Annotated in this window: 53 protein-coding genes and 1 tRNA gene (2 of these 54 running past the window's edge); 28 read left to right on the top strand and 26 right to left on the bottom strand. The window is 63.7% G+C overall.

The genetic code is table 11. The features are described 5' to 3' along the window. On the bottom strand, positions 1–308 hold the 5' end (the start) of the coding sequence (locus tag FJ543_RS21070) for a helix-turn-helix domain-containing protein (protein WP_140614694.1). The gene continues 565 nt to the left of window position 1, outside the view; only the first 308 of its 873 coding nucleotides appear in the window; its start codon is at positions 306–308; the stop codon falls past the left edge of the window. A 104-nt stretch (positions 309–412) separates the two neighbouring features. Between FJ543_RS21070 and FJ543_RS21065 the strand changes: the two genes are divergently transcribed. From FJ543_RS21065 to FJ543_RS21045, 5 genes are all read left to right on the top strand, one after another. Next, positions 413–1,684, top strand: a complete 1,272-nt coding sequence (locus tag FJ543_RS21065; protein ID WP_140715881.1) for an ABC transporter substrate-binding protein — start codon at positions 413–415, stop codon at positions 1,682–1,684. 94 nt (positions 1,685–1,778) lie between these two features. After that, complete coding sequence (locus FJ543_RS21060) at positions 1,779–2,639, top strand: sugar ABC transporter permease (RefSeq protein ID WP_015316252.1); 861 nt, start codon at positions 1,779–1,781, stop codon at positions 2,637–2,639. Continuing rightward, on the top strand, positions 2,636–3,472 hold the full coding sequence (locus FJ543_RS21055; protein WP_140660715.1) for a carbohydrate ABC transporter permease: 837 nt from the start codon (positions 2,636–2,638) through the stop codon (positions 3,470–3,472). Before FJ543_RS21060 ends, FJ543_RS21055 begins: the two co-directional genes overlap by 4 nt. Positions 3,473–3,480: 8 nt before the next feature. After that, the gene (ugpC, locus tag FJ543_RS21050) at positions 3,481–4,560 is read left to right on the top strand and encodes a sn-glycerol-3-phosphate ABC transporter ATP-binding protein UgpC (RefSeq protein WP_140876803.1); all 1,080 of its coding nucleotides are present in this window, start codon (positions 3,481–3,483) and stop codon (positions 4,558–4,560) included. Between the two features lie 36 nt (positions 4,561–4,596). Further along, the gene (locus FJ543_RS21045; protein WP_015316255.1) at positions 4,597–6,624 is read left to right on the top strand and encodes an aldo/keto reductase; all 2,028 of its coding nucleotides are present in this window, start codon (positions 4,597–4,599) and stop codon (positions 6,622–6,624) included. Positions 6,625–6,641: 17 nt separating this feature from the next. Here the strand turns inward: FJ543_RS21045 and FJ543_RS21040 are convergent, their stop codons facing one another. Beyond that, complete coding sequence (locus FJ543_RS21040) at positions 6,642–7,517, bottom strand: AraC family transcriptional regulator (protein WP_140614689.1); 876 nt, start codon at positions 7,515–7,517, stop codon at positions 6,642–6,644. Positions 7,518–7,764: 247 nt separating this feature from the next. Here FJ543_RS21040 and FJ543_RS21035 point away from each other — a divergent pair, with 247 nt between their 5' ends. The 6 genes from FJ543_RS21035 (at position 7,765) to FJ543_RS21010 (ending at position 16,756) form a co-directional block, all read left to right on the top strand. After that, positions 7,765–9,231, top strand: coding sequence for an alpha-glucosidase/alpha-galactosidase (locus FJ543_RS21035; protein WP_140715870.1), 1,467 nt, complete (start codon positions 7,765–7,767; stop codon positions 9,229–9,231). Positions 9,232–9,334: 103 nt separating this feature from the next. Beyond that, complete coding sequence (locus FJ543_RS21030) at positions 9,335–11,410, top strand: ABC transporter substrate-binding protein (protein ID WP_140876801.1); 2,076 nt, start codon at positions 9,335–9,337, stop codon at positions 11,408–11,410. 133 nt (positions 11,411–11,543) lie between these two features. After that, the gene (locus FJ543_RS21025; RefSeq protein WP_140876799.1) at positions 11,544–12,551 is read left to right on the top strand and encodes an ABC transporter permease; all 1,008 of its coding nucleotides are present in this window, start codon (positions 11,544–11,546) and stop codon (positions 12,549–12,551) included. Beyond that, positions 12,552–13,688 carry an ABC transporter permease gene (locus tag FJ543_RS21020; RefSeq protein ID WP_015316260.1) on the top strand — a complete coding sequence of 379 codons (1,137 nt, stop codon included), beginning with the start codon at positions 12,552–12,554 and terminating at the stop codon, positions 13,686–13,688. Positions 13,689–13,698: 10 nt separating this feature from the next. Then, positions 13,699–15,366 (top strand): ABC transporter ATP-binding protein, encoded by a 1,668-nt coding sequence (locus tag FJ543_RS21015; RefSeq protein WP_140876797.1) that lies wholly within the window; start codon positions 13,699–13,701, stop codon positions 15,364–15,366. 19 nt (positions 15,367–15,385) lie between these two features. Further along, a complete protein-coding gene (locus FJ543_RS21010) occupies positions 15,386–16,756 on the top strand; it encodes an alpha-glucosidase/alpha-galactosidase (protein WP_140614685.1) in 1,371 nt (456 codons plus the stop codon). Positions 16,757–16,767: 11 nt separating this feature from the next. Here FJ543_RS21010 and yacG read toward each other — a convergent pair whose 3' ends face one another. The 9 genes from yacG to FJ543_RS20965 form a co-directional block, all read right to left on the bottom strand. Then, positions 16,768–16,965 (bottom strand): DNA gyrase inhibitor YacG, encoded by a 198-nt coding sequence (gene yacG, locus FJ543_RS21005; RefSeq protein ID WP_023772777.1) that lies wholly within the window; start codon positions 16,963–16,965, stop codon positions 16,768–16,770. Then, positions 16,962–17,588 (bottom strand): Maf-like protein, encoded by a 627-nt coding sequence (locus FJ543_RS21000; RefSeq protein ID WP_015316264.1) that lies wholly within the window; start codon positions 17,586–17,588, stop codon positions 16,962–16,964. Before FJ543_RS21000 ends, yacG begins: the two co-directional genes overlap by 4 nt. A gap of 24 nt (positions 17,589–17,612) precedes the next feature. Then, complete coding sequence (gene infA / locus FJ543_RS20995) at positions 17,613–17,831, bottom strand: translation initiation factor IF-1 (RefSeq protein ID WP_006329283.1); 219 nt, start codon at positions 17,829–17,831, stop codon at positions 17,613–17,615. A gap of 87 nt (positions 17,832–17,918) precedes the next feature. Beyond that, complete coding sequence (locus FJ543_RS20990; protein WP_083882981.1) at positions 17,919–18,380, bottom strand: low molecular weight phosphatase family protein; 462 nt, start codon at positions 18,378–18,380, stop codon at positions 17,919–17,921. Continuing rightward, positions 18,368–18,853, bottom strand: a complete 486-nt coding sequence (locus FJ543_RS20985) for a UPF0262 family protein (protein WP_015316266.1) — start codon at positions 18,851–18,853, stop codon at positions 18,368–18,370. The genes FJ543_RS20990 and FJ543_RS20985 overlap by 13 nt, the downstream gene beginning before the upstream one ends. 6 nt (positions 18,854–18,859) lie before the next feature. Beyond that, positions 18,860–20,152: a histidinol dehydrogenase gene (gene hisD, locus FJ543_RS20980; protein WP_140876795.1), complete on the bottom strand. Its 1,293-nt coding sequence runs from the start codon at positions 20,150–20,152 to the stop codon at positions 18,860–18,862. 7 nt (positions 20,153–20,159) lie between these two features. After that, complete coding sequence (locus FJ543_RS20975) at positions 20,160–20,594, bottom strand: DUF2948 family protein (RefSeq protein ID WP_015316268.1); 435 nt, start codon at positions 20,592–20,594, stop codon at positions 20,160–20,162. A 168-nt stretch (positions 20,595–20,762) separates the two neighbouring features. After that, positions 20,763–22,055, bottom strand: a complete 1,293-nt coding sequence (murA, locus tag FJ543_RS20970) for a UDP-N-acetylglucosamine 1-carboxyvinyltransferase (RefSeq protein ID WP_140876793.1) — start codon at positions 22,053–22,055, stop codon at positions 20,763–20,765. 130 nt (positions 22,056–22,185) lie between these two features. Next, positions 22,186–22,362 carry a hypothetical protein gene (locus FJ543_RS20965; protein WP_015316270.1) on the bottom strand — a complete coding sequence of 59 codons (177 nt, stop codon included), beginning with the start codon at positions 22,360–22,362 and terminating at the stop codon, positions 22,186–22,188. A gap of 160 nt (positions 22,363–22,522) precedes the next feature. Here FJ543_RS20965 and FJ543_RS20960 point away from each other — a divergent pair. The 5 genes from FJ543_RS20960 to FJ543_RS20940 all read left to right on the top strand — a co-directional run bounded on the left by FJ543_RS20960 (position 22,523) and on the right by FJ543_RS20940 (position 27,348). Next, positions 22,523–22,597: transfer RNA gene (locus FJ543_RS20960), tRNA-Thr, on the top strand. Positions 22,598–22,704: 107 nt separating this feature from the next. After that, positions 22,705–23,106: a serine acetyltransferase gene (locus FJ543_RS20955; RefSeq protein WP_140876792.1), complete on the top strand. Its 402-nt coding sequence runs from the start codon at positions 22,705–22,707 to the stop codon at positions 23,104–23,106. A 216-nt stretch (positions 23,107–23,322) separates the two neighbouring features. Further along, complete coding sequence (locus tag FJ543_RS20950; RefSeq protein WP_140876790.1) at positions 23,323–24,990, top strand: DUF882 domain-containing protein; 1,668 nt, start codon at positions 23,323–23,325, stop codon at positions 24,988–24,990. Positions 24,991–25,084: 94 nt separating this feature from the next. Continuing rightward, entirely contained in the window at positions 25,085–25,990 is a 906-nt protein-coding gene (locus FJ543_RS20945) for a MurR/RpiR family transcriptional regulator (RefSeq protein WP_140876788.1), read from the top strand. Positions 25,991–26,031: 41 nt separating this feature from the next. Further along, positions 26,032–27,348, top strand: coding sequence for an ArgE/DapE family deacylase (locus FJ543_RS20940; RefSeq protein WP_140876786.1), 1,317 nt, complete (start codon positions 26,032–26,034; stop codon positions 27,346–27,348). Between the two features lie 20 nt (positions 27,349–27,368). Here the strand turns inward: FJ543_RS20940 and FJ543_RS20935 are convergent, their stop codons facing one another. Genes FJ543_RS20935 through FJ543_RS20915 form a run of 5 tightly spaced genes read right to left on the bottom strand, consistent with a single transcriptional unit; the run spans position 27,369 to position 31,993 of the window. Beyond that, positions 27,369–28,403 carry a branched-chain amino acid ABC transporter permease gene (locus FJ543_RS20935; RefSeq protein WP_140876784.1) on the bottom strand — a complete coding sequence of 345 codons (1,035 nt, stop codon included), beginning with the start codon at positions 28,401–28,403 and terminating at the stop codon, positions 27,369–27,371. Continuing rightward, complete coding sequence (locus tag FJ543_RS20930) at positions 28,400–29,275, bottom strand: branched-chain amino acid ABC transporter permease (RefSeq protein WP_140876782.1); 876 nt, start codon at positions 29,273–29,275, stop codon at positions 28,400–28,402. Before FJ543_RS20930 ends, FJ543_RS20935 begins: the two co-directional genes overlap by 4 nt. A gap of 9 nt (positions 29,276–29,284) precedes the next feature. After that, positions 29,285–29,998 (bottom strand): ABC transporter ATP-binding protein, encoded by a 714-nt coding sequence (locus tag FJ543_RS20925; protein ID WP_140876780.1) that lies wholly within the window; start codon positions 29,996–29,998, stop codon positions 29,285–29,287. Next, complete coding sequence (locus tag FJ543_RS20920; RefSeq protein WP_140614675.1) at positions 29,995–30,735, bottom strand: ATP-binding cassette domain-containing protein; 741 nt, start codon at positions 30,733–30,735, stop codon at positions 29,995–29,997. Before FJ543_RS20920 ends, FJ543_RS20925 begins: the two co-directional genes overlap by 4 nt. A gap of 4 nt (positions 30,736–30,739) precedes the next feature. Then, positions 30,740–31,993, bottom strand: a complete 1,254-nt coding sequence (locus FJ543_RS20915) for an ABC transporter substrate-binding protein (RefSeq protein ID WP_015316278.1) — start codon at positions 31,991–31,993, stop codon at positions 30,740–30,742. Positions 31,994–32,183: 190 nt separating this feature from the next. Here FJ543_RS20915 and FJ543_RS20910 point away from each other — a divergent pair, with 190 nt between their 5' ends. Together FJ543_RS20910 and FJ543_RS20905 are read left to right on the top strand one after the other, a co-directional pair. Next, positions 32,184–33,002 carry an alpha/beta hydrolase gene (locus FJ543_RS20910; protein WP_041163341.1) on the top strand — a complete coding sequence of 273 codons (819 nt, stop codon included), beginning with the start codon at positions 32,184–32,186 and terminating at the stop codon, positions 33,000–33,002. 172 nt (positions 33,003–33,174) lie between these two features. Next, entirely contained in the window at positions 33,175–34,569 is a 1,395-nt protein-coding gene (locus tag FJ543_RS20905; protein WP_140876778.1) for a multicopper oxidase family protein, read from the top strand. 33 nt (positions 34,570–34,602) lie between these two features. On the opposite strand, the gene FJ543_RS20900 is transcribed toward FJ543_RS20905, so the two are convergent. The 3 genes from FJ543_RS20900 to FJ543_RS20890 all read right to left on the bottom strand — a co-directional run bounded on the left by FJ543_RS20900 (position 34,603) and on the right by FJ543_RS20890 (position 36,849). After that, a complete protein-coding gene (locus tag FJ543_RS20900; RefSeq protein WP_015316281.1) occupies positions 34,603–34,890 on the bottom strand; it encodes a PTS sugar transporter subunit IIB in 288 nt (95 codons plus the stop codon). A 16-nt stretch (positions 34,891–34,906) separates the two neighbouring features. Next, the gene (locus FJ543_RS20895; RefSeq protein WP_140725834.1) at positions 34,907–35,371 is read right to left on the bottom strand and encodes a PTS sugar transporter subunit IIA; all 465 of its coding nucleotides are present in this window, start codon (positions 35,369–35,371) and stop codon (positions 34,907–34,909) included. Positions 35,372–35,442: 71 nt separating this feature from the next. Further along, positions 35,443–36,849, bottom strand: coding sequence for a PTS transporter subunit IIC (locus FJ543_RS20890; RefSeq protein WP_140876776.1), 1,407 nt, complete (start codon positions 36,847–36,849; stop codon positions 35,443–35,445). Between the two features lie 338 nt (positions 36,850–37,187). On the opposite strand from FJ543_RS20890, the gene FJ543_RS20885 reads away from it, so the two are divergent. The 3 genes from FJ543_RS20885 to FJ543_RS20875 are packed head-to-tail and all read left to right on the top strand — an operon-like array spanning position 37,188 to position 39,202. Continuing rightward, a complete protein-coding gene (locus FJ543_RS20885; protein ID WP_015316284.1) occupies positions 37,188–38,522 on the top strand; it encodes an NAD(P)H-dependent oxidoreductase in 1,335 nt (444 codons plus the stop codon). Between the two features lie 45 nt (positions 38,523–38,567). After that, positions 38,568–38,810, top strand: a complete 243-nt coding sequence (locus tag FJ543_RS20880) for a type II toxin-antitoxin system VapB family antitoxin (RefSeq protein ID WP_015316285.1) — start codon at positions 38,568–38,570, stop codon at positions 38,808–38,810. Beyond that, positions 38,810–39,202 carry a type II toxin-antitoxin system VapC family toxin gene (locus FJ543_RS20875; RefSeq protein WP_140660779.1) on the top strand — a complete coding sequence of 131 codons (393 nt, stop codon included), beginning with the start codon at positions 38,810–38,812 and terminating at the stop codon, positions 39,200–39,202. The genes FJ543_RS20880 and FJ543_RS20875 overlap by 1 nt, the downstream gene beginning before the upstream one ends. A 10-nt stretch (positions 39,203–39,212) precedes the next feature. Here the strand turns inward: FJ543_RS20875 and proC are convergent, their stop codons facing one another. From proC to FJ543_RS20860, 3 genes are read right to left on the bottom strand one after another with little or no spacing between them, the layout of a single operon-like run. Beyond that, a complete protein-coding gene (proC, locus tag FJ543_RS20870) occupies positions 39,213–40,028 on the bottom strand; it encodes a pyrroline-5-carboxylate reductase (RefSeq protein ID WP_140876774.1) in 816 nt (271 codons plus the stop codon). A gap of 60 nt (positions 40,029–40,088) precedes the next feature. Further along, positions 40,089–41,417: an O-antigen ligase gene (locus FJ543_RS20865; RefSeq protein WP_140876772.1), complete on the bottom strand. Its 1,329-nt coding sequence runs from the start codon at positions 41,415–41,417 to the stop codon at positions 40,089–40,091. Continuing rightward, positions 41,386–42,384 carry a glycosyltransferase gene (locus tag FJ543_RS20860; protein ID WP_140660782.1) on the bottom strand — a complete coding sequence of 333 codons (999 nt, stop codon included), beginning with the start codon at positions 42,382–42,384 and terminating at the stop codon, positions 41,386–41,388. Before FJ543_RS20860 ends, FJ543_RS20865 begins: the two co-directional genes overlap by 32 nt. 171 nt (positions 42,385–42,555) lie before the next feature. On the opposite strand from FJ543_RS20860, the gene FJ543_RS20855 reads away from it, so the two are divergent. From FJ543_RS20855 to FJ543_RS20845, 3 genes are read left to right on the top strand one after another with little or no spacing between them, the layout of a single operon-like run. Then, entirely contained in the window at positions 42,556–43,728 is a 1,173-nt protein-coding gene (locus FJ543_RS20855; protein WP_140660783.1) for a glycosyltransferase family 4 protein, read from the top strand. Beyond that, positions 43,725–44,531 (top strand): WecB/TagA/CpsF family glycosyltransferase, encoded by an 807-nt coding sequence (locus FJ543_RS20850; RefSeq protein WP_015316291.1) that lies wholly within the window; start codon positions 43,725–43,727, stop codon positions 44,529–44,531. The genes FJ543_RS20855 and FJ543_RS20850 overlap by 4 nt, the downstream gene beginning before the upstream one ends. Then, complete coding sequence (locus tag FJ543_RS20845; RefSeq protein ID WP_140876770.1) at positions 44,528–45,454, top strand: DUF6492 family protein; 927 nt, start codon at positions 44,528–44,530, stop codon at positions 45,452–45,454. The genes FJ543_RS20850 and FJ543_RS20845 overlap by 4 nt, the downstream gene beginning before the upstream one ends. Before the next feature lie 6 nt (positions 45,455–45,460). Here the strand turns inward: FJ543_RS20845 and FJ543_RS20840 are convergent, their stop codons facing one another. Then, complete coding sequence (locus FJ543_RS20840; RefSeq protein WP_140876768.1) at positions 45,461–46,756, bottom strand: lipopolysaccharide biosynthesis protein; 1,296 nt, start codon at positions 46,754–46,756, stop codon at positions 45,461–45,463. 199 nt (positions 46,757–46,955) lie between these two features. Between FJ543_RS20840 and FJ543_RS20835 the strand changes: the two genes are divergently transcribed. From FJ543_RS20835 to FJ543_RS20820, 4 genes are all read left to right on the top strand, one after another. Further along, positions 46,956–49,547, top strand: coding sequence for a GumC family protein (locus FJ543_RS20835; RefSeq protein ID WP_140876766.1), 2,592 nt, complete (start codon positions 46,956–46,958; stop codon positions 49,545–49,547). A gap of 179 nt (positions 49,548–49,726) precedes the next feature. Then, entirely contained in the window at positions 49,727–50,626 is a 900-nt protein-coding gene (gene folD, locus FJ543_RS20830) for a bifunctional methylenetetrahydrofolate dehydrogenase/methenyltetrahydrofolate cyclohydrolase FolD (protein WP_140876764.1), read from the top strand. Between the two features lie 28 nt (positions 50,627–50,654). Then, positions 50,655–51,653: a GlxA family transcriptional regulator gene (locus tag FJ543_RS20825; RefSeq protein WP_032922464.1), complete on the top strand. Its 999-nt coding sequence runs from the start codon at positions 50,655–50,657 to the stop codon at positions 51,651–51,653. Positions 51,654–51,766: 113 nt separating this feature from the next. Continuing rightward, entirely contained in the window at positions 51,767–53,425 is a 1,659-nt protein-coding gene (locus FJ543_RS20820) for a VWA domain-containing protein (protein WP_140876762.1), read from the top strand. Between the two features lie 67 nt (positions 53,426–53,492). Here FJ543_RS20820 and edd read toward each other — a convergent pair whose 3' ends face one another. The 3 genes from edd to zwf all read right to left on the bottom strand — a co-directional run. Further along, positions 53,493–55,316, bottom strand: coding sequence for a phosphogluconate dehydratase (edd, locus tag FJ543_RS20815; protein ID WP_140614661.1), 1,824 nt, complete (start codon positions 55,314–55,316; stop codon positions 53,493–53,495). 73 nt (positions 55,317–55,389) lie between these two features. Then, entirely contained in the window at positions 55,390–56,106 is a 717-nt protein-coding gene (pgl, locus tag FJ543_RS20810) for a 6-phosphogluconolactonase (protein WP_140614660.1), read from the bottom strand. Then, positions 56,088–57,123, bottom strand: the 3' portion of a protein-coding gene (gene zwf / locus FJ543_RS20805) for a glucose-6-phosphate dehydrogenase (protein WP_015316300.1). 437 nt of this gene lie beyond the right edge of the window; 1,036 of the gene's 1,473 nt are visible here — the last part of the coding sequence; its start codon lies off the right edge, out of view; the stop codon is at positions 56,088–56,090. The genes pgl and zwf overlap by 19 nt, the downstream gene beginning before the upstream one ends.

Below are 57,123 nucleotides of genomic sequence, written 5' to 3'. Positions count from 1 at the left end.
GCCGGCAGGTGCAGCCGGAAGAAATGCACCAGCGGCAGGTGCGCGCCGGCATAGACGGCGTCGTCGCTCAAATCGTCCATCTGGTGCGGCAGGCCGCCCCAGAACAGGCACATCTCGCCGGCCGAGAGCGAGATTTCGTGCTCGTTCATGCGGTAGTGGACGGAGCCGCGGACGATGAAATTCACCTCGACCTGGGCATGCCAATGCGGCTTCAGCATCACCAGCGGATTGGTGTGGAACATCTGCAACAGCAGAGGCAGGCCTTCCACACTGCTGGCACCAGGCTGGTAAAACGGCCGTTCGGGCATCTTACTTTCCGCCAATTTTGTATTCCCTTTGTCCGGGACAGGCCTTTGCCGGTGCCTAGTCTAGCCAGGCTCGCAGAGAGAGCAAATGAAATGGGAGGATTTCAATGCGCATCACACTGTCCTGCGCCGCGCTAGCGCTTGCCTTGGGCTCAGCCCCGGCCTTCGCGCAATCCGGCGAAATCACCATCTGGAGCTGGAACATCGCCGCCTCGTCGCTGAAGGCAACGGTTGCCGGTTTCAACAAGGTCCATCCCGACATCAAGGTCACGGTCCAGGATCTCGGCAACCAGCCGACCTATGACAAGTCGATCGCCGGATGCGCGGCCGGCGGCGTCGGCCTGCCAGATATCGTGACCATCGAGAACGGCGAGGCCGAGAATTACTGGAGCCAGTTCCCCGACTGTTTCGTCGACCTGCACACGTTGGGCTACACGGCGGAAGACCAGAAGAAATTCCCCGATTTCAAGCGTACCGAACTCGAAGTCGGCGACAAGGCCTATGCCATGCCGTGGGATTCCGGCCCGGTCGCCGCCTTCTATCGCCGCGACTTCTATGAAAAGGCCGGCGTCGATCCGGCATCGATCAAGACCTGGGACGATTTCATCGCCGCCGGCAAGAAAATCCAGGCCGCCAATCCAGGGGTCTCGATGACCAATGCCGATTTCAACGGTGACAGTGAATTCTTCCGCATGATCTCCAACGAACAGGGCTGTGCCTATTTCGCCGAGGACGGCCAGTCGATCACCGTCAACCAGCCCAAATGCGTCGACGCCATGACCAAGGTCAAGGAGATGAAGGACGCGGGCATCGTCTCGTCGGCCGACTGGGGCACCAAGATCACCAACAACACCGCCGGAACCGTCGCCACCCAGGTCTATGGCGGCTGGTACGAAGGCACCATCCGCACCGAATCGGCCGGCGAAAACGGCAAGTGGGGCGTCTACCTGATGCCGAGCCTGACCGCGGACGGGCCGCACGCCGCCAATCTCGGCGGTTCGTCGCTCGCCATCACCTCGGCGTCGAAGAACAAGGAAGCGGCCTACGAGTATTTGAAATACACGCTCGGCACCAATGAAGGCCAGATCACCATGCTGAAGGAGTTCGGCCTCGTCCCATCACTGGTCTCGGCCCTGAACGACCCTTACGTCAACCAGGGCCAGCCCTACTGGGGCGGCCAAGCGGTGTGGAAGGATATTCTGGGCACCTTGCCCAAGGTCGTTCCGAGCCGCGGCACGCAGTTCCAGAGCGATGCCGAGATCATCGTGCGCGCCGTGCAGACCAAATACCTCGCCGGCGGATATCCCGACGCCAAGGCGGCACTCGACGATGCCGCCAGCCAGATCGCCTCGGCGACTGGGCTGCCTGTCAAGTCCTGAACTCCCAGGACGGGGTCCGGGACGGCAGCTATGTCGTCCTGGACCCGCCGCTTGCACGCTTGCTTTCAACACCAGGGATGAAGGAGGACAAAAGATGCGCGCCCGCAATGCCACGGCCTATCGCTTCCTTACGCCCTATCTCCTGATCTTCGCCATCTTCTGGGTGTGGCCGATCATCTCCTCGTTCCTGATCTCGTTCCAGGCGACGCGCACCGTGCCGTGGCGCTTCGCGCCCGGTTTCAACTGGGGCCGGCTGGTCGGCGACCCCGCCTTCTTCAACGCGCTGAAGAACACGCTGCTCATCCTCGTCATCCAGGTTCCGGTGATGATCGCGCTGGCCATGGTGATGGCGGTGCTTCTGAATTCGCCGCTGCTCAAGGCGCGCGGCCTCTACCGCTTCGCCTTCTTCGCCCCGGTGGTGGTCGGCGAGGTCGCTTATTCGGCGGTGTTCCGGCTGATGTTCAGCCTCGATTTCGGGATCGTCAACAAGCTGCTGAACAGCATCGGCCTGCCCAAGGTCGACTGGTTTTCCAATGTCACGCCGGCCATGGCGCTGATCATGATCGCGGTCACCTGGCGCTGGGCCGGCTACAACGCCATCATCCTGCTGGCCGGCATGCAGTCCATTCCCGAGGATGTCTACGAGGCAGCGACGCTCGACCGGGTAAGCAAGCTCAAGCAATTCTTCTACATCACCCTGCCGCTGTTGAAGCCGGTCATCGTCTTCTGCGCCGTGCTGTCGATCATCGGCACCATGCAATTGTTCACCGAGCCGTTCCTGATCACCGAGCGTGGCGGGCCGGGCGGCGGCACCGAGACGCTCGGTCTGCTGCTTTACCGCCAGGGCTTCCGCTCGCTCAATTTCGGCTATGCCTCTGCCGTCGCCTACACCATGGCCGGGCTGGCGATCGCCATCACGCTGGTGCAGCTATGGCTGACGAGGGAACCGAAATGAGTTCGCTCTCGTCGGCAAGACTGAAACGAAGCATCGCACTGCACCTGTTCCTGACGCCGCTGGCGCTGATCTGGTTGTTTCCGCTGTGGATGATGGTGGTGTTCTCGACCATGCCCGACAATGGCATATTCAGCCCGGGCATCGAACTGTTGCCGCGCGGCAATTTCATCGACAATTTCAACAATTTGCAGCGCGACACAGACTTCGTCGGCGCCATCGTCATCTCCGTTTGCGTGGCGGTGACCTACACCGTCTTGTCGGTGCTGTTGACCTCGATGGCCGGCTGGGCGCTGGCCCGCTACCAGTTCTTCGGCAAAAGCGTGGTCGTGGCCATCATCCTGGGCACCATCACGCTGCCCTATGCGGTGGTGCTGATCCCGCAATTCATCATGGTGGCGCGCGACTTCAAGCTTGCCAACACCTGGGTGGCGCTGATCGTGCCGCCGCTGTTCAATTCGCTGGGCGTGCTGTTCATGCGCCAGAGTTTTTCGATGATGCCGGACGATCTGTTCGATGCGGCCCGCGTCGAGGGCGTCAAGGAGTGGCGGATCTTCGTCTTCATCGCCTTGCCGCTGGCGCGGCCGATGCTGGCGGCGCTCTGCATCATCCTGTTCCTCGCCTCCTGGAATAATTATCTGTGGCCACTTCTGATCAACAGCCAGCCGGGTTCGATGACAGCACCCGTGGCGCTTGGCACGCTGATCGGCCTGACCAAAGTGTCGTGGGGCGGCATCATGGCGGGCGCGGTCATGCTGACCGTGCCGATGCTCATCGTCTTCGTGCTCCTGCAGCGTCATTTCATCGCCGGCATCGCCGCCGGCGCGGTCAAGTAAGGGGCAGAATGGCAACCGTCACGCTCACCAATGTCACCAAGCGCTTCGGCGCGTTCGAAGTCGTCCACGGTGCCAACATCGACATCGCCGATGGCGAGTTCGTCGTCTTCGTCGGCCCGTCGGGCTGCGGCAAGTCAACGCTGCTCAGGATGATCGCCGGGCTGGAGGACATCAGCGGCGGCGAGATCGCCATCGGCGGCAAGGTGGTCAACGATGTCGAGCCCGCCGACCGCGGCATCGCCATGGTGTTCCAGTCCTACGCGCTCTATCCGCATATGAGCGTCGAGCAGAATCTCTCCTTCGGGCTGCGCATGACCGGCAACCCCAAGGCCGACACCGAGCGGCGGGTGAAGCGCGCGGCCGAGATCCTGCGCATCAGCGAATTGATGGACCGCCGTCCGAAGAAACTTTCCGGTGGCCAGCGCCAGCGTGTCGCCATCGGCCGCGCCATCGTGCGCGAGCCGCAAGTGTTCCTGTTTGACGAGCCGCTCTCCAATCTCGATGCCGAACTGCGTGTCCAAATGCGGGTCGAGATCTCAAGGCTGCACAAGGAACTCGGCGCCACCATGGTCTATGTCACCCACGACCAGACCGAGGCGATGACGCTGGCCGACCGGATCGTCGTGCTGCGCGCCGGCCATATCGAGCAGATCGGCAGGCCGCTGGAGCTCTATGACAATCCCGACAATATGTTCGTGGCCGGCTTTGTCGGTTCGCCGAAGATGAATTTCATCAAGGCCCATATTGTCGGGCGTGATGAAAAAGGGGTCGTGGTCGAGCTGGCCGGCGAGGAGAAGACCCGCATCACGCAACCGTTGAAATGCGCAGGGCCCGAACTGGGTAGCAAAGTCATCGTCGGCGTGCGGCCGGAACATTTTGGCAGCGCCGGTGAAGGAGACGCCGACCTGACCGCCGCCATCGACGTGGTCGAGCATTTGGGCGGCACGAGCTTCCTCTATGCCCGAACGGCCCATGGCGAGGATGTGGTGATCCAGCGCGACGCGGCAAAGATTCCCGACACCTCGGAGGTCACCGTTTCCATCCGCAAATCCTACCTGTTCGACGAAAAGGGGCTGCGGCTGCGCTGACCGGCCGCCCCTTTCCAAGCCCGCAAGGAGAATGACATGACTGCATCAACGCCCATTCGCTGGGGGATTCTTGGGCCGGGCGGCATTGCCAAGGCCTTTGCCGGCGGCGTCGCCGGTTCGCGCACCGGGAAACTGGTCGCCATCGGCGCGCGTAACCCCGGCAAGCCGGGTCTGGCCGAGAGCTTTCCCGGCGCCCGCATCCTCGACGGTTATGACGCTCTTCTCGCCGATCCGGAAATCGACGCGATCTATATCGCGGTGCCGCATCCCGGCCACGCGCAATGGGCGATCCGGGCGGCGGAAGCCGGAAAACATGTGCTTTGCGAAAAGCCGCTCGGGCTGACCGCCTTCGAGGCCGACGCCATTATGCATGCGGCGCGCAAGGCCGGCACCTTTCTCGGCGAAGCCTTCATGTACCGGCTGCATCCGCAGACGCAGCAACTGGTGGGCCTGGTCAAGTCCGGCGTCATCGGCGAGATCAGGATGATCAAGTCGAGCTTCGGCTTCGCCATGCCTGATTTCATGCCGGAGCACCGGCTCTACGCCAACGACCTCGCCGGCGGCGGCATCCTCGACGTCGGCGGCTATCCCGTGTCGATGGTGCGCCTCATTGCCGGCGCTGCCGCGGGAGAGCCATTCGCCGAACCCGACAAGGTGGTGGGCGCCGCCCACCTTGGCCAGTCCGGCGTCGACGAATGGGCCTCCGCTGTCCTGCATTTCCCCGGTGGCATCGTCGCCGAGGTTTCCTGCAGTATCTCGCTGAACCAGGACAACGTGCTGCGCATCTTCGGCACCAAGGGCCGCATCGAGGTGCCGGACTTCTGGTTCGCCGGCGGCGACCGCGATGTCGGCCTCGGCCGGATCGACGTGATCGGCGCCGACGGCGCGCAAGAGACTATCAGCGTCAACGAGAAGCGCCATGTCTATTCCTTCGAGGTCGATGCCGCCGGCGAGGCGATCCGCGCCGGGCGACAGGAATTCGCCTGGCCGGGGATGGGCTGGGCCGACAGCCTCGGCACCTTGCGCGTGCTAGACAGATGGCGCGCGGCGGTGGGGCTGGAGTACGAGATCGAGAAGGCCTCGCTGCGCACCAACACCATCTCCGGCCGACCTCTGCGGCCCGGCGGCACCGCGATAGGCAAGCGCACCATTCCGGGCCTGCCGAAACCGACCTCCGTGGTGGCGCTCGGCTTCGAGGATTTCCGCACCTTCTCCTCCGGGTCGATCCTGCTCGATGCCTTTTTCGAGGCTGGCGGCAATCTGTTCGACACCGGCTACGTCTATGGCGGCGGCTACACCGAGACGCTGCTCGGCCAATGGCTGAGAAACCGTGGCGTGCGCGAGCAGTCGGTGATCATCGCCAAGGGCGCGCACTCGCCGCTCTGCTATCCCGACGTGATCGCAAAGCAGCTTGCCCAGTCGCTCGACCGCCTGCAGACCGACCATGTCGACATCTATTTCATGCATCGCGACAATCCGGACGTGCCGGTCGGCGAGTTCGTCGACGCCATGGACGCGGAGGTCAAGGCCGGGCGTATTCGCGGTCCCTTCGGCGGCTCCAACTGGACGATGCAGCGCATGGACGAGGCCATTGCCTATGCCGAGCGCACTGGCAAGCAGAAGCCCGGCGCGCTCTCCAACAATTTTTCGCTGGCCGAAATGCTGGAGCCGATCTGGGCCGGCTGCATCACCTCCTCCACCGACGACTGGAAAGCCTGGCTGACATCCAGGCAGATGCCGAATTTCGCCTGGTCGAGCCAGGGACGCGGCTTCTTCACCGACCGCGCCGGGCGCGACAGGCTGGACAGCGAGGAACTGGTGCGGGTCTGGTACTCCGAGCGCAATTTCGGCCGCCGCGACCGGGCGATCGAACTCGCCGCCAGGCTGCGCAAGAGCCCGATCCATATTGCGCTGGCCTATGTCCTCAACCAGCCTTTCCCATCGGTCCCGTTGATCGGGCCGCGCACGCTGGGCGAACTGGACGACAGCCTGCGGGCGCTGGACATCGCGCTTTCGCCAGCCGAACTCGAGTGGCTGGACGGCGGCAGCCTGCACGCGGCCTGATTAGGTCTCAAGCGGCGTCAGGTCTCGTCGTCCGACACCTTGGCGCCGCGCCTGGCCGGCGTTCGCAAGCTGGCATACATGCCGGTGGTGCGGAACTGGCTGGGCGTCGTGCCGTAGAGGCGGCGAAAGACCTTCGAAAAATAATTCGCATCCTCGAACCCGCACAGGATGGCCACTTCCTTCACCGGCAGGAAATCGGCCTTGGTCAGCAATTTCGCCGCCCGCTGCAGCCGCTGCTGCAGCACGAACTCGGCGGGCGGCAGGCCTTCGCTCTCGGCGAAGCAGCGTGAGAAATGAGCCCGGCTCAGTCCGCTGATCTGGACAAGGTCCGCCACCGGCAGGGCTTTGTCGAGATTGGCGTTGATATGATCGATGACCGGCTGCATGGCACTCTGTTTTTCGGCAAAGGCGTGCGAGCCGAACACATCGTCGTAGAGCGCCATCGCCGCCTCGTAGGCGATCGCCGAAGCAGCGCCTGGAGAAGCGGCCCCTTTGATAAGACGCAGACTGCAATCGGCAAGATGATCGATCGTCGCCGGCTGCAGCCGAAAGACCGGTCCCGACACGTCGAGGATCGACTTGTGGACGCGCAACGCCTCCTCGCCGTTCATCGAGATCCAGAAATATTCCCAGCGCTCGCCCCTGGCCAGCCAGTAGCGGTGGTTGTGCGGCACCAGCACCAGCAGCGTGTCGTTCGTCTGCAGGCGGTAATCGCGGTTTTCGTAGCGCAACCGGCCGGTACCGCCGATCGTATGCTGCAGGACGGTGAACGGTGTCTGACCGCGCTTTCGCCCGTCCCAGTCATAGGTCACGTCCTCGCGCACCTCATAGCCCGTGCTCGTCGGCATGGCATGCAGGCGCTGGCGGCCGCGCGGCAGCGAGACGGTCCGCATTGACTCTCCGTTAGCGATTAAATCCCGCAGCACAAAATTACCCCTGAAAGCATAATCCTTCTCTGGCCGCGCCCGCGAATAAGCGCATAATCGCGCCTCGAAGAACGCGAATAGCCTGCGAACGAGGAGCGGGCGGGAGGAGAGAAAGCCGGATTCAGGCTTGAATGGCATGCGCCCAAAGGCGTGTGGCCATCTTTCTTCCCTTGCTGCTCCTTGCCTAGCATTCGATTGGACCGAGGTGAAGGTGATGAGTTTCAAAATCGCTATTATCGGCGCCGGCAGCGTCGGTTTCACCAAGAAGCTGTTCACCGACATATTGTGCGTGCCGGAATTCAAGGACATCGAATTCGCGCTGACCGACGTCAGCGAGCACAATCTCGCGATGATCAAGGCGATCCTCGACAGGATCGTCGAGGCGAACAATCTGCCAACGAGGGTGACCGCGACGACCGACCGCCGCAAGGCGCTCGAGGGCGCGCGCTACATCATAAGCTGCGTGCGGGTCGGCGGCCTCGAAGCCTATGCCGATGATATCCGCATTCCCTTGAGATACGGCATCGACCAATGCGTCGGCGACACGATCTGCGCCGGCGGTATTCTCTACGGTCAGCGCAACATTCCGGTGATCCTGGATTTCTGCAAGGACATCCGCGAAGTCGCCGATACCAACGCCAAATTCCTCAACTATGCCAACCCGATGGCGATGAACACCTGGGCGGCGATCGAATACGGCAAGGTCGACACGGTCGGTCTCTGCCATGGCGTCCAGCACGGAGCCGAACAGATCGCCGAGGTGCTGGGCGCGAAATCGCCGCGGGAACTCGACTATGTCTGTTCCGGCATCAACCACCAGACCTGGTTCATCGATTTGCGGCTGAACGGCCGCAAGATCGACAGGGATGAGCTAATTGCCGCCTTCGAGGCACATCCGGTCTATTCCCAGCAGGAAAAGCTGCGCATCGATGTGCTGAAGCGCTTCGGCGTCTATTCGACCGAAAGCAACGGCCATCTCTCCGAATATCTGCCTTGGTACCGCAAGCGCCCCGACGAGATCACGCGCTGGATCGACATGTCCGACTGGATCCATGGCGAGACCGGCGGCTACCTCCGCTATTCCACGGAAACCCGCAACTGGTTCGAGACCGAATATCCGCAATTCCTCGAAGCGGCGTCGAAACCGATCGACGCGTCAAGGCGCTCGAACGAGCATGCGAGCCACATATTGGAGGCGCTGGAAACCAACCGCGTCTATCGTGGCCACTTCAACGTCAGGAATGACGGCGTCATCACCAATCTGCCACGGGACGCCATCATCGAGTCACCCGGTTTCGTCGATCGTTTCGGCATCAACATGGCCGCCGGCATCACGTTGCCGGAAGCCTGTGCCGCTACTTGCATGGCCTCGATCAACGTCCAGCGCATGTCGGTCCACGCGGCCATATCTGGCGACATCGATCTTCTGAAGCTTGCCGTGCTGCATGATCCGCTGGTCGGCGCGGTGTCGACGCCGGAGGAGGTCTGGCAGATGGTCGACGAAATGGTCGTCGCCCAGGCGCAATGGCTGCCGCAATATGCCCATGCGGTTCCGGCAGCCAAGGAGAGGCTGTCGAAATCCACGGTCAAGACGCGGGAATGGGCCGGTGCCGCGCGGCGAAGCGTGCGCTCGATCGAGGAACTGCGCGCCGAAAAGGCCGCGCTGAAACAGGCCGTCTGAGAACCGGGCGCGGCGGCGGATCCACGGGAGGCGGATCCACCGCAGCCTGCCGTCCAGGCCAAATACGAGCAGCAGCAAACGTCTGAATACGAGGGAGGAGACAATGAGGAACCTACGCAGCATTGGCATTGCCGCCGGACTGGCGCTGAGCGTCTCCGTTCCGGCGCTCAACGCTTTCGCTTCCGAGCCGACAATCCCACCGGTTCCGGCGACGTTTCCGGCCGAGGGCAAGATCAAGTACGTGCCGCGCGACTCCATCCTGGAGTTCAAGGCGCTGCCCGACTATCACGAGCCCGATTGGGTCACGGAAAAATACGTCAAGGCCGGCAAGCTGCCGCCGGTGAAAGATCGGCTGCCGAAAGAGCCGCTTGTCTTCAAGACCGCCAACATGCCGGACGGCGTCTACGGCGATACGATGCGCCATGTCATCGGCGGAAGGCCCGAAGGCTGGAACTACGGCGCCGGCCAGACCCAAGGGTGGGGCGGCATCGACATCGGCCTTTCCGAGTGCCTGACGCGCACCGCGCCGCTGTTTCAGGTCGAGGCGAAGGACACCGAGCCGCTGCCCAATCTCGCCAAAAGCTGGGATTGGTCAGCCGATGGCCACAAGCTGACCATGCATCTCGTCGAAGGCGCCAAATGGTCGGACGGCGTGCCATTCAACGCCGACGACGTCATGTTCTACTGGGACGACGAGGTCATGGATCCCAACGTCTCGCCGCTCAATGGCGCCACCCAGGAAACCTTCGGCGTCGGCACGACGCTGAAGAAGATCGACGACTACACCGTCGAGTGGAGCTTCAAGGACGCCTTCCCGAAACAGCACCTCTACGCAATGGCCTATGGCACCTTCTGCCCCGGTCCCGCGCATATCTTGAAGCCGCAGCACCCGAAATATTCGAAGAACACCTACGACCAGTTCAAGAACGCCTTCCCGCCGGAATATATGAACATGCCTGTCATGGGCGCCTGGGTGCCGGTCGACTATCGGGCCGACGACATCATCGTCATGCGCCGCAATCCCTACTATTGGAAGGTGGACGAGAAGGGCAACCAGCTGCCCTATCTCAACGAGCTGCATTACAAACTGTCGACCTGGGCCGACCGCGACGTTCAGGCGGTCGCCGGCGCCGGCGACTTCTCCAACCTCGAGCAGCCGGAAAACTTCGTCGCCTCGCTGAAGCGCGCGGCGGAGGCGAACGCGCCGGCGCGCCTTGCCTTCGGCCCGCGGCTGATCGGCTACAATCTGCGCCTGAACTTCTCCGCCAATGGCTGGGGCAACCCGGACGAGCGCGGCCAGGCGATCCGCGAACTGAACCGCAACGAGGATTTCCGCAAGGCCGTCACCATGGCGCTTGATCGCAAGGCGCTGGGCGATTCCCTCGTCAAGGGGCCGTTCACCGCCATCTATCCAGGCGGCCTTTCCTCGGGCACCAGCTTTTATGACCGCAAGTCCACCGTCTACTATCCTTTCGACCTCGAGGGCGCCAAGGCCGAACTCGCCAAGGCCGGTCTGAAGGACACAGACGGCGACGGCATCGTCAACTTTCCGGCCGGTACCGCCGGCGGCAAGAACGTCGAAATCGTGATGCTGGTCAACAACGACTACACGACCGACAAGAGCCTCGCCGAAGGCGTGGTCGCGCAGATGGAGAAGCTTGGCCTCCGGATCGTGCTCAACGGGCTTAACGGCACCCAGCGCGATGCCACGCAATATTCAGGCCGCTTCGACTGGCTGATCCGGCGCAATGAGCAGGAGCTGACCTCCGTGGTGCAGAACACCGTGCAACTCGCTCCGGTCGGCCCCAAGACCAGCTGGGATCACCGCGCGCCGGAAAGCGGCGAGGTCGACCTGATGCCTTTCGAGAAGGACCTCGTCGACATCGTCAACAAGTTCGTCTCGTCGGCGGATAACAACCAGCGCGCCAGTCTGATGCGGGACTTCCAGAAAGTCTCGACCGAGCACGTCTACAATGTCGGCCTGACGGAATATCCCGGCGCCTTGATCGTCAACAAGCGCTTCTCCAACATCCCGCAGGGCACGCCGATCTTCATGTTTAACTGGGCGGAGGATTCGATCATCCGCGAACGGGTCTTCGTCGCGGCCGACAAACAGGCGAAATACGAATTGTTCCCCGAAGAGCTTCCCGGCAAGCCTGGAGACAAGGGCCCGATGTAAGTTTAAGGGCCGATGCAAGTTTACCCTCCCTGACTGAGAGACACCCGGCCGCGTCGATGGCGCGGCCGGGACAAACCAACCCTCCGAACGCCCCTCCAGGGAGCGTCCGGCGAGATGAGGAAGCGGACCGTCCATGCTGCGATTCCTGCTCACGCGCATAGCGTCGGCAATCCCGGTTCTCGCTATTTTGAGCCTCGTCACCTTTGCCATAATCCAGGCGCCGCCTGGCGATTATGCCGATTACATCCGCTCGCAGCTGATCAACCAGGGCGGAGCCTCCTTCGCGGAGGCCGACGCGCAGGCCCAGGCCTACCGCGTCGAACACGGCCTCGATAAGCCGCTGCCCGTCCAGTATCTCAACTGGATCGGCGGCATCGTCACCCGCGGCGATTTCGGCTACAGCCTCTATTACAACAAGCCGGTGGCCGAGGTTGTCGGCGAGCGCCTACCGCGCACGCTGCTGCTCGCGCTGGTCTGCCATCTGCTCGCCTCGGTGCTCGGCATCACTTTCGGCATATGGGCCGCGACCCGGCAATACACCTGGATCGATTCCACGCTGTCGGCCATCGCCTTTCTCGGCATGACGGTGCCGCGCTTCCTGATGGCGCTGATCATCGTCTATCTCCTGGTCTTCCAGTTCAACGTGTCGGAGATCGGCTCATTCTTCTCGCCGCAATATGGCGGCGCGCCATGGTCGTGGGCCAAATTCGTCGACCTGGTCAAGCATGTCTGGCCGGTGGTGGCGATCGCCACCTTCGGCGGCCTCGCCTACAATATGCGCGTCATGCGCGGCAATCTGCTCGACACGCTCAACGCGCAATATGTCGAGACAGCCAAGGCCAAGGGCCTGACGGGCAGCGCCGTCGTCATGCGCCACGCCGTGCCCAATGCCTTGCATCCGCTCGTCATGTACCAGGGCGTGGTGCTGCCATACATGCTGACGGGCGAGATCGAGACGGCGATCATCTTCGCGCTGCCGACCGTCGGCCCGGCGATCGTCGGTTCGATGGCGGTCGGCGACGTCTATGTCACAGCCACCTTCATGATGGTGCTGTCGGCGACGCTGATCGTCGGCAACATCATCGCCGACATGCTGCTCGTCCTGCTCGATCCGCGCGTGCGCCAGTTCGGGGAGGGCTAGATGCTGGCGCGAGAGCCTTCACCACCGCCACTGCCGGCCGAGCGAGCCACAGTAGCGCCCGCACGCGGCAATGAGAGCTACATGGCGCTTGTCTGGCGCCGGCTGAAGCGCTCCTGGACCGGGATGGCTGGGCTTTGGCTGGTCGTGCTGCTGCTGGTGATGGCCGTGTTCGCCGAATTCCTGGCCCCGATGGATCCGAAGGCGACCGATGTCGGCTTCGCCCCGCCGCAGCTGCCGTCCTTCCACGACAAGGATGGTAATTTCGTCGCGCGGCCTAGGGTCTATGCGCTGGCCGATTCGGCCGATCTCGATCCGGTCACCTTCCAGCCCATCGTCGGCCCCGACTACGACCACCCGAGGCTGCTTGGCTTCTTCGTCGAGGGCGCGCCCTACAAGCTCTTCGGGCTGATCCCGGCGAACCGGCACTTGTTCGCCTCGACGGACGGCCAGCCGGTGCATTTCCTCGGCACCGACAAATTCGGCCGGGACGTGCTGTCGCGCGCCATCCATGGTTCGCGCGTCTCGCTGATGATCGCGCTGACGGTGGTCTTCATCATCACGGTCATCGGTACCACTGTCGGCATGGTGTCGGGCTATTTCGGCGGCCGGTTCGACGTCTGGATGCAGCGCTTCGTCGAACTGGTGCTCGCCTTCCCACAACTGCCGCTCTATCTGGCGCTGACGACGCTGATCCCTGTCACCGCGCCGACCAATGTGTTCCTCGGCTTTGTCATCATCGTCATGTCGGCGTTGGGCTGGGCGCAGATGTCGCGCGAGGTGCGCGGCAAGACACTGGCGCTGGCGCGCATCGAATATGTGCGCGCCGCCATGGCGGTCGGCTCCACCGACCGGCGCATCATCCTGCAGCACATCTTCCCCAATGTGATGAGCCACGTGATCGTCGCCGTGACGCTGGCCATCCCGACGGTTGTGCTGCTCGAATCCTTCCTCGGTTTCCTCGGTTTTGCCGTCAAGCCGCCCCTGATCTCCTGGGGGCTGATGCTTCAGGACACCGCGACCTATTCCGTCATCGGTACCTATCCCTGGATCCTGTCGCCGGTCGGTTTCGTGCTGGTCACCGTCTTCGCCTTCAACGCGCTCGGCGACGGCCTGCGCGATGCCGTCGATCCGTATTGAGGGGACAGGAATGACCGTCGTACTCGCCGAGCCCTTCGCACCAGCCTTTCGCCTCGATCATGATGGGCGCCAGGGAGAGCCCGTCATCGACGCCCGCAACATCGAGGTCGCCTTCAAGGTCGAGCACGGTACCGTCGAGGCGGTCAAGGACATCTCGTTCCAGCTCTATCGCGGCGAGACGATCGCGATCGTCGGCGAATCCGGTTCCGGCAAGTCGGTGACGGCGCGCACCGTCATGGGCCTGCTGTCGCGCCGCGCAACGGTGTCACCGAAATCGAGCATCTGTTATGACGGACAGGACATTCTGAAATTTCCCGAGAGCGCCCGGCGCAAGCTGCGCGGCAACCGCATCTCGATGATCTTCCAGGAGCCGATGAGCTCGCTCAACCCGATTTACACAGTCGGCAGCCAGATCGTCGAAGCAATCCGGGTGCATCGCAAGGTGAGCCGCAAGCAAGCCTGGGCGCGGGCGCTGGAACTGCTGCGGCATGTGCAGATTCCCGAGCCCGAGGCGCGGCTCAAGCAATATCCGCACCAGCTCTCGGGTGGGCAACGGCAGCGCGTGATGATCGCCATGGCGCTCGCCAACGATCCCGACGTGCTGATCGCCGATGAGCCGACGACCGCGCTCGACGTCACGGTGCAGGCGCAGATCCTCAACCTGATCCGCAATCTGCAGAAAGAGCTGCGGATGGCGGTGATCCTGATCACCCACGACCTCACCGTGGTGCGCAAGTTTTCCGACTACGTCTATGTGATGCAGCATGGCGAAATGTGCGAGCACAACGTCACTGAACGCTTGTTCGCCGATCCGCGGCATCCCTACACCAGGCGATTGCTTGCTTCCGAACCAAGAGGACGGCCGCAACCGTTGCCCGCGGGCTCTGGCACCATCCTCGAAGCGAATGGCGTGCGCGTCTGCTTCATGCTGCGCCACGGCACGTTCTTGAAGCCGGACTGGCGTGAACTGGTCGCGGTCGACGACCTCGACCTCAAGCTTTGCCGCCATGAGACGCTTGGGCTGGTCGGCGAATCCGGCTCCGGCAAGACCACGTTCGGCCAGGCGCTGCTCCGGCTGACCGAAGCGAAACGCGGTGAGATCCGCTTCGATGGCCAGCCGATCCATGGCCTGTCGCGAACGCAGATGCGGCCGCTGCGGTCGCGCATGCAGATCGTCTTCCAGGACCCGTTCTCCTCGCTTAACCCACGCATGACGATCGGCCAGATCATCGAGGAAGGGCTGGTCGTCAACGGCATCGGCGCAACGCGCCGCGAGCGGGTCGAACGGGTGCGCGAGGCGTTGGTCAGCGCGGGCATGCCGGGCGATATCCTGTCGCGGTTTCCGCATGAATTTTCCGGCGGCCAGCGGCAGCGCATCGCCATCGCCCGGGCCATCGCGCTCGAACCCGAATTCATCCTGCTCGACGAGCCGACGTCGGCGCTGGATCTCTCCGTCCAGGCGCAGATCATCGACCTGCTGCGCAAGCTGCAGGACGAGCGCGGCCTGAGCTATCTCTTCATCTCGCACGACCTCAAGGTGGTGCGCGCGCTGTGCCACCGCGTCATCGTCATGCAGCACGGCAAGATCGTCGAGCAGGGACCCGTCGACCAGGTCCTCACCAATCCCAAGACCGCCTACACCGAACGGCTCGTCAGGGCCGCTTTCGACGTGGCCTGAACAGATGCCGGAGGTTAACGTGGCAAGACATCCCAGGATCACTTTCATCGGCGCCGGCTCGACGGTGTTCATGAAGAACATCGTCGGCGACGTGCTGCAGCGCCCGGCACTTTCGGGCGCCACGATCGCGCTGATGGACATCAATCCGCAGCGGCTGGAAGAAAGCGCCGTCGTCGTCAACAAACTGATCGCCACACTCGGCGTCAAGGCGATGGCCGAGACCTACACGGACCAGCGCAAGGCGCTGGCGGACGCCGATTTCGTCGTCGTCGCCTTCCAGATCGGCGGCTATGAGCCCTGCACCGTCACGGATTTCGAGGTGCCGAAGACATATGGCCTGCGCCAGACCATCGCCGACACGCTCGGCGTCGGCGGCATCATGCGCGGCCTCAGGACCGTGCCGCATCTGTGGAAGATCTGCGAGGACATGCTTGCCGTCTGCCCGCGGGCCATCATGCTGCAATATGTCAACCCGATGGCGATCAACACCTGGGCGATCTCGGAGAAATATCCCGAGATCAGGCAGGTCGGGCTGTGCCATTCGGTGCAAGGGACGGCGATGGAGCTGGCACACGATCTCGACCTTCCCTATGACGAGATCCGCTACCGCTCGGCCGGCATCAACCACATGGCCTTCTACCTGCAGTTCGAGCATCGCCAGCCGGACGGATCCTATCGCGACCTCTATCCCGATCTCGTGCGGGCCTATCGCGAAGGCCGCGCGCCGAAACCCGGCTGGAATCCGCGCTGTCCGAACAAGGTGCGCTATGAGATGCTGACGCGGCTGGGCTATTTCGTCACCGAGAGCTCGGAGCATTTCGCCGAGTACACGCCCTATTTCATCAAGGACGGCCGCCCCGATTTGATCGAGAAATACGGCATTCCGCTCGATGAATACCCCAAGCGCTGCGTCGAGCAGATCGAGCGTTGGAAGGACCAGGCGCAGGCCTACCGCTCGGCCCAGCGCATCGAGGTCGAAGAGTCGAAGGAATATGCCTCCTCGATCATGAATTCGGTCTGGACCGGCGAACCGTCGGTCATCTACGGCAATGTGCGCAACAATGGCTGCATCACCTCGCTGCCGCGTGATTGCGCCGCCGAAGTGCCGTGCCTGGTCGATGCGTCCGGCATCCAGCCGACCTATATAGGCGACCTGCCGCCGCAATTGACGGCGCTGATCCGCACCAACATCAACGTACAGGAACTGACGGTGCGGGCGCTGATGAGCGAAAACCGCGACCACATCTATCACGCGGCGATGATGGATCCGCACACCGCGGCCGAACTCGATCTCGACCAGATCTGGTCACTGGTCGATGATCTCCTGGCCGCACATGGCGACTGGCTGCCGGCCTGGGCGCGCGTCAAACGCAAGAACGAAGCCGCCTGACCGGCGCTCGTCTACTTCGGCTCGTCGGCGTCCGGTTCTTCCTCGTCGTCGCGGGCCGAGATGACATAGGCACCCTTCAGCCAGCGGTTGAGGTCGATGTCCTTGCAGCGCGTCGAGCAGAATGGATAGGTCTCGCGCGCCGATGGCTTGCCGCATTCCGGGCACGGGCGCTTGGGCCGCAGGGGCGTGACCTTGTCGTCGAGGCTCATGGTCGCGCGGACAACCAGTTTTGATGCGTCTTGAAACCTTCGCCCGACAGCAGCGCCACCGTCTCGTAGAGCGGCAGGCCGACAATGTTGGTGTAGGAGCCGACGAGCTTGACGACGAAGGCGCCGGCCAATCCTTGCACGGCATAGCCGCCGGCCTTTCCGCGCCATTCGCCGGACGCGACATAGGCGTCGATCTCCTCGCGCGGCAGCCGCTTGAAACGCACCCGCGTCTCGACCAGTCGCTGGCGCAGTTTGCCGCCCGGCGTGATCAGGCAGATGCCGGAATAGACCCGGTGCGAACGTCCGGACAACAGCCCGAGGCAGTTGGCGGCGTCATCCAGCGTCTCGGCCTTGGGCAGGATGCGCCGCCCGACGGCGACCACCGTGTCGGCCGCCAGCACGAAGCTCGGCGCATGGTCCGTCTCGGACTTCAGCGACGCGAACGCCTTCTCGGCCTTTTCCTTCGACAGCCGTTTGGCCAGCGAGCGCGGATGCTCGGCACGCAGCGGCGTTTCGTCGATATCGGCTGGCAGGATGCGGTCCGGCTCGATGCCGGCCTGCTGCAGGAGTTCGATGCGGCGCGGCGAACCCGAGGCAAGCACCAGCTTTTGCAAAATGCTCATCGCTTTACCGGCCGGGTCTTGATCTTACTTGAAGCGGTAGGTGATGCGGCCCTTGGTCAGGTCGTATGGCGTCATCTCGACCAGAACCTTGTCGCCGGTCAGCACGCGGATGCGGTTCTTGCGCATGCGGCCGGCGGTATGGGCGATGATCTCGTGTTCGTTTTCGAGCTTCACCCTGAACATCGCGTTGGGCAACAATTCCGTGACGATACCCGGAAACTCGAGGACTTCTTCCTTCGGCATTCGATACCTTTGCTTGGATGGCAGTTCCAGCGCCCCGGCTGGAATTTCGGCGGAACCTATATGATAATCTGTCGCTTGTGAACACGCTTAATCGCCAGGCCTCGGAACGGTGAACCGGCTGTAGATCCGGGCTTTCAGCCGCTCGCGCACGTCGCGATAGCTGGCCATGATGTGTTCGCGCGTGCCGCTGGCATCGGTCGGATCCGGCGTCGGCCAGTATTCCACCTCGACGGCAAGCGAGCGCGTGAGTTCGAGCGCGGCATGGTGGGCCTCCGGCGCCAGTGTCACGATCAGGTCGAAATAGTCGTCCTCGAGATCGTTCAGCGTCCTTGGATGACGCTCACCCAGCGACAGCCCGTCCTCGGCAAGCACGGCATCGACGAACGGGTCGCGCTCGCCGGCGCGCACGCCGGCCGAGGCGACGAAGACGGTGGCGGGCAGCATCCGGCGCGCCAGCTGCTCGGCCATCGGCGAGCGCACGGCATTCATGCCGCACAGGAACAGAACCGAGCGGGGCAGGGCGCCGGGGGCCAGGATCAGCCCCGCCAGTGCAGCACGCAGACCAGCGTGAACAGCCGTCGCGCCGTGTCGAAGTCGATGTCGATCTTGCCGGAGAGCCGATCCATCAGCGTCTGCGAGCCCTCATTGTGCAGGCCACGGCGGCCCATGTCGATCGCCTCGATATGGCTCGGCGTCGAGGAGCGGATGGCGTCGTAATAGCTCTCGCAGATCATGTAGTAATCCTTGACGATGCGCCTGAGCGGCGTCAGCGACAGGATGTGGGTGACGACGGCGGTGCCGTCCTCGCGTGCCACGGCAAAGACCAGGCGGGACTCGGCCAGCGACAGCTTCAGCCGGTAGGGACCCGCACCGCTGTCGTTGACAGGCTGAAAACTATTCTCCTCGATCAGGTCGAAGATCGCCACCGCCCGCTCATGCTCGACATCGGGCGTCGAACGGCCGATCGACTCATCGAGTTCGACATCGATCAGTTTTGCGCGGGTTTGACCGGAGCCCGTCATACTGGCCTACATGTTCAGCCGTATGGCGACAGAGCGGCCATGCGCGTCAAGCCCTTCCGCCTGCGCGAGTGCGATCGCCGCCGGTGCCAGCACGCGCAACTGCTCCGGTCCGAGTTTGAGGACCGAGGTGCGCTTGACGAAGTCGAGCACGGACAGGCCCGACGAGAAGCGCGCCGAGCGCGCCGTCGGCAGCACGTGGTTGGAGCCGCCGACATAGTCGCCGATGACCTCGGGCGTGTGGCGGCCGAGAAAAACCGCGCCCGCGTTGCGCATCTTCGCCAGGAAGCCTTCGGCATCCTCGATGGCCAGCTCGACATGTTCGGCGGCGATGCGGTCGACCAGCGGCAGCGCGGCCTCGACGGTCGGAACCACGATGACGGCGCCGAAATCGCGCCAGCTCTGGGCCGCCGTTTCCGCGCGCGGCAGGCTCCGCAGCTGGCGTTCGACCGCCCGTTCGACCGCCTTGCCGAATGCTGGCTCGTCGGTGATCAGGATCGACTGCGCCGACACGTCATGTTCGGCCTGGGCGAGCAGATCGGCGGCGATCCAGTCCGGATCGTTGTCGCTGTCCGCCACGACGAGCACTTCGGAAGGGCCGGCGATCATGTCGATGCCGACCGTGCCGAACACCTGCCGCTTGGCTGCGGCGACATAGGCATTGCCTGGACCGACGATCTTGGCGACGGGCTTTATCGTCTGCGTACCATAGGCGAGTGCCGCGATCGCCTGCGCGCCGCCGACGCGGTAGATTTCGGAGACGCCCGATATATCCGCCGCCACCAGCACCAGCGGGTTGACGACGCCGTGCGGTGCCGGCACGACCATGACGATGCGCTCGACGCCGGCTACCTTGGCTGGCACGGCGTTCATCAGCACCGAGCTCGGATAGCTTGCCGTGCCGCCCGGCACATAGAGCCCGACCGCCTCGATCGCCGTCCAGCGCGAGCCGAGCTCGACGCCGGCGGGATCCGTGTAGCGTTCGTCCTGAGGCTTTTGCCGCTCGTGATGGGACCGGATGCGGTCGCGTGCGAATTTCAGCGCCTCGACCGTGGCCGGATCGGCCTCGGCATAGGCGCCGGCGATGTCTTCCGCCGAGACGGCAATGCCGAGCTTGGCGAGGTCGCCTCCGCCGAATTTCCGCGTGTAGTCGATCAGTGCCGCATCGCCCTCGGCACGCACGCGCGCGATGATGTCTCGCACCACGGCGTCGACGTCGGCCGACACCTCGCGCTTGGTCGTGAGAAACGCGGCGAAACGCTGCTCGAAATCGGCGTCGGACTGGGCAAGCGTGATGGCCATCGTATGCTCAAGCCCTGTGGATGGGGCGCGAGGTGGCTTCCCACGCACCGCCAATATCGGCAAGGCGGGCCTCGATGCATTCGACATCGAGCATGATCGTGCCGCCGCCCGAAAAGATCAGTTCGACGATGCCCGCGGGCTTGCTGATCTCGATAAAGCTGATCGCCAGCAAGGAAAGAATTTCGGCGGGCTTGTCGCGGGCGATGCCGTTGGTCTTGGCGCCCAGCACCCGGTCGAAATGCAGCACGGCCTGCCGTCGTTCGTTGTGCTGGCGAAACAGGCCGGATTTGGCCTCCCACACGAAACGGTTCATGGTCAGGACGAAGCGTTTGGCCTTGGGCAGGAATTCGAGGTCCGAGACCTTCATCACGGCGTCCTGGAGATGGGCCGAGACGATGCTCAGATCCTGGTCGTCGAGCGCGATAAGCTTGAGGGCGGTCATCCGGATTTTCGACCTACAGGTTGGTTTCAGCCTCTGTTAGGCGGTCTTTCCGGTCGGTGCAACCACCCCACGACGTCCGCCCGAGGCATTGCCTCGGGTTTGCGCTGCGGGCAGACGGGCGGCAGCGCTATGAGCCGCCCTTTGCCAGAAGCTGCTGCTGTCCGACCGTCAGGCGGAAATACGTTCGATCACCGCGCCGCAATTGGATAGCTTTTCCTCCAGCCGCTCAAAACCGCGGTCGAGATGGTAGACACGGTTGACCGTGGTTTCGCCTTCGGCCGCCAGGCCGGCGATGACCAGCGAGACGGAAGCGCGAAGATCGGTCGCCATGACTGGCGCGCCCTTCAGCTTCGCCACGCCGTCGACGATCGCCGTCTGCCCCGAGAGCGTGATGTGGGCGCCGAGCCGAGCCAGTTCCTGGACGTGCATGAAGCGGTTTTCGAAGATCGTCTCGGTGATGCGCGATTTGCCCTTGGCCATGGTCATCAGGCCCATGAACTGCGCCTGCAGATCGGTCGGGAAGGCCGGGAAGGGGGCCGTCGCCACGTCGACGGGTGAAATGCCGGCGCCATTGCGCTTCACGCGGATGCCGGAATTGGTCTGGGTGATCTCCGCGCCCGTCTGGGAAATCACGTCGAGCGCCGTCTGCAGCAGCTCCGGTCGTGCGCCTTCCAGCACGACGTCGCCGCCGGTCATTGCCACCGCCATGGCATAGGTGCCGGTCTCGATGCGGTCGGGGATGACACGCACGCGCGCGCCCGACAGCGCTTCGACGCCGTCGATGGTGATGGTCGGCGTGCCGGCGCCGGAAATTCTGGCGCCCATGGCGTTCAGGCATTCGGCGAGATTGACGATCTCCGGCTCGCAGGCGGCGTTTTCAAGCACCGTCTCGCCCTTGGCCAGCGACGCCGCCATCATCAGCACATGGGTGGCGCCGACCGAGACTTTCGGGAAGACATAGCGGTTGCCGACGAGGCGGCCGTTCCGGGTCTTGGCGATGACGTAGCCGGTATCGACATCGATGTCGGCGCCCAGTGCCTGCAGGCCTTCGAGGAACAGATCGACCGGGCGCGTGCCGATGGCGCAGCCGCCGGGCAGCGACACCTTGGCCTCGCCCATGCGGGCCAGCAGCGGGCCGATCACCCAGAACGAGGCGCGCATTTTCGACACCAGTTCGTAAGGCGCCGTCGTGTCGACGATGTTGCGGGCGGAGAAGTTGATGGTGCGCGAATAGCCCTCATTCTGCTTCTCGCGGCGGCCATTGACCGAATAGTCGACGCCATGATTGCCGAGGATGCGGATCAACTGCTCGACATCGGCCAGATGCGGCACGTTTTCCAGTGTCAGCGTGTCGTCGGTGAGAAGCGAGGCGATCATCAGCGGCAGGGCGGCGTTTTTCGCGCCCGAGATCGGAATGCTTCCGGCAAGCTTGTTGCCGCCGACAATTCTGATGCGATCCATTGGAGACTGTCCCTCTCGGCCAGAAAAGGGCCGGTTCAATCGTTTGAGTATCGGCCCGTCTAGACCATTGACCAATTTGGTTCAAGAAATAGGATTTCGCCCACCCCGGCCTGAGAGTGGCCGATTTGAGTTAATCTTTCTTCATTTCCTTGGCCGCGCCGAGCCCGTCGGGCCGCTGGTCGGCCTCGCCTGTCCGGCGCGAGCGCGACTGCGCCTTGCGCTTCTGCAGGTTGGCCCGCAACTGCTCGGCGAGCCGGTTCTTGCGGGTTGTTCCGCTGTTCTTCGGTGGATTTGTCTTGTCGTTCATTGTCCCGCCACGGCTGGCGCCCGGCCAACCCGCTTTCAGGGATAGCCAACATTGTGGCGCCGCCATGTCAATAAAAGCTATCCGGCAAAGCCATTCACAGAAGCGTTGTTCTTGGCCTTGCGCTTGCCGGTTCGATATGGCAGAAGCCCCGCCATCAGCGGCTGCGGTAGCTCAGTGGTAGAGCACTCCCTTGGTAAGGGAGAGGTCGAGAGTTCAATCCTCTCTCGCAGCACCAGACACCCTGCAAACAACGCGGCCTGTGACACCGTCTTTCCGGCACGGACAGGCGATGAACTCACGGCATGCGCCGGGCACCGGATCGCGCAGTCGGACAATTCCGTCGTGTGCCGGATAGCCCGTCTCTTCCTCTCGCTGAAGATGAGGAAATTCGGCATACAAATCCCCGTGGAGACCAGCATAGGCCATGGCTTCTACATAGGCCATGGCGGCCCGTGCGTGGTCCATCATACGGCAATGATCGGCAACAACTGCAACATATCCCAGTATGTGACGATCGGGGCGACGCTCGGCAAATCCGCGTCGATAGGGGACGAGGTCTATATCGGCCCGAACATGTGCATCGTAGAAGAGGTCACGATCGGCAGCCGCTCGCTTATCGGCGCGGGTGCCGTTGTCACCAGGAATATTCCGGCGGGGAGCACCGCGGTCGGCGTCCCCGCGAGGCCGATCGACAAGGCGCGGCAGCACAATTTCATCACCAATCGATGGCCGCCGGCAATGTGAACAGGCCTATGGCGCTTGCCGGTGGCGCGCCCTCATCGGTCGAACGCATGCGCGGCATGACACGATTCGTTAACCAAGATGCTGTTCTTCGACATGTCGGGTTGTCGGACGGCTGCCTGTCCGGCTGGTCAAGTCATGGCCGGGAGAGTGCCGAACGAAAGCTCCTCATCTGAGCGAAGACGTCAATTCGCCTGAAACAGGAACGATGTGCAAGGCATGAATGGGATTGAAAGCGAACATAACCCGCTCGGCGCTTCCCGTCGTTGGACATGGTTGCCGGCCATTGCGATGGCGTTGCTTTGCATGTGTGTCACCGATGCGTTCGCCGAGACGCGCGCCCTGCGGATTCAGCATCTTCATACGGGCGAGAAGGCCGAGATCGTCTTCAAGCGCGATGGGCGCTACGATCAGGCGGGCCTGAAGAAGATCAACTTCATGCTGCGCGACTGGCGCCGCAACGAGCCGACCAGGATGGACCCGCGCCTGCTCGACCTGGTCTGGCAGGCTTACCGCGCCAGCGGCTCGACGGCCTATATCCATGTGGTCAGCGCCTATCGCTCGCCGGCCACCAACGCCATGCTGCGCGGTCGTTCGAAGGGCGTGGCCCGCGAAAGCCAGCACATGGTTGGCCGCGCCATGGACTTCTTCCTGCCTGACGTGCCGCTGAAGAAGTTGCGCGACATCGGCCTGAAGATGCAGGGCGGCGGCGTCGGCTATTATCCGACCTCCGGTTCGCCGTTCATTCATATGGATGTCGGCAATGTGCGGCATTGGCCTGGCATCAGCCGCCTGGAGCTCGCCAGGGTCTTCCCGAACGGCAACACGCTGCATGTGCCGAGCGACGGCAAACCGTTGCCTGGCTACGAGCAGGCGTTTGCCGCCTACGAGTCACGCAAGGCCGCCGGCACGCCCAACATCGAACTGGCCAGCGCCGACCGCGGCCAACGCAGGCCAGCGCGCGGCCTGCTGGCGACGCTTTTGGGCGGGCGCGGCGCGGATGAAGCGGACGATGCCGCGGAAGCGGCGCCTGCGCCACGCAAGCCGACCAAGTCAGTTGAACCTAAAACGGCCGGTGATCCCAAGATGCCTGGCGACTCCAAGACGGCTGGCCAGGGCATTGCTATCGTGGCGCCGGAGGCAGCCCAGCGGGCGGACGTCCAGACCCCCTCCGCCGATCCGGCCGAAGAAACGTCTGCAAAGACGCCTGAAGCGATCGTCATGGCGATGCCGCCCGGCACGGTGCCGATACCCGCTTTCGCACACCGCACCGGGTTCGCCGCCACCATTCCAATCCCGCAAGCCGTGCCGTTCGGCGTAGCCAGCAGCGCATCCATCGCGCGGGTTGAACCGGCGGCGACCGGTGCCGAAATTCCCGTGGCCAGGATGAATGCCGCCCCCGCGATTGCCGGTCCGGACATGCTGGCGCTCAACATCCCTGTCCCGATATGGCGACCGCAAGACCAGACGGGCCCCGCGCGTCAACTGGAGGCGGCTAAATCTGCCGATGCAATCGGTGCCTTGCTGGCCACGCATCACGTCGATGACAGCCTCGATTCGCTGGCTGGACAGCGGATTGCAGTCCCTGCATCGAAACCTGAAGACCGTGTCAGGACCAGCCCCAAGGCCGACCGTGTCCAGCCACGTCTCGATCCCGAAGCCACCGCCGTCATTCTGCCAGCGGCGCCGACCGGCCAATCGGTTGAGACCGGGCGCCGCATCACCGGAACCGGCTCGACAGCGGCGACCGTCATTGCCGCCAATTTCATCCGCACGGCGCCGGAGCAGGTCTATCTCGATGGCTTCCAGCCACGAGGACAGACGTCCGATCACCGCCGCTTCACCGGCTCCGCTGTGAAATTCCTGCCCATCGCCAGGTTCAGATAGGTCGACGCGCAAGTCTGTAAGATATTTTCCAAATTTGACAATCTTGTATGAAATTGTAAGATAATCGTCTTTCCGTTAGCGAGAGGCGATGACCATGTCGATCCGCGAAGAGTTGGCCAACACCACCTTGGCTTTCACGTCGGCGGAAGAAAAGATCGTTCAGGTCCTGCTCGCCGACTATCCGATGTCGGGGCTGGGAACGGCGACCCGGCTGGCGCGACGCGCCGGCGTCAGCGACCCGAGCGTGACCCGCCTGATGACAAAGCTCGGCTATGTCGGCTTTGCCGATTTCCAGGCGCGGCTGCTGACGGAAGTCGAATCAAGACTACATTCGCCGTTGCTGATGATGGAGGCCAAGCGTCCTGGCGGCTCCAGCGAGGGCACGGCACTGGCCTACTTCCATTCGGTTTCCGACAGTCTGGAGCGCACGCGCACGGCGGTCCCCCTGCAGGCCTATACACGCGCTGTCAATTTGCTGCTCGAGACCAAGGGCCAGGTCGTCCTGCTGGGCGGCCGTTTCAGCCGCCACATCGCTTCCATGCTCGCCGGCTATCTCCTGCAGTTCCGCTCCGGCGTGCGCGACATCGGCTCGTTGAGCCCGGCGGATTTCGACTTGCTGATCGACCTCGGCAAGCGCGACCTTCTCGTCGTGTTCGACTACCGGCGCTACCAGTCGGACGTGGTTAGCTTTGCGCGGCAGGCGAAGGAACGCGGCGTCTCCCTTCTGCTGTTCACCGATGTGTGGCTGTCGCCGATCGCTGACGTCGCCGACCTGACGATGGTCGCGGCGATCGACGCCAACTCGCCCTTCGACACGCTGGCGACCGCCGTGGCTCAGATGGAGACGGTTTTCGCCCATGCGCTGGAAGGCCATGGCGCCGGGGTGCGCAAGCGCATCGAGGACATCGAGAAGATCCGCAGCGCCAATGCCGTCACCCTCGATGCCGCCTTGTCGCCGTCCGACAACGAAACCGCCAAACCAAGAACCACCAGGAAATAGCACCGATGCGCCCGGCGCGGCGGTGCGAGGAAGGAATAACCATGGCTGACGCCCAGACGATCATCGATGCCGTGCAGGCTGAAATCGAGAGAGACCGCGACTGGCTGTTCGGGCTGGTCCGCGACATGGTCCGTATCCCTTCGGTCAATCCCAAATTCGAGGCCAATCCGGCGATCAACCGCGAGGCGGATGTCCAGGCTCTGCTGGAGCCGATCCTCAAGCACGATGGCTTCAAGACCGAACAGTGGGACGCCTTGCCCGGCCGGCCCAATCTGGTCGGCGAATGGGCTGGAAACGAGGAGCGCAGCCTGATCCTGTGTGGGCATATCGACGTCGTGCCGGTCGGCGAGATGAAGGACTGGTCGGTCGATCCGTTCGGCGGTGAGATCACGAATGGCCGGCTCTATGGCCGGGGTGCGATCGACATGAAGGGCGGCGTCGCGGCTTGCGTCGCCGCCGCGCACGCGATCCGCAAGGCGGGCATCACACTGCAAGGCCGGTTGGCCGTCCACTCCGTCGTCGACGAGGAGGCTGGTGGCTTCGGCGCCATGGATGCGGTCAAGAAGGGCAAACTCGCCAAGGCGGTGCTTGTCGCCGAGCCGACCTGGGGCGATGTCCTCCCGGTCGAGGGCGGGCTCGAATGGGCGCGGGTGACGATCCGTGGCCGCAACGCGCATTCGGCGCTGCGTTACAACGAAATCTACCCGCAACGGCACGACAAGGACCGGCTGAAGCCGGGTGTCAACGCCATCGAGTTCGCGGCGCGGTTCATTGCCGCCGTCCGCCAGTACGAGCTCGACCGGACACGGGCAAAGTCCCATCCGCTGCTGCCGATCGGCATGAACACGATCAACATCGGCGTCATGCATGGCGGAACGGGCCTTGGCGAACACGGCCTGCCGACGGTGATGACCAATCCGGCCATCATCCCCGATGTTGCCGTGCTCGATCTCGACATGAAGTTTCTGCCGGATGAGAATTCAGCCGACTATCGCCGCGATTTCGAGAATTTCGTCCATCATTTCGCGCAAACCGACGCCTGGTTGCGCGACAACCCGCCTGTCATCCAGTGGGAGCTCGGCGGGCTGCATTTCCCGCCGATGAACACGCCGGTCGACCATCCGTTGGTGACGTCGCTGATGAAACGCAAGGCGGCGATCGGCAAGGCGCCTCAGACAAGCGGCTTCGTCGCCGTGTGCGATGCAGCGCACTATGCTGGCGCCGGTGTCGATGGTGTCATTTTCGGTCCATCGGGCGACGGCTTCCATGGCGCCAACGAATATGTCGAAGTGGAATCGGTGGTCGAGACCGCCAAGGTGATCGCGGCATCCGTCATCGACTGGTGTGGCGTGCGCTGAGAAGCTTGCTTTTCAGGCGGTCACGCCGGGCGGTTGATCCGCCCGGCGACGGCACCCCAAGCCGCTTTGATCATGCCGGCCAGTCCGCTGGGATAGGCCAGCATCACGCCGATGATCAGAACCGCCGTGATCATCGGGCGCCATGCGCCGAAATCAGCCATCCACTCGGCGAAGACCGTCAGCACGAAAGAGGCGACGATGGCGCCGTAGATGGTGCTGGTGCCGCCCAGCAGCACCATCGACAGGATGATGGTCGCCAGGCTCATGCCGAACACGTCGATCGAGGCGTTGCGCTGGTAGGCGGCATAGAAGGCGCCGGCAATGCCGGTGAAGAAGGCGCTTGCCGCAAGCGTCAGCATGCGCTGGTGCACGATCGAGACACCGCGGCTGACGGCGTATTCCTCATTGTCGCGCAGCGCCACGATGCTGGCGCCGGCGCGCGAGCGCACGAACACACGCAGGAACAGCGTGCTCGCCACCAGCAGCGCCAGCGCGATGTAGAAATAGGCGAATTTGGCGTCGCGGACCATATTGTGGTCGAACCAGTAGAGGCCGGGGATACGCACGATCCCTTGCGTGCCGCCGGTGATGTCGGACTGGCTGAGGATCACTTGCATGACCAATTGCGCGAAGCCGAAGGTGACCAGGATGATATAGATGCCCTTCAGGCGCAGGATCGGGATGGTCACCACGATCGCGGCAAGCGTGGCGATGATGCCGCTGGCAAACAGCGCAATCCACGGATCGAGCCCGGCCAGCTTGGTCAGCAGGCTGTAGGCGTAGACGCCGATGCCGAAGAGCGCCAGATGACCGAAATTGAAGACGCCGCCATAGCCGAGGCTGAGATCCCAATTCGACGCCACGATGGCGTAGATGAAGGCCATGATCAGGATGTGGCGGGCATAGGTGTCGCCGAAGACGAGCGGCAGCAGCGCCAGCACGGTGAAACCGAGCACGAAGCCGATGGCTTCGTGCTTCCACGGCGTGCGGCCAGGTGCGATCGGGGTTGCCGCCGCTGTGCGGATCTGGGTGATCGGCGAGGTCGTGTCGGTCATGCGAGGCCTCGCGAGCGGCTGGCGAAAATGCCCTCGGGACGTACCATCAGGGTCAGGATCAGCACGCCGAATAGCAATGCCGGCGTCCAGTAGAGCCCGAAATAATAGCTGCAGGCGGCCTCGAAAAAGCCGATCAGATAGGCGGCGAAGATCGGTCCCGATATGCTCGATATGCCGCCGAAGACGACGACGATCAGCGCCTTGAGCAGTGGGTCTGAGCCCATCACGGGCGACATGAAGCGATAGCCGCCCATGAAGATGCCGGCGAGCCCCGCCAGCGAAGCGGCGATGGCGAAGGCCAGCCCGTAGAGCGCGGTGACATTCAGGCCGACCAGATGGCTGGCGTCCTCGTTCTGCGCGACCGCACGCAATGCCAGCCCGAGACGCGAACGGTTGAGGAACATCCACAACGCCGCCAGGATCAGCGGCGTGATGACGATGATGACGATCTGGTGCAGCGAAACGCCGACGCCGGCGATGGTGGCGTTGCCGTCGACCAGCGCCGGGACCTGCTTGGAGCGCGGCCCCCAGATGGTGAGCGCTCCGTTCTCGATCAGCGATCCGGCGGCAAGCGTGGTGATGACGACGACCAGCACGATGTTGGGCCGGCCGATCAGCGGCCGCACGACGCTTGCCTGCAGGATCCAGCCGGCGCCGGCCATGACGACCACGGCGATGGGAAAGGCCACCCCCGCCGGCAGGCCGAGTTCCACCAATTGCCAGGCGACATAGGCGCCCAGCATCATGAACACGCCATGGCTGAAGTTGAACACGCCGATCGTCGTCCAGACCAAAGCGAGCCCGACCGCCATCATGGCGTAAAGCGAACCTTGGAACAGGCCGCCGAACAGGATTTCCGCCAATGCGCTCATACCAGATTCCTAGTGGCCAAAATACATCGACATGATCTCGCCGTGGTCGAGGCTCTCGCCCGGCTTGATCTCGGTCGCCACCGCGCCGTGGTTGACGAGGTAGAGTTGCTGCGTCAGTTCCAGCAGGAACTCGATATCCTGCTCGACGACGATCAGCGGCACCCCGCCGCGCGAAATGTCCATGACGGAGGCGCAGAGTTCGTCCTTGATCTTGGGCGCCAGCCCAAGCGTCGGCTCGTCGAGGATCAGGAGGCGCGGATGGCTCATCAGCGCCGTGCCGATCGACACCATCTGGCGCTCGCCGCCCGACAGCGTGCGCACGCGCTGGCGCCAGCGTTCCGCCAGTTTCGGGAACAGTTTGATCACCTTCTCGCGGTTCTCCGCCTCATGCGGACGGGCGCGCGGCGAATAGGCGCCGAGCGCCATGCAGTCGGCGATGGAGAGGTCGGGAAACAGCCGGTTGCCTTGCGGCACGTGGATCAGGCCGGCGCCGACGATGGCGCGGGCGCTGAGGCCTGCTATGTCTTGCCCGCCGAACTGGATGCGGCCGTTCTTCGGCCGCAGCAGGCCGGAGACGGTGCGCAACAGGGTCGTCTTGCCATGGCCGTTGGGTCCGAACAGGCCGACATTGCCGAAGCGGCCAGCTTCCAGCGAAATGTCGTGCAGCACGGTGACGCGGCCATAGCCGGCGGTGACGCCTTCGACGGTGAGGATGGGAGTCACGCCACCGCCCTCCGGGTTCCGAGATAGGCCTCGATGACGCGCTGGTCGGCGATCACGCTTGCCGGCTCGCCAGCGGCGAGCACGCGGCCATTGTTAAGCACCAGCAGATGCTGCGACAGGCTCATCAGGAAGGTCAGCACATGCTCGATCAGGAGGATGGTGATGCCGCGTTCGGCGGTGCGGCGGATCAAACCGATCGACGTCTCGATCTCGGGCTTGGTCAAGCTCGATGCCGGTTCGTCGAGCAACAGCATACGTGGCTGCATGGCGATCGCGGTGGCAAGCATCAGGCATTTGCGCTCGAAGACGGAAAGCTCGCCGGCCAGCCGCCCGAAGGACACTGAACCCAAGCCGACAAACTCCAGTGCCTCTGCGGCCGCCTCGCGGGCGGCCGCCGCTGCAGCTTTCTCCTTTCTGCCGTAGCTGGCGCCGATCAGCGCGTTCTCGAATACGGTCAGGCCGTCGAAGCTGGTTTCGCGCTGAAAGGTGCGGGCAAGGCCGAGGCGCGCTATGGCATGTCCAGACTTGCCGTTGATCGCGGTCCCGTCAAAGCGGATGTGGCCTCTGTCCGGCCCGAACGGGATGCCGGTGATGATGTTGAACAGCGTGCTCTTGCCGCTGCCGTTCGGGCCGGCGATGCCAAAGATCTCGCCGGCCTCGACCTTGAACGACACGCCATCGACGGCCTTCAGCGAACCGAAGGCCTTCGATACGTCGTCCAGTTCAAGCAGGGCCATGCCCTCACTGCATCCAGGGCTGCGGCTTGAAGGCACCGGTGGCGTATTTCTCCGGCGAGATCAGCGTGCGCTGGCCGTCCCAGATCTGAAAGAAGGTGATCGGGATATAGTCGTCGCCCTGCGTGGCGAGATGCGTGGCGGGATCGAATTTCAGCCGGCCTTCGGCGACCTGCTTGTCGGTCTCCGACAGCGCCTTCATGATCGCGGCGTGGTCGGATGCGCCGCCGACCTTCTTGACCGCGTCGAAATAGACGTTGGTCATTTCATAGAGGCCGACGCCGTAGGTGCCGCTCTCGACGCCATATTTGGCCTTGAACTTGGCCGCCACCTCGTCGGCGCGCGGGTTCTTCGGCGTCGTCAGCGCCCCGCCGAGAAGATTGTAGATGACGCCATTCGACTTCTTGCCGGTGAGTTCGACGAATTCCGGAACACTCGGCGCATATTGCAGGAAGACAAGGCTCTTGGTCGGCTGTTCGAGGAACTGGTTCAGGAAAGACGCCGAATTGCCCGGCAGATAATCGGTGTTGATGACGACATCGGGAACATTCTCGCGCACCTTGGCCAGGATCGAACGCCAGTCGGTGACTTCGCCGAAGGGCACGATCTCATCGACGCTGATAGTCCAGCCCTTCTCCTTGAAAGTCTTCTTCATGCCCTCCGAGATGGTCTTCGAATAGGCGTTGTCGGAGGAGATGATGGCGACTTTCTTGGTCGGCAATGTGATCTTGCCGTCGGCCGCGAGTTTCTCGACGAACAAGGTGACGTCGGTGTTGTAGGCGTCGAAGGACGGCGTTAGCGACCAACAGCACATGTACTTGTCTGGACTCGGCGCGATGATGTCCCTGGTCTGCTGCGAGGTGGCCGCCAGCATGTAGGGCATCTCGGCCTCGGCCATGTTGTCGATCTCGAAATTCGTCAGGCTGGCGTAGCCGGTGAGCATGAATTGCACGCCGGGATCGCCAAGCAGGCGCTCGACCGCGCTGGTGACGTTGCCGGCGGACTGATCCTTGACGTCGCCGACCACCAGTTCGAATGTGTTGCCGGCAACGCCGCCGGCGGCATTCGCCTCATCGATTGCCATCTGCACGCCGCGCTGGAATTCCTGGCCGTCCGCCGCGGCAGGGCCCGTGATCGGCGCCAGCAGGCCGATCTTGACGACATCGGCGAAAGCGGGGGCGCTTGCCGTGGCAAACGCCGCGATCAGGGCCGTGGTCATCAGCATATGGCGGAGTCTGTTGCCTGCGAATTTGGATTTCATCGTGCCGTTCCCTGTTCTCCTCCCGTTCATCGGGAGTTGGATAATTGACAATCTACGCACAATTGATGTTATTTGAAAAGGATTTTTCAACGGCACGAGACCGGGAAAATGTTATGGCAGGGCTAGGGGAGGCGGCGGCGCTTTGTTGTGCAACTGCTTCGAAACAGAGCGATTCCAGACGGAGCCAAAGATGACGATCGCGCAGAAGACCCTTGAAACCAGTCACGGCAGGATCGCCGTTCGCGAGACCGGCGGCAAAGGCACCGCCGTCCTGCTGATTCATGGCAATTCGTCTTCCGGTGCCGTTTTCCGCAACCAGCTCGAGAGCCCGCTGGGCGAGCGCTACCACATGATCGCCCCCGATCTGCCGGGCCACGGCGCTTCCGGCAATGCGATCGATCCGGACCGCTCCTACAGTATGGAAGGCTATGCCGATGCGATGACCGAAGTGCTCGGCCTGCTCGGTATCGACAAGGGCATCGTCTTCGGCTGGTCGCTCGGCGGTCATATCGGGCTGGAGATGATCGACCGTTATCCTGGCCTGCTTGGCCTGATGATATCGGGCACTCCGCCGGTAGCGCCCGAGGAGGTCGGCAACGGCTTCAAGTCGAGTCCGCATATGCACCTTGCCGGGCAAGAGGCCTTCACCGCCGCTGATGTCGAGGCCTATGCACGCAGCACTTGCGGGGAACCGTTCGAACCGTTCCTCCTCGACACGGTGGCGCGCACCGACGGGCGGGCGCGGCGCCTGATGTTCGAGAAATTCGCCGCCGGCACAGGCCGCAACCAGCGCGAGATCGTCGCCGGCAAGACGCCTCCGATCGCCGTTCTCAATGGCATCGACGAGCCTTTCGTGAACACCGATTTTGTCTCAGCGGTCAAGTTCTCCAACCTGTGGGAAGGCAAGGCGCATCTGCTCGACAAATCGGGCCATGCGCCGTTCTGGGATTCTCCCGGCCGCTTCAACCCGATCTTCGCCCGCTTCCTGGAAAGCGTGGATCAGGCATAGACTCGCCGCAAGGCACCGACCAGCCGCCATCGACCGGAATGTGTCCAGCCCTGCTGGCCTCATTGCACTGACAGGAGGAGGGCGGCCGCGACCGGGCCGTTGGCAAGGCATGCGTGTCCGGCTATGACGGCAAAGTTGCGAAGAGCAGTCAGCTTTTCCGTTGGAGTGCGACATGACCGTATTTACACGCCGCGGACTGCTGAAAACTGCGGCCGTTGCCGGTGCGAGCGGGCTCGGGCTTGCCGCCATGGGCAGGATTGGCGGCTGGGCGGCGTCCGCGCCTGAGCCGGTGGTGCTGCGGACGGCGAAAATCCAGGCGAAGCTGATGGATGTCGGCCAGACCAACAATGTGCTGACTTACGGCAAAGCGGGAATGCCGCCGGTGCTCAGGATGAAAAAAGGCGAACCCTTTGCCGCGCGCCTCGACAATGCCATCGACGATCCGACGACCATCCACTGGCACGGTATTCGCCTGCCGAACAAGATGGATGGCGTGCCCTTCCTGGTGCAGCCTTACGTCTACACCGGCGATCATTTCGACTATGCCTTCACGCCGCCCGATGCCGGCACCTTCTGGTATCACCCGCACTGCAACACGCTGGAGCAGATGGGGCACGGCCTGACCGGCGTGATCGTGGTTGAAAACCCGAACGATCCGAAATTCGACGCCGAGTTTGTCCTCAACCTGCGCGACTGGCGCCTTGGCGACGACGGCCAGTTCATCGACCAGTTCCGGCCGCGCGATGCGGCGAGAACCGGCACCTACGGCACGGTGCGTACGGCCAACTGGCTCGATCAGCCGCAATACGACGCGCCTGCCGGCGGGCTGGTGCGGCTGCGCGTCGCCATTACCGATGTCACCCGCATCCAGGCCTTTCGCGTCGACGGCGCCGAAGCGATCGTGATGGCGCTGGACGGCAATCCGGTGCCGGAGCGCTTTGCGCCCGATGCCTTGCTGCTTGGACCGGGGCAGCGCATGGAACTCGCCATCCGCATGCCCGACGATGAGGGCGCGATCGTCAGCCTGCGGGACGTCAGGGGCACCAAGCCCAAGGTGCTGGCGACGCTGCGCGCGACGGGCAACTCGCTCAAGCGGGACGTTCGCGACGTTGCGCCGCTGGAAGTGAATCCGGTGGCGGAAGTGGATCTCGGCTCGGCCCAGCATATCTCCCTGTCGCTCAGCGCCACGGCGGAGAACGTCCCGAGCGACAGCATCTGCGGTTCGCTCGGCTACAGTTTCTGGGCGATCAACAAGGTGCCGTGGCCGGGCGATACGCCCGATCCAACCGCGCCGCTGGCCGAATTGAAGCTCGGCAGGAGCTATGTCATCGACATGGAGAACCTGACGCCGCAATCGCATCCGATGCATTTGCACGGCATGAGCTTCAAGGTTTTGTCATCCTCGACGCGGCCGGTGCAGCCGTTGATTTCGGACACCTATCTCATCCAGCCCAATGAGAAGGTGAGCCTCGGCTTCGTCGCCGACAATCCCGGCGACTGGCTGCTGCATTGCCACATCATCGAGCACCAGAAATCGGGCATGACGAGTTACGTCAGAGTGGTCTGAGCCGGGCCCACCGAAGGCAGCATTGTCCGCGACCTACTTGCGCAGTTGCGCCTCGATCTCATCGAGCACCTTATCCTTGCCGATGCCGGTGAGGAAGGCGAGGCCCTTGATGACCGGCTTGGTCACCGAAGCCGAGATCGGCGTGGTGGCGACGATGAAGTCGACGCTGTCGGCGAGCCCCGGCACTTCGGTTGCCTTGGCCTGCTGGGCGTTGAAGGTAAGGCCGCGCATCTTCATCGCCTCGGTGACGGCGACGTTGACCGCCGTCGAGGTGGCGATGCCGGTGCCGCAGGCAAAGAGAATTGTCTTCTGTCTGGCCATCTTTGCTTTCCCTTGATTAGCAGCCGAGCACGGTGCGCACGTCGTCAAGCGTCCTGGCCGACCTCAAGCCGTCCAATGCATCTGGATTCTGGATCGTTGCCATGACGGACTGCAGCGCTTCAATCTGCTTGTCCTTGTCATTGATCGCAAGCAGGAAGACGAAACCCACCGGCAGCTTCTCGTCGGGGTCTTCCATGTTGGCGAAGATCACCGGCTTTCTCAGCGTGCCCATTGCGATGCCGGGCTTCAGCACATGCTCGGGATCGGTGTGGGGCACCGCGACATTGTCGGCGCGTTCCAGCGGCAATCCTGTCGGGATGGTCATTTCGCGGCGCACGACCGCGTCGGCATAGGAGCTCTTGACATAGCCAAGGGCCTCGAGCCGTCCCGCCAGGACGCGGATGATCTCCTCATTGGTCGACGCGTCCGACCCGAGCACGATCGCTTCGGGATCCAGAAGCTGCATGAGGGCGTCGGACATGTCTTGCTCCGTCGATAAATCGAGCGCCCGGCGAAGGCGCACGATCGTTTCAGATGAAGGCACGCTTGCGTTCAGGCCGTGCCTTCGGCCGGCTCGTCCTCGGCGCCCGCCGCCCGTTCCCAGCCGAGCGGATTGCGGCGATAGAGCACGAACAGCGCCGCTATGACCACGGCGATCACGATGATGCCGATCAGCCCAAGTCCCTGGATCGCCTCGATGATCACATAGGGTACCCACAGGAAGCCGTCGACCACCGAGGTGATCTGCAAAGCATCCGCCGGCAGTTTGAAGCCCGACGCGACGGCCGCACTGGTGAACAGCGGCGCCAGGGCGTTGGCGACATAGAAGCCGATCGCCAAGGTCACCGTGCCGATCACCACCATGCGGAACACATTGCCTTTGACCAGCGGCGCGGTCATGGCGACGATGAACGGGATGACCGCCAGATCGGCGAACAGGATGACGCGGTTGCCCGGCAGGATCACCGACAGGATGATCGCGATCGGCACCAGGATCAGCGACGACGAGATCGCGGCGGGATGGCCGATCAGGATCGCCGAATCGAGGCCGACGAGAAGCTCGCGATCGCCGGTGCGATTGCGCACGAACTCCTGCGCCGCGTCGGAAACCGGGATCAGGCCCTCCATCAGGATCTTCACCATGCGCGGCAGCAGCAGCATAACCGCGGCAAGTGTCATGCCAGTGCCCAGCACCTTGGCCAGCACCGTGCCGGGATCGCCGGCATTGTAGAAGGCGATGGCGCCGAGCACGAGGCCGATGATCAGGCCGAGCACGACCGGTTCGCCGAACACGCCGAAGCGGCGCTCGATGGTTTCGGTGTTGATGTTGATGCGGTTGATGCCGGGAATGCGGTCCATGATCCAGTTCAGGATGATGGCGATCGGCAGGATTTGCGCCGAGGCGAGATGCGGCACCGAAATGCCGGGAACGCCGTAGAATTGCTGCACCGCGCGCGCCGACCAATCGGCGAACAGCAGCGACAGCGCCGCAACCAGGGCCGCGATGGCAATGCCGTAGGCCAGATTGTCGGTGGCGGCGACGACGAGCGAGCCGACGAAGGCGAAATGCCAGAAATTCCAGACGTCGACATTGAGCGTGCGCGTCATGCGCGTCAGCAACAGCACGATGTTGACCAGGATGCCGACCGGGATGACCCAAAGCCCGACCGAGGAGCCAAAGGCGATGGCGGCCGCCGAGGGCCAGCCGACGTCGATAATGTCGCGATGAATGCCGGTGTTGGTGACGATGGCCTTGGCGACGTCGCCGATCGACGTGAACATCAGGCCAAGCACAAGGTTGATACCGATGAAGGCGACCCCGATGGTGACGGCGGCGCGAAAGGCCTTGCTGACCTTGGCGCCCAAAACCACGGCAATGATGAAAATGACGATCGGCAGCAGGATTGTCGCGCCGAGCGTGTCGATGGCCCCCTTGAGGCCAGCGAGTAGAGTATCCATTCTTCCTCCCCTGGAGCCCCGAGCCTAAAGCTTCGCGGTGCTCCTTTCTCTCAGCCTCTGCCGCCACCTTAGCGCAAAGGCACTCCCCAGATGCCGCGAGACGAGTGCCCCTCCGAGCGGTTGTCTCGATGAACATTTGCCTTTGTTGGCAAACGAATGTTTTATTGAGACTGTTCGCAACAATGTCAATTGGCAAGCCTTTGGGCCAATCAGCCAAGGCGACGACGCTTGTCACGGGTCATTTTCGTTGGAAATCGCCGGTCGCGAGCGGTTTTGTTGGCACAGGGGAATGGTCCCTGCTAATTCGCGTCCAGACCAAGAAGCTGTGGACATCCCGCATGACCAATGTCGCCTTGACCGGGCTTGCCCGCGATCTCGCCAGACGTGCCGCCGAGGGCCGCCCGGTGCGCATCGGCATCATCGGCTCCGGCGAAATGGGCACTGACCTCGTCACGCAAGGCATGCTGATGCCCGGCATTGCGGTTTGCGCCGTCTCGACCCGGCGCCCGCACACCGCGCGTGACGCCATCCGCATCGCCTACGGTGACGAGGCGATGGCGGTCGAAGCCGACACCGCGTCGAAAGTCACCGCGGCGATCGAGGTTGGAAAAATAGCCATCACCTCGAACGAGATGCTGGTCACCAACCCACTGATCGATGTCGTCATCGACGCCACCGGCAAGCCGGGCGTCGCCGCCGATTTCGACCTGATGGCGATGGAGCACGGCAAGCACCTGGTGATGATGAATGTCGAGGCCGACGTCACCATCGGCTGTTACCTCAAGCAGCAGGCCGACCGGCTTGGCGTGGTTTATTCGGTCGGCGCCGGCGACGAGCCGTCGAGCTGCATGGAACTGATCGAGTTCGCGTCCGCACTCGGCCTTACCATCGTCTCGGCCGGCAAGGGCAAGAACAACCCGCTCAATCACAACGCGGTGCCCGACGACTATCGCGAGGAAGCGACCCGCCGCAACATGAACCCGCGCATGCTGGTCGAGTTCGTCGACGGTTCCAAGACCATGGTCGAGATGTGCGCCATCGCCAATGCCACCGGGCTGGTGCCCGACGTGCCCGGCATGCATGGTCCCAAGGCTGACCGCGATGACCTCGTCAAGGTGCTGATCCCGCGCGAGGATGGTGGCCTCCTGCTGAAAAAAGGCGTCGTCGACTACACCATCGGCAAGGGTGTGGCGCCCGGTGTCTTCGTCATCGTCGAGGCGACGCATCCGCGCATCATCGAACGCATGGACGACCTGCATATCGGCCGCGGTCCCTATTACAGCCTGTTCCGGCCCTACCATCTGACCTCACTGGAAGTGCCGCTGACGGCCGCTCGCATCGTGCTGTTCGGCAAGCCCGACATGGTGCCGCTGCCGCGGCCGGTTGCCGAGGTCTGCGCCGTCGCCAAGCGCGATCTCGCCGCCGGCGAGACCTTCGATGCGATCGGCGAGACCTGCTATCGCTCCTGGACCATGACCGTCGGCGACGCGCGTTCCCAGCGCGCCGTGCCGGTCGGCCTGCTTGAGGGCGGCAAGGTGCTGAAGCCGGTCAGGAAAGGTGCACTGCTGACCACCGACAATGCAGCGCCAGACCGGACGACCAGTCTGTTCGCGCTGCGCCGCCTGCAGGACGAGATGCTGTACGGAAACAAGCCCGTTGTGGCGCTGTCATGACAGATGCGCTATATTGTAATGGCAGATGACGCCGAGGATCGACCAATGAACCTCCAGATCAGGGACCCGCGTGCACGTGAACTGGCACAGCGGCTCGCCGCCAAACGCAAGATTTCGATGACCGAGGCGGTGATCGAAGCTCTTGAGTCCGAACTGAAACGGGAAAGTGGACGCGCTCCGTTGGCGCAGCGGCTGGCTGCCATCGCCGATGAACTCAAAGCCAGAGCTGGCCAGGGCGGCCGGCCCGTACACAAGGATGAGATCGATGAGATGTGGGGCCACTCCTGATGTTTGTCGACACCTCGGTGGTCGTCGCAATTCTTTCGGGAGAAGAAGATGCTGGCGAGTGGAGCAACCGCATCGCGGTAGCACCTCGCAGGATTACTTCCGCGCTGGTGGTGCTCGAAGCGGCTATGCGGCTTTCAACTATGCTGGCCGTCGAGCCGCTCGTCGCTGAAGTGGCGATAGAGGCTTTTCTGCGCGAGGCCGAAATCGAAATCGTTCCCATCGACGCCGGCGACGCCAAGCTCGCGGTCCAAGCTTTTTCAGACTATGGAAAAGGACGCGGGCATCCCGCCCAACTCAACCTGGCCGATTGCCTGTCCTACGCTTGCGCAAAGGGCCGCGGCTCTGCTCTGCTCTACAAAGGCAACGACTTCTCGCATACCGATCTGGCCTAGGGAGTCTGCTCTATTTCCCTAGTTCGATCGACCGCAGCCGCGCCGCTTCCACCGCTTGCGTAAGGAGATTGGTCAACCGGTCATCGCCCATCAGCACGCCAAGCGCCGCCGCCGTCGTGCCGTTGGGGCTGGTCACCTGCTTGCGCAGCACGGCCGGGTCCTCGCGGCTTTCGGCGGCGAGCGATGCCGCGCCGTAGACGGTCTGCATGGCGAGCAGCCTGGCGGTCGCCGCCGGCAGGCCGGCCTTCTCTGCGGCCACCGTCAGCGCTTCGATAAAATGGAAGATATAGGCCGGACCCGATCCGGACACGGCGGTCACCGCATCCATAAGGCCCTCGTCGTCGACAGTGGCCACTTCGCCGCTGGCCGACAGAAGGTCGGCGACGAAGCGCTTGGCGTCGGCGGAAACCAGGGGATTGGAAAACACCACCATCATGCCCTTGCCGATGGCCGCCGGCGTGTTGGGCATGCACCGCACAACGGGGGCGCGGTTGCCGAGGATGCCCTCGAAGGTGGCGGACGGCGTGCCGGCGGCAATGCTGACGAAAGTGGTGCGTCCATCGCCGAAGCGCTTGTACGCGGCGGTGACGTCGCGGATCACCTGAGGTTTCACCGCGATGACGACCAGATCGGGCACGGCATCCGCCGGAATGGCCCCGGCATCCGCTGCCGAGCCGCAGCCAAGCGCCACTGCGCGATCGCGCAGCTCGGCATTGGGCTCGACCACGAAAACCGCCGAGGGTGCAAGCTTGCCGGACTTCAGCCAGCCCGAGAGCATGGCGTAACCCATATTGCCGCAACCGGCGAGAACAAGCCTGATCGTCATCGAGAGCCCTCCGAGGAAAGGCCATGACATAGACGCTCGCGGGTCGGTGGGGAAGCCCTCTCAGGACCGCTGAACAGGCGTGCGCACCGCGATCGGCCGCAACGACACTTGCCTGAGGCCCAGCACGCCGAGCACGAAGAACAGCCAGACCGGATCACCGCGATGGAAGAAGAAGCTCTCGAGAAAGGCGTTGAGTGCGGTGAACAGCACCACCATCATGAAGAAATCGCCGAGATAGATGTTCTCCTTGAGCGGCGGAATGCGCATATAGTCGCGCAATGGTGCGATGAGGAAGGTGTAGACCGCCACGCAAAGGGCAGGGATGCCCATCAGCACCGCGATGTCGAGATAGCCGTCATGGCCGTGCACGATGGTCCTGATGTCCCACGGGCGATCGAAGGGTTGGTCCTGGTTGAGCAGCAGCGGCGTGCCCCAGAAGCTCTCATAACCGTAGCCGGTCCACGGCTTCTTCGCCAGCATCGAGCCGGCGAACTCCCACAGTGTCGTCCGGCCGGTATAGGTGAGGTCGGGAAAGTAGATGGCCGCCAGATGCTTCACCGGCGGCAGGAAGACGATGCCCAGCGTGCCGACCGCCGTGGCGATGATCGCCAGCATGAACAGGATCGGCGTACCGAGCCGCATGCCCATCAGACTCGGAAACATCACGATCAGGATCGAGAACGGCACCAGCCCGGCGGTGGTCTTGGAGCCGGTGTGCAGCATGAAGATCATCGCCGCGCAGAAGATACCCGCGCCCCACCAGCGCTGGCCGCGTCGGTAGAGATAAAGCCCGGCGAAGCTGAAGCAGGCCATGATCGGGCCGGCGATGTTCTTGTGGGTGAACACCCCGCGCCACAGGCCGGCATGTTCAGGCTCCTGCGAGTCAGCCGTGTGCATCGCCTCGTGCGGAAAGACGATCAGGCCGAGATAGGACAGGCCCATGACCACGACCGCGGTGAAGATGATGACCCTGGAGAAGGACTCCGCGTCGCGGGGTAGCGCCAGAATCGTCGCCATCGTCAGGATGCCGATCATGGTGAAGGACGCCGCGCGCATTGCCGAGGGCGGATCGGTCGCCAGCACCACCGACAGGAAGAAGAAGCCCAGCATCAGTATCCAGGATGGGCTGAGCAGCGAGCGCACGACGCGCGGATCGGCGAAGGCCATCAGCGCGAAGATCGAAATCCCGCCGAGCGAGCCGAAGCCGAGCTGATTGACGATGTCGCCCCCTTCGCCGGTGAGTTCGGCGCCGGCCGGCTGGAACGGGCGGAAGGACACCATGATGACGGTGAACAGCAGCGCGGCGATCGCGGTCGCCACGCCACCGCGCGTGAACGCGGCGCTGAGCGGCGCGCGCTCAGTTCTTCTCAGGCTGGCGGTATTGCTCATTGGCATATCCGAATTCGGCCAGCACGCGGCCCAGCGCCACATGGACGGGGTAGATGGCGGCCGCCGGGGATCCCGTGCGCGCCAGCCGCATGATGCCGCGAACCGGCGAGGCGGCAAGCAGCGCCAGGCTCCTGGCGAATACCTTGGCGCCGGCGAACGGCATGCCGGCGCGCCTCTTCTTTTCCACCAGTGTCGAGATGACACCGTTGCGTAGGCTGCGGGCGCGGATCCAGTCGGTCTCGACGCGCCGGGCCGGAACGGTCTCCCGCACCTTGGCTTCGGCGCACCAGCCCAGCACGAAGCCGCGTTGCGCCGACCGGCTGAGAAAGTCGGAATCGCCGCCGCCCATGAAATTGAATCTGAGATCGAGGAAGGGCGGCCCCATCGCGGTCAGCACGTTGCGCCCGACCAGAAGATTGCCGGACGAATAGAGCGCGGGCACCCGTCCCGTCTCCCGGTAGGGGGGTGCGAAGACGGGATGCTCGGCCCATTTGGCATGGGCAGGATCGGCAAAAACGGGCACCTGCGGGCCGCCGACGATGTCGGCGGCGAGCGTTTCGGCGGCGTGGCACATCCGCTCCAGCCATTGCGGATCGGCGGTCTCGTCATCGTCGATGACAAGAAGATGCTTGAAGTTCGGGAACTGCAGGATCGCCGTCTGCCAGCCGGCATTGTAGGCGCTGCAATTGCCGCGCTCATGCGCGATGATGACCATGCCCGGTATCTCGCCGCGCTCGAACAGCGGCAGCACCGCCTTGGCGCCCTCCCGCGCCTCGGCCTCGTTCTCGATGACGATGACGGCAAAGCGCCTGTCGGTTTGCTGCGCGCGCAGCGACGCCAGTGTCTCCAGCACCTGCTGCGGCCGCTTGAACGTCGGCAAGGTGACGATCGCTTCGACGGCCTCCACGTCGAGCAGGCGAGATCGTCCCGCGATCGATACCGAACCGTCCAATGGCAAAGGGATCATCCGTGTCCAGCCGCGTCGTGAGTCGCGTTCTGGTAGCACCACGATGATAAGGTTTCGTTAATCACCTTGCACGGAGAGGCCCGCCAGACATGGGTTTTGGGGCGTTGATCGTGCTCGTTTAATCAAGGGTTCACCGCGCTTTGCTACCGGCTACACCACAGGATAGGTAAGATGCATCTGCTGTTCGCCACATCGATCGTGCCCGACGGTGCTCTCGCCTCGGGCTACGAGATAGCCAACGCCGCGATTATCGCCGCCCTGCGGCGCGCCGGCGCGCGCGTCACGGTCATCGGCTTCACCTGGCCCGGGAAAGCCGCGGCCGATCCCGAAAATACCGTGGTGCTGGGGGCGGTCGACGTGCGCACCGAAAGTGCTTCGCCGCTGCAAAAGCTTGTCTGGGTCGGCAAGGCGATGTTTTCAGGCCTGACCTTCGCGTCGGTCAAGTTGCGTGCGGTGTCCAGCCACGATGTTCAGGCCGCCCTCGAACGAGCCGGTCCGTTCGATGGCTATGTGCTGAATTCCGTGCAGTTCGCCGGTGCTTTCGAACGGGTCTTCGAAGACCGGCCTTCGATTTTCGTCGCCCACAATGTCGAGCATCTCTCGGCGCGGGAGAACGCCGTTGCCGCCGCCGGCATTTTCCAGCGCCTGCTGTTTCGGCGCGAGGCAAGGCTGCTCAAACTGGTCGAAGAGCGCCTCTGCCGCCGCGCGCGTTTTGTCTTCACGTTGGCCGAGGAGGATCGCGGGGCACTTGGCGTCGCCTCGGATGATCGTTCGGTGGTGCTGCCGCTGGTGACCGGCGCCACGGCGCCAGTCTGGAACGGCCGGCGCGCGATCGACTGTGACGCGGCCCTGATCGGCACCTGGACCTGGCAGCCGAACCGCATCGGCCTCGACTGGTTCTTGGGCAAGGTGGTGCCGCATCTGCGGCCTGGTTTCCGCATCCGCATAGCGGGTCACATGCCTTCCGGCGTCACCTCCGCGCATCCGGGCGTCGAGTTTGTCGGCCGTGTCGCAGATGCCAGGGCTTTCGTGCGCGGCGCGGCCGTCATCCCGCTGATCAGCACCGCGGGCAGCGGCGTACAGCTGAAGACCATCGAGACCTTCGAGCTTGGCCTGCCCTCGGTCGCCACCAGCCGGTCGCTGCGCGGCATCGACCATCGCCCCGACAATTGCGTCGTCACCGACGATCCGGCCGGCTTCGCCCGGGCCCTGGAGGCAGCCGCGGCCGACATTCACGATGTCGATGGCAGCACCTTCCATCGCCGGCAGGTCAAGGCGCTCGACGCCGCGGTTCGTGTCGGTCTCGAAAAAATCGGCGCCGTGCGGGAGGAGGTGTTTGCATGAACATGCACGCCGCCCGCGCCGCGTTCGGCTTTGACAGCCTGAAGGCAATCCTCGGCATCCCGGTGCTGGCGATCCGCTGGGACGATGCGATTGCCTTGCTGAACCGATTGATCGCCGAGCGGCGCTTCACCAAGGTCAGTTTCCTCAACGCCCACAATGCCAATATCGCCCACACCGACCCGGTGTTCGCCGAGGCGCTCGACGATTTCCTCATCCTGCCGGACGGCATTGGCGTCGATCTCGCCGCGAAGCTTCTCTACGGCGCGCCGTTTCCCGACAATCTCAACGGCACCGATTTCGTGCCGGCCTTCCTGCAGGCTTCCAAGAGGCCGCTGACGGTGGGGCTGCTCGGAGCAACCCGTGTCAACGCCGAGGCGGCGTCCGTGAAGCTGGCGGCGCTTGCCGTGCAGCACAACTTCGTGGTCATTCACGACGGTTATTTCTCCCCCGCGCAGGAGCCGGAGATCATCGACCGCATCGCAAAGCTACGGCCTGATATGCTGCTGGTCGCGATGGGCGTGCCGCGCCAGGAATTGTGGATTGAACGCCACATCGACGAACGCCATTGCACGCTGCCGATCGCGGTCGGCGCGTTGCTCGATTTCCTGAGCGGCTCGGTGCCGCGCGCACCGCTGTGGATGCGCCGCCTGCGGCTGGAATGGCTGTTCCGTCTGGCGGTCGAGCCGGGCCGGCTCTGGCGCCGCTACGTGGTCGGCAACCCCCTGTTCCTGTGGCGGGTCGTCAAGCAGAAATGGGCGCGCGGCGCCGAGGCCGTCGCAGATGCTCCCGGAGAGTTTCGTTGAACAAGCGGTTCGTCCCAGACCCGCTGGCCGGCCCACGCCTGTTGCCGAAGACGCCGACGGCAGCGGTTGTGACGGCAAGCTACGCCCCGGATTTCGAACGCTGCCGACTGCTGTGCGAAACGCTTGACCGGCATGTCTCGGGTGCCGCGCACCACTACATTCTGGTCGAACATCGCGACCTTGCGCTTTTCCGTCAGTTGCAGACCAGCCGCCGTTCGGTCGTCGATGAGCGGGATCTCCTGCCGCGCTGGCTGCGCGCCTTCGACGATCCGCTCAGCCTGTTTCGCCGCCGCGTCTGGCTCAGCCTGAAAACCCAGCCGCTGCGTGGCTGGCACGTGCAGCAGCTGCGCCGTATCGCCATATCGGCGCACGCGGGGGAAGATGTGCTGATCTTCTGCGATTCCGACGTCGCTTTCCTGAAGGCCTTCGATTGCGGTGCCTTTTGGCGAGATGGCAAGGCGCGTTTGTTCCGCCGGGATGGTGTGCTCGCCGATGACGGCCATGACGAGCATCGCTTGTGGTCGCGCAATGCCGGAACGGCACTTGGCATCGATTCGTCCCGGAGATCGGTCCATGATTATATCTCGACGCTGATCGCCTGGCGCCGCGACACGGTGCTTGCCATGTGCGGCCGGATCGAAAAGGTCCATGGCCGCGACTGGGTCGAGGTCATCGGCTCGGCGCGCAAATTCTCCGAATGCATGATCTACGGACGCTATGTCGACGATCTGCTGGACGGAGCCGGCCACTTCCACGGTTCGGAAGAATTCTGCCGCGTCCACTGGACGGGCGAGGCGCTGTCGGACGACGAGTTCCGCCGCTTCGTTGCCAGCATGGCGCCAGAGCAGGTGGCAATCGGCATGCAGTCCTTTATCGGCACCGATATAGGCCGGATCCGACGCCTGATCGGGCTTGATCGCTGATTTGTCCTAGATTGCCTTGGCCGGTCTGCGCAGCGCCGAATAGGTCAGCAGCATGGACGCGAGGTAGAGCAGCAGGAAGACGATGTTGAGCGACAGCACCAGATCAGATGTTTCGGAAATGGTGGTCAGCACATAGATCAGCAGCAGCGCCTTGAGGGCGGCGAGCAGGCCGAGATTGAGCGCTCGCACCAGCGTCTGGCCGCGCGCGAAAAGAAGCTCGGCCTGGTATTCGACCAGATTGCGCAGTCCAGGCACGCAGATCGCCAGCGCCACCAGGGGGGCGGCCTCGGAAACATTCCTGCCGAGCGCGTTGGGAAAGAAATGCAGCACGATGCCAAGCGCTGCCAGCGCCAGCGTTGAAACGAGGAACACGCCGCCCTCAATGCCGCTCTTTATCGCAAGGCGCGACAGCAGCTCCGGCGCGCGCATCATGCGCTGCACGAGCATCATGGAGAAGGTACGGATGGGGATCGCCGTCAGGTCGACGAGCCGCATGATGATGGCATAGATGCCGGCCAAATGCGGGCCGCCGATCGCCAGCACCAGCAGCTTGTCGAATTCCGATTGCAGGTAGAACAACACCTCGGCGCCGGCCACATAGATGGAATCGGCGAGCCGCCGCAGATAGAGTTCGATGCGCAGCCGCAGCCGCTGGCGTGGATAGAACCAGCCGAAAGCCAAAAGCAGCGAGGCGGCGTTGGCCCCTATGTAGAACCACGACCACATCCAAATGCCATGCTGTGGCGAGACCATGAACAACACCGCGCCAAGCGCCCGCAGTGCGGTGGCCAGGATCGCCAGCACGGCTGCACGGCCGAATTTGCCCAGCCCGTTGTTGACGATCAGCGCCACTTCCACCGGCCGCCACAGCAGTGCCTCGGCAAAAACGATGGCCGTGAATACCGACAGCGGCACAGTGCCGGCAAAGAAGATCAGGTAGACGCCGAACGAGGCCAGGACCAAAAGCGGCAGCGAGACGGCGCCGAGCAGCAGGAAACCCGCTGTGAACGTGCCGATCAGATTGGGGCGGATGGTGGCGGTGCGGTAGAGTGCCGAAATGAAACCGAAGGCGAGAAGCCTCGACAGCATGACGCCGGCCGCCGAGGCGGTGGCGAACATGCCGAACTCTGCGATCGACAGCGTATTGGCGAGCGCGATGAAATAGGCGAGTGAAAACACCAGTCGCCCGCCGGCGCCGCTGATCGCCGAAAAATAGTCGCGCACCAGCCCCCGCCGTTCGGCCATCAAGGTGCCGATCTGCGCGAAGGTCCGCCTTTGCGGTATGTCGCTGGCCTCAGTCATACGTCGAGGAAAATGCATAGGCTGGAAAGTTTAACGCGCCGTTCTGAAGCTTTCAGTAGTGTTGAAAATTGTTGCAACCATGGCGTGAATTCTTGCCGCCTCTTTCGAAAATTAACTTTTTGTTTCCTATGCCTGTTTAGCGTGACTTAACGAATGGCCGACCGCCGCTGCCAAGCGGCCAAGAGTAAAGCTCCACGACATGGTCGACAGGGAAAACCGTGAAGACTGGAAGCGCGAGCGCTCCTTGCTGGCGCTTGGCGAAGCCGTGCGTGGCGAGGACGATGCTTCGCTGGTGTCGATAGGAGACCGCGCGGACCCCTCATGGCGCGAGGATGCCGCCACGCGCCATCGCCTAGCTCGTTCCCGTCGCGAGACGAAGGCGAGCCCGCCTCGGTCGGCAGCCGATAACGCCGAACGGTCTCGCCTGGACGAGGAGCAGCCGTTTGTATCCGAGGGCGCCTGGCGTTCGCGGGGGGAAACCGGCACCGGCGATTTGCCACCCGACATGCCGCAAGCAAGGCCCGCCCCCGAGGAACCTTCGGGCACGGGTGGCGCCCACGATGCAATCGGGTCCCGCGCTGCGGGCAGAGCCGACCCGTCCTCCAATGGCGGGGCGGACAGTCAGCAGTGGAAGCCGCTGATCGATCCGATGCTGGTCGTTCGCGGCGTTGCCAGGTCGAAGCTGCTGATCGTTGCGACCACGATACTGGGCGCTGGACTTGGCGTTGCCATCGCCTTGTCGATGCCGAAGAAATACGAAGCCACGACCGAACTGATCATCGAGCCGGGCGACCTGAAGCTCTCCGACCGCGATCTCACCCAACCGGTAGGCCAGCCCGATGCCGCGCTGGCCGTCGTCGAAACCCGGATCAAGATGCTCACCTCGGGCACCGTTCTCGATCAGGTCGTCAAGAATCTCAACCTCGTCAACGATCCGGAATTCAATGGCCAGGGCTCCGGCGGCCTCGGCGTCATGTCGCTCATCCGCTCGATCGTGTCGCGCAACGATGGGCCGGGCGGCGTCGATGAGGTTCGCCGCCAGGCTCTGGCTGTCGGCAATCTGGCCAAGAGCCTGTCGGTCGAACGCAGCGGCAAGACTTTTGTCATTTCCGTCAGCGCCGTGACCCAGAACGGCGACAAGTCGGCGCTCATTGCCAATACGACGAGGACCGTCTTCCAGCAGGAAGCCGCCAAATACCAGTCCGACATGGCCGGACGCGCGACGAACGAATTGACGTCCAAGCTCGATGATCTGCGCAAGGGGGTCGAGGCGGCCGAGCGCAAGGTCGAGGATTTCAGGGCCACGCATGGCCTGGTCGACGCGCAAGGCCATCTGATCAGCGACGATCAAATGCTGAAGCTCAACGAGCAGCTCTCGGTCGCCCGCGCCCGCACGCTGGAACTCAATGCCCGGGCAGCGTCGGCGCGTTCGCTGGATGTCAATTCCGTTCTGACCGGCACGTTGCCGGAAGAGATCAACTCCAACGCCATGAGCGATCTGCGCTCGCAATATGCAACGCTGAAGCAGGAGGCCGATCGTGCCGCGGTCCGGCTGGGACCGCGTCATCCAGAACTCCAGGCCCTCGACGCCCAGATCGCCGGCGCGCGCGAGCGCATCGCGGCTGAACTGCGCCGCATCGCCTCTTCGCTGCAGGTCGACTTGAAGCGCGCGGTTCAGCTCGAACAGGACCTCGCTTCCCGGCTGGCCCAGGCAAAGGTCCAAAGCGGCGACGTCAACAGCGACCTGGTTGCCCTGCGGGAACTGGAGCGTGAGGCCACCGCCAAGCGTTCCGTCTACGAACAATATCTCTTGCGCGCCAAGGAGACTGGTGAACAGACGGGCATCAACACGACCAACATCAATGTGATCACTCCCGCCCAGGCTCCACTCGAGCCAAATGGACCCTCACGGGCCTTGGTGGCGCTGGCCGGCCTGCTGCTTGGCCTTGCTGCCGGTGTTGGCCTCGGCGCTCTGCGTGGCACCTATGACAGCCTGCGCGAGACGGCAAGCGCGCGCTCACGCCGCGAGCGCAAGGTGGACGAACGCAAGTTGGCTGACCAGAGAGCGCCTCGCGAGGAGCAGGCATTCCGGGCGGAGCCTTCGCCAGAGCCACCGATGGCGGCAGCGCCTGTGCCGCCGCCGCCCGCACCACCGCCGCCGGTCACGCGGACCGAGGCCGCTCCCGCCGAAAGCTCCGGGAGGATCGGCGCACTTATGTCGAGAATGCGCAAGGCCATGTCCCGCAAGCCGTCCGCCGAAGCCGACGACGACATCTCCAGCGGGTTCGGCCTGCCCGCCTTCGCCGACAACGGACGGCCTGTCAACGCTCCGCTATTTCCTGGCCATCCGGAGTCCGGTTTCGGGCCTCGGCAGGCGGCCGGCCTGGATTATTCGCAGTCACCCTTCCAGCCGGGCCCCGATGCGGGGTATGGGCAGCGGATGACCTTGCCTTCGCGCTCGCCCCTAATGCCGCAACAGGCAACGTACCCGGCTCCCCCGTTTCCGTCCTCTCCCTATGCACAGCCGTTGGGCTACCCCCAGGCGCAGCCCTGGTCGCAAGCGGGCCATCCCTCCACGCAAAGCTCAGCGGGACCTTATGCGGCGCAGATGCCGTATCCGCCGCCGCCCGCTCCTCCGGCGCAGCCACCGGCCGCCCCGCCCGCGAGGCCGACCCCGGTCGAGGAGGGTGGCGAACAAGCATCGGTCGAAGAGATTCGCGCCAGCCTGCGTGAATTCCGCGAAGCGGTCCGCGAACTCACGGAAAACCGCACCCGCCGCCGCTACTTCTGAACCATCAGATAGGCTGCGGAGGCCGAACAAAACCGTGCCGGTTTCGCGTAAACGGCATGGGAAGGCGCTTTGACGGGATTGCGAGCTTGTATTTTCGTGACAATGCCGCGCTGCAGATTGCCTGCGCCGCGGCATTATGTTCTCGAAGCGGCGTTGGGCGGAACGATGTTGAGGGTGGCATGGCCGAAGTGATTGACGGAAAAAGCGTTGCCGAAGACGTGGTGCGGACGGTCAAGGCGTTGACCGCCGAGCTGGTCGCCAAGGGCCAGGCCAAGCCAGGCCTGGCCGTCGTCATCGTCGGCGAGGATCCGGCGAGCCAGGTCTATGTCGCCTCCAAATCCCGTACCGCCAAGGAATGCGGCTTTCATTCGCTTCAGCACACGCTGCCGGCGGAAACGTCCCAAGAGGCGCTGCTCAAGCTTATCGCCGAACTCAACGCCGATCCTGAAATCAACGGCATCCTGGTCCAGCTTCCGCTGCCCGCCCATGTCGATGCCGGCAAGATCATCCAGGCGATCGCACCGCACAAGGACGTCGACGGGTTCCATTTCATCAATGTCGGCAAGCTCGGCACTGGTGAACTCGACACGGCCTTCGTTCCCTGCACGCCCGCCGGCTCGATGCTTTTGATTGAGCGCGTGCGCGGCAAGGATCTGTCCGGCCTCAACGCCGTTGTCGTCGGCCGCTCCAACATCGTCGGCAAGCCGATGGCCAATCTGCTGCTTGCCGCCAACTGCACCGTCACCATCGCGCATAGCCGCACCAAGGACCTGCCGGCGCTTGCCCGCACGGCCGACATCCTGGTCGCCGCTGTCGGCAGGCCAGAAATGATCAGGGGTGACTGGGTCAAGCCTGGCGCCACCGTCATCGATGTCGGCATCAACCGCATTCCCGCGCCTGAGAAAGGCGAGGGCAAGTCGCGTCTCGTCGGCGATGTCGCCTATGCCGAAGCGGCAAAGGCGGCCGGCGCGATCACCCCGGTGCCCGGCGGTGTCGGGCCGATGACCATTGCCATGTTGATGGCCAATACGTTAGCTTCGGCCTACCTGGCGGCCGGATTGAAGCGGCCTTCCTTCTGAGCCCGGGTTGACCCTGAAAGCCGCAGCTTTGCCGAACCCCACTATTTCCCCGGAACGGCCGGTCACGAATGATCCCGTTCAAGGCGGCCGGCAGTTCGCTTTCCTGCTGGTCGACAAGTTTTCCATGTTCTCGCTGGCCGCCGCGATCGATACGTTCCGATCGGCGAACCGCCTGCTCGGTCGCGATTTCTACGGCTGGACCACTGTGTCGGCCGATGGTGACCCGGTGATGGCTTCCAACGGCCTGCCGCTCAAGATCGACTACGCCGTCGCCGACCTGCCGCCGGTCGATATTCTCTTCGTCTCGGTCGGCTTGACGACGGAATTTCCGGGCAAGAGCAAGGTTCTGGCCGCCTTGCGCAGCTGGGGCCGGCGCGGCAACGCGCTTGGTGCCTTGTCGGTCGGATCCTACCTGCTGGCCGAGGCCGGCCAGCTCGAAGGCTATCGCTGCACCATCCATTGGGAAAACCGCGCCGGCTTCGTCGAGCGCTTTCCCGACATCAACTGCACGGGCAACGTCTTCGAGATCGACCGCAAACGCTACACCTGCGCCGGCGGCACCACCTCGATCGATCTGATGCTGGAGATCGTGCGTGGCGATTTCGGCTCCAACCTCGCCAATGGCGTCGCCAACCAGTTCCAGCACGAGCGCATCCGCTCCGCTGGAGACCGCCAGCGCGTCGGGCCGGAGCGTGACCTCACCGGCAAGTCGGAGAAGTTGCGACGCATCGTCGAATTGATGGCCGACCATCTCGACGAGCCGCTGTCGGCGGTACAGCTCGCCAAGTCGGCGGGCCTCTCGGTGCGCCAGGTGGAGCGGCTGTTTCTGCGCCATCTCAACGTCACGCCGGGGCGCTACTACATGCGGCTGCGGCTGGAGCGCGCGCGCGAATTGCTGCGCCAGACCAACATGCCGATCCTCGACGTGGCGATCGCGACCGGCTTCACCTCGCATTCCTATTTTGCCCAGAGCTATCGGCTGCAGTTTGGCCGCCCGCCCTCGGAAGAGCGCCGCACGACATACTGAATTGGGTACGCACGGGCCCTATGCGAGCTATCGCTGATAGCGGTGGCTTGTGTCCCTGCACGCGCTCAAATAGCTTCGGCCAGCGGACGGGGTGGCTAACTCAGGAGATTTCGATGGCGATACTTGCGCGGAGCGTCGCTGCGGCGATCCTCCTTTTGTCGACGACGACATTCGGCTTTGCCGCCAACAAGGTCATCATCATCCTCGACGCGTCGGGATCGATGTGGGCGCAGATCGACGGAAAGCCCAAGCTGGAAATCGCCCGCGAATCGCTGAGGACCGTGCTTCAATCGGTTCCCGCCGACGACGAGATCGGCTTCATGGCCTATGGCCATCGCGAAAAAGGCAGCTGCGACGACATCCAACTGATCGTGCCGCCCCAGGCGGGCTCGGCAAGCGCCATCTCGGCAGCCGCCGACAGCATGAAGTTCCTCGGCAAGACGCCGCTGACGGCAGCCGTCAAGCAGGCGGCCGAAGCGCTGAAATACACCGAGGACAAGGCAACTGTCGTTCTTATCACCGATGGGCTCGAAACCTGCGGCGGCGACCCTTGCGCGCTGGGTAAGGAGCTGAAGGCATCCGGCGTCGATTTCACCGCCGACGTCGTCGGTTTCGGCCTGACCGCCGATGAAGGCAAGCAGATTGCCTGCCTCGCGGACAATACCGGCGGCAAATACATCCAGGCTTCCGACGAGAAGGCTTTGCAGGAGGCGCTGGTCGAGACCGTGGCGGCACCGGCGCCCGAGCCAGCACCGGCCCCCGCTCCGGCACCAGCGCCCGAGCCGGCGAAGCCCGAGTTCAATTTCATGCCGACCGTGGTGCTGGCCGAGGGCGGCGATCCTGTCACCGACGGCAATGCCTGGGGAGTCTACAAGGCCAAATCGGACGGCACGCGCGGCGACAACGTCACCACCGAATACGGCGACTACAAAGCCAATCTGGAACCGGGCGACTACATCGTCGTCGCGCGCGACGGTGAGGCCAAGACGGAGCAGAAGATCAAGATCGAGGCGGGCCAGGTCTACAAGCCGCTGTTCACCTTGAATGCCGGCACACTCATCCTGCATCCGCGTCCGAGCCAAGGTGCCGATGTGGCCAGCGGGGCGGCTGTCGTGATCGCCTATCCGGGCGTCGACAACCCTCCGGCCTATTATGGAGACACGAAAGTCGTGTTGCCGGCCGGCGACGAGAAAGTGACCGTCACGATCGGACAGGGCGTGGTCACCGAAACGATCCTGCTTGCCGCGGGCAGGGTGATCGACAAGGACATAATCGTCGGCGTCGGCCATGTCGTTGCCAACGCATACTATGTGGCCGGCGGCGACAAGGCTGACAGTTCAGGCACCGGCTTCAAGGTGCTCAAGGCCAAGAAGAAGATCGATGGCACCCGCGACGAGGTCACCTATGCCTATGGCCCCGACAGCAAGTTCGATCTGCCGCCCGATGACTATGTGCTGATCGCGACGGTCGATCTCGCCGTCGTGGAACAGCCTTTCAGCGTCAAGGTCGGCGAGTTCCAGGACCTCAAGGTCGCCATGAATGCCGGCGTGCTGGCAATCACGGCGCCTGGCACCTCCAAGATCGAGATCTTCGAGACGAAGAAGGACATCAATGGCAATCGCAAGTCGATCGGCTATGCCTATGACGAGAAGTATCAGGCCACGATAGCGGCCGGCGATTACGCCGTGGTTTCGGAGAAGTCGGACAACAGCAAGAAGGAAGGCGCCGTGACCGTGAAGGCCGGAGAGCGGGTTGAACTGACGGTGCAATGAGGATTGCGATTTCGACCGGCAAAAAGGGCGGCCACGTGCCGCCCTTTTTCATGCCGGACAGAATGCGTCAGGCAGTGCCGAACGCGCTGGCGCCGTGATCGGCGCGGCCCACCAATTGGCGGAAGCCGGCGAACAACTCGCGTCCGAAGCCGAATTCATTGCCGATGAGATCGACTTCGGCCGTGCGGCGCAGCGCGAATTCGGTGCCTGGCACCAGCACTTCCAGCGTGCCGGCATCGGCGTCGAGGCGGATGATATCGCCGTCATGGATCCGCGCGATCGGCCCGTCCTCGACCGCTTCCGGCGTCACATGGATTGCCGCCGGCACCTTGCCGGAGGCGCCCGACATGCGCCCGTCGGTGACCAGCGCCACGCGCTGGCCGCGATCCTGCAGGATGCCGAGCACGGTGGTCAGCTTGTGCAATTCCGGCATGCCGTTGGCCTTCGGACCCTGGAAGCGGATGACGGCGATGAAGTCGCCGGTGAGTGTGCCCGCCTTGAAGGCGTCGTTCAGCCCCTGCTGGCTGTCGAACACCTTGGCCGGCGCCTCGATGACACGCCGCTCCGGTTTGACGGCCGATGTCTTGATGACGGCGTGACCGAGATTGCCCACCAGCACCTTCAGGCCGCCCGTCGCCTGGAAAGCCTTGTTGAACGGCGCCAGCACCTTTTCGTCGCCGCTTGCGCGCGGCGAAGCCTCGCGCAGCACAGCGCCGTCGGCGCCGAGCTTTGCCTCGACCGCATAGGGCCGCAGGCCTTCGCCCCACACCGTCTGCACATCCTCGTGCAGGACGCCTTCGTCGAGCAGTTCGCGGATCAGGAAGCCGAGGCCGCCGGCTGCATGGAAATGATTCACATCGGCAAGTCCGTTCGGATAGACCCGTGCCAACAGAGGCACCGCTTCCGAGAGGTCGGAAATATCCTGCCAGGTCAGCGCGATGCCGGCGGCGGCGGCCATGGCGATCAGGTGGATGGTGTGGTTGGTCGAGCCGCCGGTGGCATGCAGGCCGACGACGCCATTGACGAACGAACGTTCGTCGATCATCCGCCCGACCGGCGTATAGGCGTTGCCGAGCGCGGTGATCGCCAGTGCCCGTTTCGTCGCTTCGCGGGTCAAGGCGTCGCGCAGGGGCGTGCCGGGGTTGACGAAGGACGCGCCCGGCGTGTGCAGGCCCATGATCTCCATCAGCATCTGGTTGGAGTTCGCCGTCCCGTAGAAGGTGCAGGTGCCCGGCCCGTGATACGACTTGGACTCGGCTTCCAGGAGTTCGGCGCGTCCTGCCTTGCCCTCGGCATAGAGCTGGCGGACCTTGGCCTTCTCATCGTTGGGCAGGCCTGTCGTCATCGGGCCGGCAGGAATGAACACCGCCGGCAGATGGCCGAAGGTTAGTGCGGCGATCACCAGACCCGGGACGATCTTGTCGCAGACGCCGAGATAGACGGCGGCGTCGAACATGTTGTGCGACAGGCCGATCGCGGCTGCCATGGCGATCACGTCGCGCGAAAACAGCGACAGCTCCATGCCGGGCTGGCCTTGGGTCACGCCATCGCACATCGCCGGCACGCCGCCCGCGACCTGGGCGATGCCGCCCGCCTCGCGCGCGGCCTCCTTGATCAGGGCAGGGAAGGTCTCGAAGGGCTGATGCGCCGACAGCATGTCGTTGTAAGAGGTGATGATGCCGAGATTGGGCACCTTGTCGGCACCGAGCGCCAGCTTTTCCGAGGGGCTGCAGACCGCGAAGCCATGGGCAAGGTTGCCGCAGGACAGCACCGACCGGTTGGCGGTCTGGTTCGACGCTTCGGCGATACGGCTGAGGTAGCGCTCCCGGCCCGGTTTGGAGCGCTGGCGTATCCGTTCGGTGATGGCTTCGATGTCTCGTCTTGCGGTCATGGGATCAGGTCCTTTCAGGCGAGGTCCCGGAAACATCCTCCCGCCGTTGCCGGGACCACTTGTAAACTTGAAATCAGGGCGCCCAGAAAACCTCCACGGGCTTGGGCGATGCGTCGAGCACGGCACGGATCGGCTTTCGCGGCCCGGACGCGGCCGCGCCGTCGAAGGCGGTGCGCTTGTCCTCGCCCTCGATGTGCAGCGCGATGAAACCGGCGTCGATGATCCGCGCCAGGGTCAGGGTCAGCCGAGGCTCACCCGCACTTGCGGCGTGAACCGGCAGGATGATCCTGTCCGAGGCGGGGTCGAGCAGCTTCGGCAGATCGTCGGCGTCGGGAAAGAATGAGGCGGTATGGCCGTCCGGCCCCATGCCGAGGATCACGGCATCGAGCGGCCAGGGCAGGGATCGCAGGGCCGCATCGTCGGATGCTGCAGCATCCTCGATGCCGACCGCCTCGTGGTAGAGCGGAACGAAGCGGGCCGCCTTGGCCGCGTTCTGCAGCAGGTTGGCGGCAACCAGCCCGGCATTGGATCGCGGCGAGGAGGCCGGCACGAAACGTTCGTCGACCAGCGTCACGATCACCTTGTCCCAGGCGATCGGCGCCGCAGAGAGCGTGGCAAAGAACTTTGCCGGTGTCGTGCCGCCGGAGACCGCCAGCAATGCCGTGCCGCGCCCGGTGATCGCCTTGGTCAGGGCATCGGCGACGCGGCCAGCCAGCGCCAAGGCCAGTTGCGGACGGTCGGGAAAAGCGTTCCAGTTGTAGCTGGCGCCGTTCAATTGCTCTCGTGCCATGTCCGCCCGTCACGTTCGATCAGTGCTATCGAGGCCGACGGCCCCCATGTGCCTGCCGTATAGCCCTGCGCTTCCTGCTTGGCGCCTTCCCAGGCATTCTGGATCGGGTCGATCCACTTCCAGGCGGCTTCCACCTCGTCGCGGCGCATGAACAGAGTCTGGTTGCCGCGGATGACATCCATGATCAGCCGTTCATAGGCGTCAGGCGCGCGGCCGTCGAAAGACTGCGCGAAACTCATGTCGAGCGAGATCTGGCGCAGCCGCATGCCGCCAGGGCCTGGGTCCTTGATCATGATGAACTGCTTGACGCCTTCGTCCGGCTGCAGCCGGATGACCAGTTGGTTGGCAAAGATCGGCCCCGCGCCGCTGTCGCCGAAAATCGAGTGCGGGATCGGCTTGAACTCGATGACGATTTCCGAAACCCGGGTCGCCAGCCGCTTTCCGGTCCTGAGGTAGAATGGAACGCCGGCCCAGCGCCAGGTGCCGATCTCGGCCTTGATGGCGACGAAGGTCTCGGTGTTGCTGTCCTTGCCGAGTTCCTCGACATAGCCTTTCACCGGTCCCCCGGCCGACGCACCGGCGCGGTACTGGCCGCGCACGGTGTGCTTCGGCGCCTCGTTGCCGTTGATGCGCTTCAGCGCCCGCAGCACCTTGAGCTTCTCGTCGCGCACCGCGTCGGCGTCCATCGACGAGGGCGCTTCCATGGCGACCAGGCAAAGCAGCTGCAGCATGTGGTTCTGCACCATGTCGCGCAGCGCACCGGCCTTGTCGTAGTAGGTGACGCGGTCTTCCAAGCCCACGGTCTCGGCGACGGTGATCTGCACGTGGTCGATGTGGGCGGAATTCCACAGCGGCTCGTACAGCGCATTGGCAAAGCGCAGCGCCATCAGGTTCTGCACCGTCTCCTTGCCGAGATAGTGGTCGATGCGGAAAATCTGGCTTTCGTGGAAGTCGTCGCCGACCAGGTCGTTGAGCGCCTGCGCTGAGGCAAGATCGCGGCCGATCGGCTTCTCCAGC

This window comes from Mesorhizobium sp. B2-5-7, assembly GCF_006440875.1.
Lineage (GTDB): Bacteria > Pseudomonadota > Alphaproteobacteria > Rhizobiales > Rhizobiaceae > Mesorhizobium > Mesorhizobium australicum.
Note: the sequence above shows the minus strand (reverse complement) of the source record. Positions and strands in the feature narration are given on the sequence as shown.

Coding starts and splice junctions, on each gene's coding strand:
- FJ543_RS21065 (WP_140715881.1), top strand. CDS start 413: ATGCGCATCACACTGTCCTGCGCCGCGCTAGCGCTTGCCTTGGGCTCA.
- FJ543_RS21060 (WP_015316252.1), top strand. CDS start 1,779: ATGCGCGCCCGCAATGCCACGGCCTATCGCTTCCTTACGCCCTATCTC.
- FJ543_RS21055 (WP_140660715.1), top strand. CDS start 2,636: ATGAGTTCGCTCTCGTCGGCAAGACTGAAACGAAGCATCGCACTGCAC.
- ugpC (WP_140876803.1), top strand. CDS start 3,481: ATGGCAACCGTCACGCTCACCAATGTCACCAAGCGCTTCGGCGCGTTC.
- FJ543_RS21045 (WP_015316255.1), top strand. CDS start 4,597: ATGACTGCATCAACGCCCATTCGCTGGGGGATTCTTGGGCCGGGCGGC.
- FJ543_RS21040 (WP_140614689.1), bottom strand. CDS start 7,517: ATGCGGACCGTCTCGCTGCCGCGCGGCCGCCAGCGCCTGCATGCCATG.
- FJ543_RS21035 (WP_140715870.1), top strand. CDS start 7,765: ATGAGTTTCAAAATCGCTATTATCGGCGCCGGCAGCGTCGGTTTCACC.
- FJ543_RS21030 (WP_140876801.1), top strand. CDS start 9,335: ATGAGGAACCTACGCAGCATTGGCATTGCCGCCGGACTGGCGCTGAGC.
- FJ543_RS21025 (WP_140876799.1), top strand. CDS start 11,544: ATGCTGCGATTCCTGCTCACGCGCATAGCGTCGGCAATCCCGGTTCTC.
- FJ543_RS21020 (WP_015316260.1), top strand. CDS start 12,552: ATGCTGGCGCGAGAGCCTTCACCACCGCCACTGCCGGCCGAGCGAGCC.
- FJ543_RS21015 (WP_140876797.1), top strand. CDS start 13,699: ATGACCGTCGTACTCGCCGAGCCCTTCGCACCAGCCTTTCGCCTCGAT.
- yacG (WP_023772777.1), bottom strand. CDS start 16,965: ATGAGCCTCGACGACAAGGTCACGCCCCTGCGGCCCAAGCGCCCGTGC.
- FJ543_RS21000 (WP_015316264.1), bottom strand. CDS start 17,588: ATGAGCATTTTGCAAAAGCTGGTGCTTGCCTCGGGTTCGCCGCGCCGC.
- infA (WP_006329283.1), bottom strand. CDS start 17,831: ATGCCGAAGGAAGAAGTCCTCGAGTTTCCGGGTATCGTCACGGAATTG.
- FJ543_RS20985 (WP_015316266.1), bottom strand. CDS start 18,853: ATGACGGGCTCCGGTCAAACCCGCGCAAAACTGATCGATGTCGAACTC.
- hisD (WP_140876795.1), bottom strand. CDS start 20,152: ATGGCCATCACGCTTGCCCAGTCCGACGCCGATTTCGAGCAGCGTTTC.
- FJ543_RS20975 (WP_015316268.1), bottom strand. CDS start 20,594: ATGACCGCCCTCAAGCTTATCGCGCTCGACGACCAGGATCTGAGCATC.
- murA (WP_140876793.1), bottom strand. CDS start 22,055: ATGGATCGCATCAGAATTGTCGGCGGCAACAAGCTTGCCGGAAGCATT.
- FJ543_RS20965 (WP_015316270.1), bottom strand. CDS start 22,362: ATGAACGACAAGACAAATCCACCGAAGAACAGCGGAACAACCCGCAAG.
- FJ543_RS20950 (WP_140876790.1), top strand. CDS start 23,323: ATGAATGGGATTGAAAGCGAACATAACCCGCTCGGCGCTTCCCGTCGT.
- FJ543_RS20945 (WP_140876788.1), top strand. CDS start 25,085: ATGTCGATCCGCGAAGAGTTGGCCAACACCACCTTGGCTTTCACGTCG.
- FJ543_RS20940 (WP_140876786.1), top strand. CDS start 26,032: ATGGCTGACGCCCAGACGATCATCGATGCCGTGCAGGCTGAAATCGAG.
- FJ543_RS20935 (WP_140876784.1), bottom strand. CDS start 28,403: ATGACCGACACGACCTCGCCGATCACCCAGATCCGCACAGCGGCGGCA.
- FJ543_RS20930 (WP_140876782.1), bottom strand. CDS start 29,275: ATGAGCGCATTGGCGGAAATCCTGTTCGGCGGCCTGTTCCAAGGTTCG.
- FJ543_RS20920 (WP_140614675.1), bottom strand. CDS start 30,735: ATGGCCCTGCTTGAACTGGACGACGTATCGAAGGCCTTCGGTTCGCTG.
- FJ543_RS20915 (WP_015316278.1), bottom strand. CDS start 31,993: ATGAAATCCAAATTCGCAGGCAACAGACTCCGCCATATGCTGATGACC.
- FJ543_RS20910 (WP_041163341.1), top strand. CDS start 32,184: ATGACGATCGCGCAGAAGACCCTTGAAACCAGTCACGGCAGGATCGCC.
- FJ543_RS20905 (WP_140876778.1), top strand. CDS start 33,175: ATGACCGTATTTACACGCCGCGGACTGCTGAAAACTGCGGCCGTTGCC.
- FJ543_RS20900 (WP_015316281.1), bottom strand. CDS start 34,890: ATGGCCAGACAGAAGACAATTCTCTTTGCCTGCGGCACCGGCATCGCC.
- FJ543_RS20895 (WP_140725834.1), bottom strand. CDS start 35,371: ATGTCCGACGCCCTCATGCAGCTTCTGGATCCCGAAGCGATCGTGCTC.
- FJ543_RS20890 (WP_140876776.1), bottom strand. CDS start 36,849: ATGGATACTCTACTCGCTGGCCTCAAGGGGGCCATCGACACGCTCGGC.
- FJ543_RS20885 (WP_015316284.1), top strand. CDS start 37,188: ATGACCAATGTCGCCTTGACCGGGCTTGCCCGCGATCTCGCCAGACGT.
- FJ543_RS20880 (WP_015316285.1), top strand. CDS start 38,568: ATGAACCTCCAGATCAGGGACCCGCGTGCACGTGAACTGGCACAGCGG.
- FJ543_RS20875 (WP_140660779.1), top strand. CDS start 38,810: ATGTTTGTCGACACCTCGGTGGTCGTCGCAATTCTTTCGGGAGAAGAA.
- proC (WP_140876774.1), bottom strand. CDS start 40,028: ATGACGATCAGGCTTGTTCTCGCCGGTTGCGGCAATATGGGTTACGCC.
- FJ543_RS20865 (WP_140876772.1), bottom strand. CDS start 41,417: ATGAGCAATACCGCCAGCCTGAGAAGAACTGAGCGCGCGCCGCTCAGC.
- FJ543_RS20860 (WP_140660782.1), bottom strand. CDS start 42,384: ATGATCCCTTTGCCATTGGACGGTTCGGTATCGATCGCGGGACGATCT.
- FJ543_RS20855 (WP_140660783.1), top strand. CDS start 42,556: ATGCATCTGCTGTTCGCCACATCGATCGTGCCCGACGGTGCTCTCGCC.
- FJ543_RS20850 (WP_015316291.1), top strand. CDS start 43,725: ATGAACATGCACGCCGCCCGCGCCGCGTTCGGCTTTGACAGCCTGAAG.
- FJ543_RS20840 (WP_140876768.1), bottom strand. CDS start 46,756: ATGACTGAGGCCAGCGACATACCGCAAAGGCGGACCTTCGCGCAGATC.
- FJ543_RS20835 (WP_140876766.1), top strand. CDS start 46,956: ATGGTCGACAGGGAAAACCGTGAAGACTGGAAGCGCGAGCGCTCCTTG.
- folD (WP_140876764.1), top strand. CDS start 49,727: ATGGCCGAAGTGATTGACGGAAAAAGCGTTGCCGAAGACGTGGTGCGG.
- FJ543_RS20820 (WP_140876762.1), top strand. CDS start 51,767: ATGGCGATACTTGCGCGGAGCGTCGCTGCGGCGATCCTCCTTTTGTCG.
- edd (WP_140614661.1), bottom strand. CDS start 55,316: ATGACCGCAAGACGAGACATCGAAGCCATCACCGAACGGATACGCCAG.
- pgl (WP_140614660.1), bottom strand. CDS start 56,106: ATGGCACGAGAGCAATTGAACGGCGCCAGCTACAACTGGAACGCTTTT.